At 65.5% G+C, this 57671-nt stretch carries 53 protein-coding genes and 2 pseudogenes (1 of these 55 running past the window's edge); 37 read left to right on the top strand and 18 right to left on the bottom strand.

Features of this window, described 5'->3' with window-relative positions; all coding sequences use genetic code 11:
* Positions 1–1578 carry the 5' portion of an HNH endonuclease signature motif containing protein gene (locus ACIQLF_RS20665; protein WP_400302758.1) on the bottom strand. 228 nt of this gene lie to the left of the window's left edge, so only the first 1578 of its 1806 coding nucleotides appear in the window; the start codon lies at positions 1576–1578; its stop codon lies beyond the left edge, outside the window.
* 111 nt (positions 1579–1689) lie between these two features.
* Here ACIQLF_RS20665 and ACIQLF_RS20660 point away from each other — a divergent pair, with 111 nt between their 5' ends.
* From ACIQLF_RS20660 to ACIQLF_RS20615, 10 genes are all read left to right on the top strand, one after another.
* Positions 1690–2064, top strand: a complete 375-nt coding sequence (locus ACIQLF_RS20660) for an ArsR/SmtB family transcription factor (protein WP_400302755.1) — start codon at positions 1690–1692, stop codon at positions 2062–2064.
* A complete protein-coding gene (locus tag ACIQLF_RS20655) occupies positions 2061–2462 on the top strand; it encodes a VOC family protein (protein WP_400302752.1) in 402 nt (133 codons plus the stop codon). Before ACIQLF_RS20660 ends, ACIQLF_RS20655 begins: the two co-directional genes overlap by 4 nt.
* A complete protein-coding gene (locus ACIQLF_RS20650) occupies positions 2459–3391 on the top strand; it encodes an aminoglycoside phosphotransferase family protein (RefSeq protein ID WP_400302749.1) in 933 nt (310 codons plus the stop codon). The genes ACIQLF_RS20655 and ACIQLF_RS20650 overlap by 4 nt, the downstream gene beginning before the upstream one ends.
* A gap of 561 nt (positions 3392–3952) precedes the next feature.
* Positions 3953–5065, top strand: a complete 1113-nt coding sequence (locus ACIQLF_RS20645) for an ROK family protein (RefSeq protein ID WP_400302748.1) — start codon at positions 3953–3955, stop codon at positions 5063–5065.
* Between the two features lie 231 nt (positions 5066–5296).
* Positions 5297–6889: an ABC transporter substrate-binding protein gene (locus ACIQLF_RS20640; protein WP_400302745.1), complete on the top strand. Its 1593-nt coding sequence runs from the start codon at positions 5297–5299 to the stop codon at positions 6887–6889.
* 105 nt (positions 6890–6994) lie between these two features.
* Positions 6995–7918, top strand: coding sequence for an ABC transporter permease (locus ACIQLF_RS20635; RefSeq protein ID WP_400302742.1), 924 nt, complete (start codon positions 6995–6997; stop codon positions 7916–7918).
* Complete coding sequence (locus ACIQLF_RS20630; RefSeq protein WP_400302740.1) at positions 7915–8919, top strand: ABC transporter permease; 1005 nt, start codon at positions 7915–7917, stop codon at positions 8917–8919. The genes ACIQLF_RS20635 and ACIQLF_RS20630 overlap by 4 nt, the downstream gene beginning before the upstream one ends.
* Before the next feature lies 1 nt (position 8920).
* Positions 8921–9964, top strand: a complete 1044-nt coding sequence (locus ACIQLF_RS20625; RefSeq protein WP_400302737.1) for an ABC transporter ATP-binding protein — start codon at positions 8921–8923, stop codon at positions 9962–9964.
* Positions 9951–10988 carry an ABC transporter ATP-binding protein gene (locus ACIQLF_RS20620; protein WP_400302734.1) on the top strand — a complete coding sequence of 346 codons (1038 nt, stop codon included), beginning with the start codon at positions 9951–9953 and terminating at the stop codon, positions 10986–10988. Before ACIQLF_RS20625 ends, ACIQLF_RS20620 begins: the two co-directional genes overlap by 14 nt.
* 69 nt (positions 10989–11057) lie before the next feature.
* Positions 11058–12236 (top strand): Gfo/Idh/MocA family protein, encoded by a 1179-nt coding sequence (locus tag ACIQLF_RS20615; RefSeq protein WP_400302732.1) that lies wholly within the window; start codon positions 11058–11060, stop codon positions 12234–12236.
* Positions 12237–12354: 118 nt separating this feature from the next.
* Here the strand turns inward: ACIQLF_RS20615 and ACIQLF_RS20610 are convergent, their stop codons facing one another.
* Entirely contained in the window at positions 12355–13263 is a 909-nt protein-coding gene (locus ACIQLF_RS20610) for a LysR family transcriptional regulator (RefSeq protein ID WP_400302730.1), read from the bottom strand.
* A gap of 134 nt (positions 13264–13397) precedes the next feature.
* Between ACIQLF_RS20610 and tdh the strand changes: the two genes are divergently transcribed.
* Both tdh and ACIQLF_RS20600 read left to right on the top strand, forming a co-directional pair.
* Positions 13398–14444, top strand: a complete 1047-nt coding sequence (tdh, locus tag ACIQLF_RS20605) for an L-threonine 3-dehydrogenase (protein ID WP_400302727.1) — start codon at positions 13398–13400, stop codon at positions 14442–14444.
* A 51-nt stretch (positions 14445–14495) separates the two neighbouring features.
* A complete protein-coding gene (locus tag ACIQLF_RS20600; RefSeq protein WP_400302724.1) occupies positions 14496–15695 on the top strand; it encodes a glycine C-acetyltransferase in 1200 nt (399 codons plus the stop codon).
* Positions 15696–15841: 146 nt separating this feature from the next.
* On the opposite strand, the gene ACIQLF_RS20595 is transcribed toward ACIQLF_RS20600, so the two are convergent.
* Positions 15842–16369, bottom strand: coding sequence for a peroxiredoxin (locus tag ACIQLF_RS20595; RefSeq protein ID WP_400302721.1), 528 nt, complete (start codon positions 16367–16369; stop codon positions 15842–15844).
* 148 nt (positions 16370–16517) lie between these two features.
* Positions 16518–16718 (bottom strand): hypothetical protein, encoded by a 201-nt coding sequence (locus ACIQLF_RS20590; protein ID WP_400302774.1) that lies wholly within the window; start codon positions 16716–16718, stop codon positions 16518–16520.
* 8 nt (positions 16719–16726) lie between these two features.
* Between ACIQLF_RS20590 and ACIQLF_RS20585 the strand changes: the two are divergent.
* Positions 16727–17038 (top strand): annotated as a pseudogene (locus ACIQLF_RS20585) (aminotransferase class I/II-fold pyridoxal phosphate-dependent enzyme); the annotation flags it as partial.
* A 94-nt stretch (positions 17039–17132) separates the two neighbouring features.
* Here ACIQLF_RS20585 and ACIQLF_RS20580 read toward each other — a convergent pair.
* The 5 genes from ACIQLF_RS20580 to ACIQLF_RS20560 all read right to left on the bottom strand — a co-directional run bounded on the left by ACIQLF_RS20580 (position 17133) and on the right by ACIQLF_RS20560 (position 20919).
* Complete coding sequence (locus ACIQLF_RS20580; protein WP_400302718.1) at positions 17133–17678, bottom strand: YceI family protein; 546 nt, start codon at positions 17676–17678, stop codon at positions 17133–17135.
* A gap of 875 nt (positions 17679–18553) precedes the next feature.
* A complete protein-coding gene (locus tag ACIQLF_RS20575; protein WP_400302715.1) occupies positions 18554–19318 on the bottom strand; it encodes an ABC transporter permease in 765 nt (254 codons plus the stop codon).
* A complete protein-coding gene (locus tag ACIQLF_RS20570) occupies positions 19315–20154 on the bottom strand; it encodes an ABC transporter ATP-binding protein (protein ID WP_400302712.1) in 840 nt (279 codons plus the stop codon). Before ACIQLF_RS20570 ends, ACIQLF_RS20575 begins: the two co-directional genes overlap by 4 nt.
* Before the next feature lie 25 nt (positions 20155–20179).
* Positions 20180–20566, bottom strand: a complete 387-nt coding sequence (locus ACIQLF_RS20565) for a DUF1048 domain-containing protein (protein ID WP_400302709.1) — start codon at positions 20564–20566, stop codon at positions 20180–20182.
* Between the two features lie 2 nt (positions 20567–20568).
* Positions 20569–20919 (bottom strand): PadR family transcriptional regulator, encoded by a 351-nt coding sequence (locus ACIQLF_RS20560; protein WP_400302706.1) that lies wholly within the window; start codon positions 20917–20919, stop codon positions 20569–20571.
* A 197-nt stretch (positions 20920–21116) separates the two neighbouring features.
* Here ACIQLF_RS20560 and ACIQLF_RS20555 point away from each other — a divergent pair, with 197 nt between their 5' ends.
* The 5 genes from ACIQLF_RS20555 (at position 21117) to ACIQLF_RS20535 (ending at position 25784) form a co-directional block, all read left to right on the top strand.
* The gene (locus ACIQLF_RS20555; RefSeq protein ID WP_400302704.1) at positions 21117–21761 is read left to right on the top strand and encodes a maleylpyruvate isomerase family mycothiol-dependent enzyme; all 645 of its coding nucleotides are present in this window, start codon (positions 21117–21119) and stop codon (positions 21759–21761) included.
* Positions 21762–22105: 344 nt separating this feature from the next.
* Positions 22106–22603, top strand: a complete 498-nt coding sequence (locus ACIQLF_RS20550; RefSeq protein ID WP_400302701.1) for a universal stress protein — start codon at positions 22106–22108, stop codon at positions 22601–22603.
* A 382-nt stretch (positions 22604–22985) separates the two neighbouring features.
* The gene (locus tag ACIQLF_RS20545; RefSeq protein ID WP_400302699.1) at positions 22986–23567 is read left to right on the top strand and encodes a ferritin; all 582 of its coding nucleotides are present in this window, start codon (positions 22986–22988) and stop codon (positions 23565–23567) included.
* A 430-nt stretch (positions 23568–23997) separates the two neighbouring features.
* Entirely contained in the window at positions 23998–25185 is a 1188-nt protein-coding gene (locus ACIQLF_RS20540; protein WP_400302697.1) for a TerC family protein, read from the top strand.
* 110 nt (positions 25186–25295) lie between these two features.
* Positions 25296–25784 (top strand): universal stress protein, encoded by a 489-nt coding sequence (locus tag ACIQLF_RS20535; RefSeq protein WP_400302694.1) that lies wholly within the window; start codon positions 25296–25298, stop codon positions 25782–25784.
* A 54-nt stretch (positions 25785–25838) separates the two neighbouring features.
* Here the strand turns inward: ACIQLF_RS20535 and ACIQLF_RS20530 are convergent, their stop codons facing one another.
* From ACIQLF_RS20530 to ACIQLF_RS20520, 3 genes are all read right to left on the bottom strand, one after another.
* On the bottom strand, positions 25839–28574 hold the full coding sequence (locus tag ACIQLF_RS20530; RefSeq protein WP_400302692.1) for an aminotransferase class I/II-fold pyridoxal phosphate-dependent enzyme: 2736 nt from the start codon (positions 28572–28574) through the stop codon (positions 25839–25841).
* Positions 28575–28716: 142 nt separating this feature from the next.
* The gene (locus ACIQLF_RS20525) at positions 28717–29874 is read right to left on the bottom strand and encodes a serine hydrolase domain-containing protein (RefSeq protein ID WP_400302690.1); all 1158 of its coding nucleotides are present in this window, start codon (positions 29872–29874) and stop codon (positions 28717–28719) included.
* Positions 29875–30055: 181 nt separating this feature from the next.
* Complete coding sequence (locus tag ACIQLF_RS20520) at positions 30056–31960, bottom strand: biotin carboxylase (protein WP_400302688.1); 1905 nt, start codon at positions 31958–31960, stop codon at positions 30056–30058.
* Between the two features lies 1 nt (position 31961).
* Here ACIQLF_RS20520 and ACIQLF_RS20515 point away from each other — a divergent pair, with 1 nt between their 5' ends.
* Both ACIQLF_RS20515 and ACIQLF_RS20510 read left to right on the top strand, forming a co-directional pair.
* Complete coding sequence (locus tag ACIQLF_RS20515; protein ID WP_400302686.1) at positions 31962–32681, top strand: hypothetical protein; 720 nt, start codon at positions 31962–31964, stop codon at positions 32679–32681.
* A 487-nt stretch (positions 32682–33168) separates the two neighbouring features.
* The gene (locus ACIQLF_RS20510) at positions 33169–33417 is read left to right on the top strand and encodes a hypothetical protein (protein ID WP_400302684.1); all 249 of its coding nucleotides are present in this window, start codon (positions 33169–33171) and stop codon (positions 33415–33417) included.
* A gap of 291 nt (positions 33418–33708) precedes the next feature.
* Here ACIQLF_RS20510 and ACIQLF_RS20505 read toward each other — a convergent pair whose 3' ends face one another.
* From ACIQLF_RS20505 to hutH, 6 genes are all read right to left on the bottom strand, one after another.
* Positions 33709–34542 (bottom strand): hypothetical protein, encoded by an 834-nt coding sequence (locus tag ACIQLF_RS20505; protein ID WP_400302681.1) that lies wholly within the window; start codon positions 34540–34542, stop codon positions 33709–33711.
* 117 nt (positions 34543–34659) lie between these two features.
* Positions 34660–35271, bottom strand: coding sequence for a HutD family protein (locus ACIQLF_RS20500; protein ID WP_400302679.1), 612 nt, complete (start codon positions 35269–35271; stop codon positions 34660–34662).
* A 9-nt stretch (positions 35272–35280) separates the two neighbouring features.
* Positions 35281–35943, bottom strand: coding sequence for a LysE family translocator (locus ACIQLF_RS20495; protein ID WP_400302677.1), 663 nt, complete (start codon positions 35941–35943; stop codon positions 35281–35283).
* Positions 35944–36121: 178 nt separating this feature from the next.
* Positions 36122–36787: a LysE family translocator gene (locus ACIQLF_RS20490; protein ID WP_400302675.1), complete on the bottom strand. Its 666-nt coding sequence runs from the start codon at positions 36785–36787 to the stop codon at positions 36122–36124.
* A 96-nt stretch (positions 36788–36883) separates the two neighbouring features.
* Positions 36884–37507, bottom strand: a complete 624-nt coding sequence (locus ACIQLF_RS20485; RefSeq protein ID WP_400302673.1) for a HutD family protein — start codon at positions 37505–37507, stop codon at positions 36884–36886.
* A 32-nt stretch (positions 37508–37539) separates the two neighbouring features.
* Positions 37540–39123: a histidine ammonia-lyase gene (gene hutH / locus ACIQLF_RS20480; protein ID WP_400302670.1), complete on the bottom strand. Its 1584-nt coding sequence runs from the start codon at positions 39121–39123 to the stop codon at positions 37540–37542.
* Positions 39124–39331: 208 nt separating this feature from the next.
* Here hutH and ACIQLF_RS20475 point away from each other — a divergent pair, with 208 nt between their 5' ends.
* The 17 genes and pseudogenes from ACIQLF_RS20475 to ACIQLF_RS20395 form a co-directional block, all read left to right on the top strand.
* Complete coding sequence (locus ACIQLF_RS20475) at positions 39332–40078, top strand: IclR family transcriptional regulator (protein ID WP_400302667.1); 747 nt, start codon at positions 39332–39334, stop codon at positions 40076–40078.
* A 51-nt stretch (positions 40079–40129) separates the two neighbouring features.
* The gene (gene hutU, locus ACIQLF_RS20470) at positions 40130–41809 is read left to right on the top strand and encodes a urocanate hydratase (RefSeq protein WP_400302664.1); all 1680 of its coding nucleotides are present in this window, start codon (positions 40130–40132) and stop codon (positions 41807–41809) included.
* A gap of 161 nt (positions 41810–41970) precedes the next feature.
* Entirely contained in the window at positions 41971–43242 is a 1272-nt protein-coding gene (locus ACIQLF_RS20465) for an allantoate amidohydrolase (RefSeq protein ID WP_400302661.1), read from the top strand.
* Positions 43239–44522 (top strand): formimidoylglutamate deiminase, encoded by a 1284-nt coding sequence (locus ACIQLF_RS20460; protein WP_400302658.1) that lies wholly within the window; start codon positions 43239–43241, stop codon positions 44520–44522. The genes ACIQLF_RS20465 and ACIQLF_RS20460 overlap by 4 nt, the downstream gene beginning before the upstream one ends.
* A complete protein-coding gene (gene hutI, locus ACIQLF_RS20455) occupies positions 44519–45718 on the top strand; it encodes an imidazolonepropionase (protein ID WP_400302655.1) in 1200 nt (399 codons plus the stop codon). The genes ACIQLF_RS20460 and hutI overlap by 4 nt, the downstream gene beginning before the upstream one ends.
* A 44-nt stretch (positions 45719–45762) precedes the next feature.
* Positions 45763–46260, top strand: coding sequence for a thiol peroxidase (gene tpx / locus ACIQLF_RS20450; RefSeq protein ID WP_400302653.1), 498 nt, complete (start codon positions 45763–45765; stop codon positions 46258–46260).
* Between the two features lie 311 nt (positions 46261–46571).
* A complete protein-coding gene (locus ACIQLF_RS20445) occupies positions 46572–47450 on the top strand; it encodes an SIS domain-containing protein (RefSeq protein WP_400302771.1) in 879 nt (292 codons plus the stop codon).
* Between the two features lie 24 nt (positions 47451–47474).
* Complete coding sequence (locus tag ACIQLF_RS20440) at positions 47475–48404, top strand: ROK family protein (protein WP_400302650.1); 930 nt, start codon at positions 47475–47477, stop codon at positions 48402–48404.
* Positions 48401–49336, top strand: coding sequence for a 1-phosphofructokinase family hexose kinase (locus ACIQLF_RS20435; RefSeq protein ID WP_400302648.1), 936 nt, complete (start codon positions 48401–48403; stop codon positions 49334–49336). Before ACIQLF_RS20440 ends, ACIQLF_RS20435 begins: the two co-directional genes overlap by 4 nt.
* A gap of 45 nt (positions 49337–49381) precedes the next feature.
* A complete protein-coding gene (locus ACIQLF_RS20430) occupies positions 49382–50224 on the top strand; it encodes a ketose-bisphosphate aldolase (RefSeq protein WP_400302646.1) in 843 nt (280 codons plus the stop codon).
* 315 nt (positions 50225–50539) lie between these two features.
* Positions 50540–51814, top strand: coding sequence for an extracellular solute-binding protein (locus tag ACIQLF_RS20425; protein ID WP_400302643.1), 1275 nt, complete (start codon positions 50540–50542; stop codon positions 51812–51814).
* Positions 51815–51967: 153 nt separating this feature from the next.
* Positions 51968–52891, top strand: a complete 924-nt coding sequence (locus tag ACIQLF_RS20420) for a carbohydrate ABC transporter permease (RefSeq protein ID WP_400302640.1) — start codon at positions 51968–51970, stop codon at positions 52889–52891.
* A gap of 7 nt (positions 52892–52898) precedes the next feature.
* The gene (locus ACIQLF_RS20415; RefSeq protein ID WP_400302638.1) at positions 52899–53756 is read left to right on the top strand and encodes a carbohydrate ABC transporter permease; all 858 of its coding nucleotides are present in this window, start codon (positions 52899–52901) and stop codon (positions 53754–53756) included.
* Between the two features lie 138 nt (positions 53757–53894).
* Positions 53895–54698, top strand: a complete 804-nt coding sequence (locus tag ACIQLF_RS20410; protein WP_400302635.1) for a DeoR/GlpR family DNA-binding transcription regulator — start codon at positions 53895–53897, stop codon at positions 54696–54698.
* A gap of 244 nt (positions 54699–54942) precedes the next feature.
* Positions 54943–55671 carry a FadR/GntR family transcriptional regulator gene (locus ACIQLF_RS20405; protein WP_400302633.1) on the top strand — a complete coding sequence of 243 codons (729 nt, stop codon included), beginning with the start codon at positions 54943–54945 and terminating at the stop codon, positions 55669–55671.
* A gap of 176 nt (positions 55672–55847) precedes the next feature.
* Positions 55848–57263 carry an aspartate ammonia-lyase gene (locus ACIQLF_RS20400; protein WP_400302631.1) on the top strand — a complete coding sequence of 472 codons (1416 nt, stop codon included), beginning with the start codon at positions 55848–55850 and terminating at the stop codon, positions 57261–57263.
* A 286-nt stretch (positions 57264–57549) separates the two neighbouring features.
* A pseudogene (locus ACIQLF_RS20395) lies at positions 57550–57671 on the top strand (amino acid ABC transporter ATP-binding protein); the annotation flags it as partial.

The following is a 57671-nucleotide window of genomic DNA, read 5'->3' as shown; positions in this document are numbered from 1 at the left end:
GATTTCGCAATGCTCGGGCGGCACAGTGCACCCGGGAACCACGCACCCGCCGTCCCTGGCGAGGATCGCCTGGCGCATGTAGTCGGGGAAGTATCTTTCGGCCCGCCCGAGATCCAGGATCTGGCTCTTGCCATTCATGACGATGGGAATGGCCCGGCAGTTGCAGAGGTTTTGCCTCAGCTCCGCGGGGCCCAGTTGCTGGCCGTGCCGGGTGATGCCGCTTGTGCTTGCGCGTTCCTCGAGCTCGGCCAGGGTGGCGATGATGACCATGTCCGGTGACGGAAGGCCCGTGGATTTCTTCGGGTTGGTTGCCCGGCCGTTGGACTTCAGGAGGTTGAGCAGGCCCTGCAGGTGGCGCTGCGGGGGAGTGAGCCCGTCGGCACCCGGAGCACTCTGGTTGAGAAGCTCGAAGCGATCCGGCGTCGGCGTTGCCGACTGCGGTAGGGATTGCCATGGCTCGTTGCCGAGCGTGATTGCGGCAAGTTCTTCGGCAGTGGCCAGCGGCTTGTCGTGGGTAGCCGACGTGGCCAGCAGGAAATCCGGAAAAGTGGTGTTGGTTGCGGCAACCGGTGTGGAAGCGGGACCGCGGTCGATGCTTTCGGCGGAGGACGGGTCTGCATCCACGTCGGCAGCCAAATCGCTCCGAGGTGAAGCCGCAAACGGGGATTGTTGAAGCAGGCCCTCGCGGTCTCCGGCCTTTGTGCGGGGATTATCGGTTTGGGCGCAGAGCGAGAGAATGAATTCGGCATCTCCGGGCAGGGTCCGCAATAGGAATTCAACGGTGCCCGAGTTCATTCCGCGATAGAACAGCCCGAGCCTTGAACGCTGGACTTCCTCGGAGGGTTGGGCGATTCCCTGTTCCAGCGAGCTCTGGATGTTGCTCAGGAGCCGCCGCGTCGTTCGGGGGTCCTGGGCCCGGACAGATTCGAGGACCTGTTCTTCCAGCTCGGTGGACAGCGCGTGTGGATCGGGCTGTTGGTTGATGTGCGGGCGCAAGGCATCAAGTTTCTTGGCGGCGGTACTGATGGCCCCGGGGGATGCGTTGCCCGAGATCAGTTCGACGGCGAGCTTCGGGAACCGTGGCGGCAGGGCAGCGCCGTTGGCATCCGTGTGCGGCAAGAGATTTGTTCCCGATTGCAGTCGATCGCGCGCCTCGAAGAACGAAACATGCAGCACGTTCTGCAGGAAGTCGATGGTGTTCTTGAACGTCGGGCGTCCTGCAGGAACGGTGCGGGGATCGTCGGGCAATGGCCTTGCGCCACTGATGTAGTCTTCGGGGTTCTTGGCCAGGGGGCGCAATTCGTTCAGCTGCGCCACTGGCAGCTCATGGACGAGCGTACGTTGGGCAAGGTCGGCAGCGAGGATCTGCGCGTAGGCCGCGGTCCGGTGTGCGTGTTCCGCCATCAGTGCGAAGTAGCTTGCGTGGGTGGGCGACGCGGTGTGTTTGGCGATCCTCGGCGCCAGCGAGGCGGCGATCCGCAGCGCCGCGGCATAGGCGCGCAATTCATCACCCGGGGTCACCGTGTGCCCCGGGGTGTTGTTGCCGGTAACGGCTGTGATGAATGCGTCAGTTTGCATGGAACAAGGATGATACGGGTGGAAGTGCGTTGGGTTCGGCTGGTTCGGGAATGTGGATAACTAGCAATCCACTCGAGACAGGCCTTGACAGGCAAGTGTGGACTTGCCTTAATGGTGGGTGTGGAACTGCTGCTGAAGGCGCTCGCCGACCCGACCCGGGCGCACATCCTTGACGAGCTGGTGGACAGGGACGGGCAAACGCTGTTTGAGATTTGCGCGAGGCTGGCCGCGAAACACGGAATCACTCCGACCCGCCAGGCGGTCTCCCAGCACCTTGCGGTGCTTGAGGACGCGGGGTTGCTGCACAGTGAACGCTCGGGCCGCTACAAGTTCCACTACCTTGACACTTCTCCGCTGCAGGAAATTTTCCGCAGGTGGCCGCAGCAGGCCCAGACGGACAAACAGGCCTCGACAGAGGCCGGTTCGGGCCATGGCGGAGGGCCTGACAACCAGATTGCATCGTCGTCGGAAAGGACGAAACCATGAAGATCCACCTCGCAAGCATTTTTGTTGATGACCAGGCCAAGGGGCTTGAGTTCTACACCAACACGTTGGGCTTCGAAAAGAAGACCGACGTCCCGATGGGTGAGTTCTCCTGGCTGACGGTGGTTTCGCCGGAGGCCCCGGACGGGGTGGAGCTGGTGCTGGAACCGGCCAACCATCCGGCGGTGGGGCCGTTCCGTGACGCACTGGTGGCGGACGGCATTCCATTCACCTCGTTCTCCGTGCCGGACGTGCAGGCCGAGTACGAGCGGCTCGTGGGGCTTGGCGTGGTCTTCACACAGCCGCCGACGGCCATGGGGCCGGTGACGACCGCGGTGTTCGATGACACCTGCGGCAACCTGATCCAGATCGCCGCGATGGCGCAGATCCAGGGCGAATGAACGCGGCGCCCTCACCCGGGCCCAGGCCGGACGCGGACGTGGACACGGGCCCGGAGCTGGTCCGGGCGCTGCTGTCCGCCCAGCACCCGGAGCTTGCCGGGCTGGAGCTGACGTTTGCCGACGACGGCTGGGACAATACGGTCTACCGGCTGGGCCCGGATTTGGCCGTTCGGCTGCCGAGGCGCGCCAGCGCGCACTCGCTGTTGCTCAACGAGTTGCGCTGGCTGCCGTTCCTGGCGCCGCGGCTGCCCGAACCGGTGCCGGTGCCGGTGCACGGCGGCAAGCCGGGGGAGGGCTACCCGTACCACTGGGCGATCATGCCGTGGTTCGAGGGCGCGAGCGCGGCAACGGTTCCGCCGAGGGTACGCGATCTCTATGCGCTCCGGCTGGCCGCGTTTTTCCGGGCGCTGCATGTCCCGGCCCCTGCGGATGCGCCGAAGAACCCGGTGCGCGGCGTGCCGCTCAAGGACAGGGACGCGACCGTGCGCTGTCGGCTGGAGGAATCGGGCCTTGCCGATCGCGATGCGTTGCTTGCGCTGTGGGATGACGGGATCGGCGCGGCCGAGCATCGGGGTCCGCGGCTGTGGGTCCACGGGGACCCGCATCCGCACAACGTGATCGTCGGCGCCAGGGATCTCAAAGAAAACGGGCACGTCAAACCCGGGTTGCGGGCAGTGATCGACTTTGGCGATCTGTGTGCCGGGGACCCTGCCAGCGACCTGGCCGTTGCCTGGCTGCACTTCACCGAGGCGGGCCGGGAGTCGTTCAGGGCTGCGCTGGACCACCACGCCCTGTACTCGCCGGGTACCTGGGTGCGTGCCAGGGCCTGGGCCGTGAACTATGCGTCGCTGATGTCGGCGCTGCCCGAATCCGATCCGCTGCATGCCGTCGGGGTGCACGGGATCGGCCAAGTGATTCTGGGCGACTGATGTGGTGCCCGGCGCACGGTTTCGGCGCAGCGACACCCTGCCCACCTGGATGGCGGACAGGGTGTCACAAAAGCAATGATTTCAACTAAAGCGTGTTTGCTGGGTATTCTCGTGGTTCCGATCGGCAAAAGATGACGTGGCTTCCGCGGACCCCATGATCGATCGACGATTGGGGGCGTCCGGCCCGTTGCCTGCCGGCGGCATAGCCGGCATCGCGTGGCGATTTGCATCGTGCTCCAGACATGTTGGTCCCTCGGCTCATTGCCTCCAATGCGGGGGTATCGCCAAGGACGCGGGTGTCGTCAAGGCCGACAAGGAATGCGTGATGGGGCAACCGCAGATGTCGGCCCGTACGTGTTTGGGCAAGCCGAAAACGGATACGGCAACGAGTTTTGAAAACTGGGCCGAGCATTGGCACAAGGGAATGGGAGTTGACTAGGGGTGGAGATGCTTGACCGCGATCAGGGGATCGGTCTGCGCAACGGGCGTGGTCATCGTGGCGATGATTTGCGGCGACTGAACACCGCGGCCGTGATGGCGCATGTCTTCCACCATCCGGGGATGTCTCGATCCGAGATTGCGGCCCAACTCGGTTTGAGTGCTGCCTCGGTCACAAACATCACATCCGTATTGATCAACGACAAGCTCCTGGAGGCCATGCCCTCGCCCGTCGGAGCCCAGGGGCGCCCGCGGGTGCCCCTGCAGGTCGACTACCACTCGACCTTGGTCTTGGGGATCCACTTGGGCCCGCGTACCACCGGCGTGGTGCTCATGGGCCTGGACGGCAAGGAACGCGCAGCCGTTCTGGTGCCGCATGCCGGGATGGGGCCGGGAGAATCCATCGAGTTGGTGGTGTCGGCCGCCGAGAAATTGATCGACGCGCATGCCGACAGGCACATCATCTTGGGCACGGGCATCGCCACCGGCGGAATCGTTGACAGGGCCTCGGGTGTCGTCGTCGATAATCCTGCTGCGGGTTGGCAAAACGTGAGGGTTATGGACATGCTGCGGGGCAGGTTGCCCGCCCCCGTGATCGTCGACAACAACGCCCGCGCCGCCGCGCAATCCGAATTGCTTTACGGGCACGGGCAGCGTTCGGACGACTTCGTCCTGATGGTCATCACTGCCGACATCGGATCGGTGATGGTCAACAGCGGGCGAATTCGTTCCGGGTTCAGCCAGACTGCCGGACAGATTGCGCATCTGCGCGTCAGCGACGAGTTGCGGGACTGCCCGTGCGGCCGCACGGGTTGCCTGTCGGTGATGGCATCGGACGACGCGGTGACGCGAACGGCCATCGAGCACGGCCTGGTCGTCGGGAACATCGATGACGTTCTGGAGCTCGCCTCGCAAGGGGACTCCGAAGCCATCGAGATCCTTGAGCAGCGAAACAGGTACGTTGGTCGGGCGGCAAGTTCGCTGTTGGACATACATGACCCCGAACTGTTGGTGGTCGCGGGCACGCCCGCGGAGACCCCTGCCTTTTTCGGTTCGCTGGTCGCCGAGGTGGCCAGATATGCGCATGCCGGCCACGACGCCGCGAGCCGCGTGGTGCTGTCCTCGGACCACATATTTTCCTTGTCGCTTTTTGCCGGAGCGACGTTGGTTGATGCCCTGCTGGCAGATCCGCTGGGTGTGCTGGGTTTGGGCGACGCGGAAGCAGCTGTCTCCTAACAAGTCCCCCTGACTGACGGCTGTCAGAAACGGCCTAGTCGACTACGTGATGTCGCTGTGAGGCGAGTGAGCGTCACATGAATCTTGTGGAAAATTTTGACACTGCCAGCTGTATCTGGTTTATTTTAGAGCGTAAAAAAAGTGGTGAGGGTAATCACAGGCTGTGGTTATCTCGCTTACACCGCCGACCGTTCGGCGGGATATACGGATCATTTGTACGGGAGGAGCATCATGTCAAAGAAGAAGAAGTTGGCAGTAGCGGCGGCTTCGGCGGCGTTCATGCTGGTAGCCAGTGGTTGCGCTGCAGGAACTGGAAACAATGCCGGTGCCGAGGGTGAAAAGAAGCTTTCATTCCAGCTCACCGAGCCGAAATCGCTGGTCCCGCACGAGGATCCGGGAAGCCAGGTCGCCATGGCCACCTGTGCGAACCTGATGGAAGTCAACACGGAGACCCAGAAGCTGGAACCGCTGGCCGCCAAGTCGGTCACGAGCAAGGACGCCAAGACCTGGAAGATCGCCTTGCAGGACGGCTGGACCTTCCAAGACGGCACCCCCGTCACCGCGAACTCCTTCGTCGATGCCTGGAACAAGACCGCCACCGGCTCCAACGCCTGGCAGGGCAACGGCTACTTTACGACCTTTGAAGGCTACAAGGACCTGAACCCGGCCGACGGTTCCAAGCCGACGACCGACAAGCTCTCGGGCGTGAAGGTCATCGACGAGAACAACTTCGAGGTCACCCTCACCGCTGCGAATGCCGACTTCCCGAAGCTCTTGAGCACCTCCGCGATGTGCCCGCTGCCCGAACAGGCCTTCAGTGATCCCAAGGGCTACGAAGCCAACCCGATCTCCAACGGTCCGTACCAGTTCGCTTCCTGGGACCACAACGTTGAAGTTGTTTTGGAAAAGTGGGACGGCTTCAAGGGTGCCGCAGGATTCTCCGGGGGAGCGGACAAGCTCGTCGGCCAGATCTACACGGCCGTCGACGCCGCATACACCGACATGACCGCCGGCAACCTGGACATGATCCGCAACGTCCCGGCAACCATGGTCTCCAAGGCGAAGAGCCAGCTGGGCGAGGAATCCCTCTACGAGGTCAAGACCGGTTCCAAGCAGTACACGCTGCAGATCCCGGGCTACGTCAAGGGGCTCGAAAGCCCGGACCTGCGCAAGGCGATCTCGATGTCGATCGACCGCGAGACCATCGCCAAGTCGCTGCTGCAAGGCTACGCAACGTCCTCGGACTCGCTGGTGCCGCCGTCCCTTGCTTCCTACAAGGCGGGTTCCTGCGAATCGTGCACCTTTGATGCTGCGGGCGCAAAGGCGCTGCTGGCCAAGGCCGGCGGCTTCGACGGCACGCTGATCATCGAACACAACTCGGCCTCCGACCAGCAGCTGGTCCAGGCGATCTCCAAGCAGATCCAGGACAACCTGGGCATCAAGGTCCAGCTCAAGCCGATGATGGGCACCGAGCTGGAAGCACGCCGCAACGGCAAGAAGCTCGAAGGCGCCGTCTTCGGCCTGTGGGGCTGGTCCTACAAGAGCTCCGACCAGTACCTGAGCCAGTACGAAACCGGCGGCGACGGCAACGTGACCACCGGCTACTCGAACCCGGCCGTTGACAAGCTGATGGTCGCTGCCCGCGGCGAGCAGGACGAAGCCAAGTCTGCAGGCCTGTACGCCGATGCCGAAGCACTGATCATGAAGGACATGCCAGCGATCCCGCTGTTCATTCCGACCGACTTCGGACTTCGCTCCAAGTGCGCTTCAATGAACGATTCGCAGGGCGACCTGCAGTTCTACCGCGCCGGATACGGCTGCTAAACAAGCACAACACTTGCGCTGACGGGGGTGTGCCGACGATGACTCGACGGTACGCCCCCGATTCAGAACAGATGCGGCCGAATGGCCGCGAAAGGAAGCAGTCGCATGCTTGGCTACACAGTACGCCGAATCCTGCAGATGGTCCCGGTCGTCATCGGCGCCACCTTCATCATCTTCGCCCTCACCTTCTTGATGCCCGGTGACCCGGTCGCGGCGCTCACCGGCGCCCGCCCGCTGCCCGAATCCACGGTCGCCCAGATCCGCCTGGCCTACCACCTGGACGACCCGCTGCTGGTCCAGTATGGCAACTACATGCTCGGCCTGCTCCAGGGCAACTTCGGCATCGACTTCTTCGGCCGCCCCATCCTCGGGCTGATCCTCGAACGCCTCCCCACCACCTTCGCCCTGGCGATGACCGCCTGGGTGCTGAAGCTGGCCATCGGCCTGGCCATCGGCGTCTACGGCGGCCTGCGCCACGGACGGGCCGGGGACCACTTCGCCCTGGTCTTCACCGTCATCTTCCTGGGCATCCCCGGCTTCGTGATCGCCCTGGGCGCCCAGACCGTCTTCGGCGTCCAGCTGGGCTGGGTGGACCCCGCCGGCATCCGCGCCGGCTGGCCCATGGCCTTCATCCTGCCGGCCCTGGTCATGGCGATCGAGGCCTCCGCCGGCCTGGCCCGGCTGACCCGCACCTCCCTGGTGGACGTGCTGCGCGCCGAGTACCTGCGCACCGCCCGCGCCAAGGGACTCTCCCCGAACCGCGTCATCTGGGGCCACGCCCTGCGCAACGCGATGATCCCGGTGGTCACCTACCTGGGCCTGTCCCTGGCCGGCATGCTCGGCGGGGCCGTGCTCATCGAGGCGATCTTCAACATCCCCGGCATCGGGGGACTGATGGTCACGGCCATCAACAACAAGGAGGGCACCGTCGTGGTGGGCATCGCCACGATGCTCGTGCTGGTGTACCTGATCTTCAACCTGCTCGTGGACCTGCTCTACGGCATTATCGACCCGAGGGTGCGGATATGAGCCAAGAAACCGAAACCAACCAGGGCCCGGACTCGGGTCTGGACCCGTTGGCCCCGACCAACCCGATCACGCCCCCGGCGGGCCTGAAGACCCGGGCGGGCCTGAAGGCGGCCCCCGCCCCGAAGGCCGCCGCGGTGGGCTTCGCCCCGCGCAAGGCCGCCCGGAAGATCAACCGCGGGCCCGTGTGGCTCAAGCCCCGCTTCCTGATCTCCGGCTCCATCGTGGCCATCATGCTGCTCATGGCCGCGTTCCCCCAGCTGTTCGCCGGCCTCGGTGCGGACCTGAACGCGAACTGCGACATCATGAACACCAACCAGCCCCCCAGCCCCGAGCACCCCTTCGGCGTCGACATCCAGGGCTGCGACTACTACACCAACGTGATCTTCGGGGCCCGGGCCTCCATCCTGGTCGGCATCGTGGTCACCGCGATCTCCTTCGTGATCTCCGCGCTGCTGGGCTCCCTGGCCGGGTACTTCGGCGGCTGGGTCGACACCATCATCTCCCGCGCCTGCGACATGGCCTTCGGCCTGCCGTTCATCCTGGCCGCGATCGTGGTCCTGCAGCTCTTCTCCGAGCGCACCGTCTGGACCGTCATCTTCGCCCTGGCCCTGTTCTCCTGGGCCGGCGGGGTCCGCTTCATGCGCTCCTCGGTCCTGGAGGTCCGCAACCGCGAATACGTCCAGGCCTCCCGCCTGCTCGGCGCCTCCCACGGCCGGATCATCAAGACCCACATCATCCCCAACTCGCTCACCCCGCTGCTGGTGCTCCAGACCCTGGGCATCGGCGGGGTGATCTCCGCCGAGGCCGGCCTGACGTTCATCGGCATCGGCCTCACCCCGCCCTCGGTGTCCTGGGGCCTGCAGCTGGCCGCGGCCCGCGAATACATCTCCGCGGCCCCGCACCTGCTCATCTTCCCGGCGATCTTCCTGACCATCACCGTGCTCGGCTTTGTCCTCTTTGGCGAGGCGTTGCGCGACGAGTTCGACCCGAAAGGCAAATAACGTGGGCACCCACCAACACGCAACCCCCGCCGCCGATGCCGCACCGGACCCGGCCGGCGAGGTGCTGCTGCGCGTCAAGGACCTCGAGGTCGAATTCAACACCTCCCGCGGCATCGCCACCGCCGTGAACGGCATGAACTTCGAGGTCAAGCGCGGGCAGGCGCTGGGCATCCTGGGCGAATCCGGCTCCGGGAAGTCCGTCACCGCCCGGGCCATCATGGGCATCCTGGACATGCCCCCCGCCCACATCCCGCGCGGGCAGATCCTGCTCGAGGGCGAGGACCTGCTCACCATTACCCCCAAGCGCCACCGCCAGCTGGTCGGCTCGAAGGTCTCGATGGTCTTCCAGGACGCGCTGACCGCCCTGAACCCCGTCCACCCGGTGGGCCGGCAGATCGGCGAGCTCTACCGCGTGCACCGCGGCTACTCCCGCAGGGACGCCAAGGCCGCGGCCATCACCATGATGGAGCGGGTGAAGATCCCGGCCGCCGCCAAGCGGGTCAACGACTACCCGCACCAGTTCTCCGGCGGCATGCGCCAGCGCATCGTCATCGCCATGGCCCTGGCCCTGGACCCGGTGCTGCTGATCGCCGACGAACCCACCACCGCCCTGGACGTCACCGTGCAGGCGCAGATCCTCGAGCTGCTCAAGGAGCAGCAGGAGGAACGCAACATGGGCCTGATCCTGATCACCCACGACATCTCCGTGGTTAAGGAGGTCACCGACCAAGTCGCGGTCATGTATGCGGGCCGCGTCGTGGAACACGGGCCCACCGCCGAGGTGCTGGGCCGCCCCGGCCACCCCTACTCCAAGGGCCTGGGCGAATCGATCGCCGGCGAGGAACTCAAGGGACACCGCCTGCCGGCGATCCCCGGCACCCCGCCGGACCTGCTGAACCTGCCGGCCGGGTGCTCGTTCGCGAACCGCTGCTCCTACGCCACCGATGCCTGCAACGAGTCGATTCCCGCCTTGGAAACCCTCGAGGAGGGCCGCTTCGCGGCCTGCTTCCACACCCAGGAGGTCCTGAACCGTGTCAACGCCTGAAACCACGATGCTGGCCAACAAGCACGCCACCACGCCCGTCCCGTTGATGGAGCTGCGCGGGGTCAAGCAGCACTACCCGGTCGCCCGCCACCTGCCGATCGGCCCGCGCAAGGTCGTCAAGGCCATGGACGGGGTGGACCTGTCCATCGCCCCCGGGGAAACCCTCGGGGTCATCGGGGAATCCGGGTGCGGCAAGTCCACCCTGGCCCGCGTCATGGCCGGCCTGGAAAAACCCACCCAGGGCCAGGTCCTCTTCCGCGGCACCGACATCAACGACCTGCGCGGGGACGCACGCCGGGAGATGCGCCGGAACATCCAGCTGATCTTCCAGGACCCCTACTCCTCGCTGAACCCCCGGATGACCGTGGAACAGCTCGTCGGGGAACCCTTCGAGATCCACCCCGAAATCGCCCCCAAGGCCGGGCGCCGGGCGAAGATCAGGGAACTGCTCGAACTGGTCGGGCTGAACCCGGACCACGCCGAACGCTACCCGCACAACTTCTCCGGCGGCCAGCAGCAGCGCATCGGCATCGCCCGCGGCATCGCGCTGAACCCGAAGCTGCTGATCTGCGACGAACCGGTCTCCGCCCTGGATGTCTCGGTCCGCGCCCAGGTGGTGAACCTGCTCGATGACCTGCAGCAGGAACTCGGGCTCTCCTACCTGTTCATCGCCCACGACCTGCAGATCGTCCGGCACATCTCCGACCGCGTCGCCACCATGTATTTGGGCCGCATCGTGGAACTCGGGTCCTACGCGGATGTCTATGACCGCACCGCCCAGCCCTACACCCGGGCGCTGATGTCCGCGGCCCCCGAGCTGCGCCGGCACGACGGGACCGACCGGGAACGGATCATCCTGCAGGGGGACCCGCCCTCGCCGATCGACCCGCCGGCCGGCTGCCGCTTCCACACCCGCTGCCCGATGGCCCAGGCCGTCTGCGCCACCACGGAACCGGAACTGATCCGGGTCGGCGAGACGCACGTGGCCCGCTGCCACTTCGCCACCGACACCCCAACCAACTAGCGCCGGGTGCGCCCGGGATACGGGTGCACCAACACCGAATTCTAAGTTTTGTAAATAAGGAGTAAATTCGTGGATCTCAAAGTAGGTGTTGTAGGTTTCGGCCTGCGTGCCGGACTGTACAAGCACGCCCACCGTCCCGGCGCGGGTTCGGTCGTGACCATGGTGTGTGACACCAGCGAACGCGGTCGTGCCGACGCAGCCGAAAAGCTGCCCGAGGCAACCATCACCGCCGACCTGGACGTACTGCTCAACGCGGGCCTGGACGCCGTGCTGGTGCTGACGCCTGACAACCAGCACGCGGTCGTTGCCAAGCGCACCCTGGAAGCCGGAATCCCGACGTTCTGCGAGAAGCCGCTGGATGTCACCCTGGACGCGGTGGACGAGGTGCTGGAAACGGCCTTCCGCACCGGCACCAAGCTGTACGTGGGGCACAACATGCGCCACATGCCGGTGGTCCGCCAGATGCGCGACATCATTGAATCCGGCGCCATCGGCGAGGTCAAGGCCGTTTGGTGCCGCCACTTCGTGGGCAACGGCGGCGACTACTACTTCAAGGACTGGCACGCCGAGCGCAAGAACACCACCAGCCTGCTGCTGCAAAAGGGCGCCCACGACATCGACGTGATCCACTGGCTTGCCGGCGGATACACCGAGCGCGTCTCCGCCGTCGGCGACCTGGCCGTGTACGGGGACGTCGAATCCCGCCGCGACAACACCGACCGCCGCATGTGGGACTGGTTCTCGCTGGAGAACTGGCCGCCGACCGAGCAGACCGACCTGAACCCGGTCATCGACGTGGAAGACATTTCCATGATGCAGATGAAGCTGGACAACGGCGTGCTGGCTTCCTACCAGCAGTGCCACTTCACCCCCGACTACTGGAGGAACTACACGGTCATCGGCACCGCGGGCCGCCTGGAGAACTTCGGTGACGACGCGGGCAACATGATCAAGGTGTGGAACACCCGCAGCCAGAACGGCTACGTGAAGGCTGACATCGAGGTGGAAATCGAGGCAGCCGACGGCGGCCACGGCGGCGCCGACCCGCGCCTGATCGCCGAGTTCCTGCGCTTCGCGGCCGAGGGTGGACCGACCGAGACCTCTCCGATCGCCGCGCGTGCCGCGGTCGCCGCGGGCGTCCTGGCCACCGAGTCCCTGCGCACCGACGGATCGGCCAAGCAGGTTCCCGCACTCAGCGAGGAACTGCTGGCCTACTTCGCGGCCAACCAGGAGCGCATCAACGCCTAGCTAGACGTCGCAAGACAAGTTCATGACGTACCGAATCGGGGGCTATCCCACCAGTTGCTTGGTGGGGGAGCCCCCGATTCCTCGTGCGCGGGCAACCGGGGCCGGCGACCGCGGCGCGTCAGTGGTTCGTGAGTTCGGCCATGGCCTCGCGCATGGCCTGGACCACCAATTGCACGCTGCGCCGGTGCATGGATTCCGGGCGTGCCAGTAGGTCGATGCGGCGCCGGTTGGCGATGCCTTCCAGCCCGCGCAACACGACGTTGTCGCCCACCGCGGCGCCGGCTGTGTAGCGCGGAATGATGCCGATGACATCGCCGGATGCGACAAGCGCCGCAACCGTCGCGTAGTCGTTGATGCGGTGGATGATGTTCGGCGCGGCGCCCGAGACGGCACTGATCGCGCCGAGCACGTCGGCGGGGGAGAAGCCCTCGCGGCTGACCACCCATCGTTCGTTGACGAGGTCCGACGGGCGCAGGGTTTCCCGATCCGCCAGCGGATGGCCCGCCGGCAGCGCAATGTCCAGCGGTTCGTGCGCCAGCGGTGTGACGACAACCCTGTCCGCGGGCCAGTGCGGGGTGTGGTCCATGCGGTGCGCCAGCACCAGGTCGTAGCGCGCGCTCAGGGCGGGAAAGTCTTGTTGGGCGACGTCCTCGTCGAAGAACTGGGGCAGCGGCGCGCCCTCGAAGGACAGCTTGCTCAGTAGCGGGGCAAAGAGCGACTGCCCCACCGAATGGAACCCCGCAATGCTGACCGGAGCCGTGGCGCTCTCCTGGAAGGCGCCGATCGCGGACCGCGCGGCGGCCAGCGAGGAGATCACCGCGGCCCCGGCGGCGGCCAGGACCTGGCCCGCCTCGGTGAGGACAAGGTTGCGCCCCTCCTTGCGGGTCAGCGGCACGTCGATGTTGCGCTGCAGCAGCGCCAGCTGCTGCGAAACCGCTGAGGGTGTGACATAGAGCGCGCTGGCCACGGCCTTTACGGATCCGAGATCGCCGAGCTCGCGCAGGATCTGCAGTTGGTGAACTTCCATGTAGCAAATTCTAAATCGTTGATTGAGAAACATGTGCATCTTCTAAGGTGTCAACCGGGTGATGCAGGTGACACACTTGAAGCCGATCCCCGTTCGTCAGGGCGCCCGCTCGGGCGCAAGATAAGGAAAAAACGATGAAGGCACTGTACAAGTCCGGACCATACGCCGGCTTCGAACTCGTTGACCGCCCCGAGCCCGTCACCGGCGACCGTGACGTCAAGATCCGCGTGATGACCGCAGGCATCTGCGGCACCGACCTGCACATCCAGGCCTACGACGACGCGGCGAAGGCCATGATCAAGGCCCCGATGATCCCCGGCCACGAGTTCTACGGCGAGGTCGTGGAGGTCGGCGACGACGTCAACGACGTCAAGATCGGCGACCGCGTCTCCGGCGAGGGCCACGTGGTCTGCGGCATGTGCCGCAACTGCCGCGCCGGCCGCCGCCAGATGTGCATCAACACCGTTTCCGTCGGCGTGCAGCGCGACGGCGCCTTCGCCGAGTTCGTGGTCATCCCCGAAACCAACGTCTGGGTCCACCGCGACGCCTCGATCACCCCGGAACTCGGCGCGATCTTCGACCCGTTCGGCAATGCAGTGCACACCGCGCTCTCCTTCCCGCTGGTCGGCGAGGACGTGCTGATCACCGGCGCCGGACCGATCGGCCTGATGGCCGTGGCCGTCGCCCGCCACGCCGGCGCCCGCAAGATCGCCATCACCGACGTTTCGCCGAACCGCCTGGAACTGGCCCGCGGCATGGGCGCCGACCTGGCCATCGACGTGTCCAAGATGCGCATCAAGGAGGCTCAGCACGAGCTCGGCATGCTCGAGGGCTTCGACTTCGGCATGGAAATGTCCGGCCACCCCACCGCGCTGCCGGAAATGATCGAGAACATGAACCACGGTGGCCACATCTCCATGCTGGGCCTGCCCTCCAGCTCGATCGACATCGACTGGGGCAAGGTCGTCACCCACATGCTCACCCTCAAGGGCATCTACGGCCGCGAAATGTTCGAGACCTGGTACGCCATGAGCGCGATGCTGACCTCCAACCCGCAGCTGCGCGAACGCGTTGCCTCGGTGGTCACCGACTTCCTGCCGGCCACCGAGTGGGAAGCCGGCTTCGAGGCCGCACGCTCGGGCCACGGCGGCAAGGTCGTCCTGGACTGGACCGTCTTCTAAGCCGTCCCCCCAAGCCTCTTCCACCTTCCCAGCTACTTCCAGGAGAAGCACATGTACACCACCATGAAAGACGAACTCGCCGCCGAGCTGGCGCAGCTTCGCACCGACGGCCTGTTCAAGTCCGAGCGCCACATCGACTCCCCGCAGTCGAACCGCATCGCCGCCGGCGAGCTCGGCTCCGAGGCCAAGAAGGTCCTGAACTTCTGCGCCAACAACTACCTGGGCCTGGCCGACGACGCCCGCATCATCGAGGCAGCCAAGAACGCCATGGACGAGCGCGGCTTCGGCATGGCCTCGGTCCGCTTCATCTGCGGCACCCAGGACCTGCACCTGGAACTGGAAACCGCGGTCTCCAAGTTCCTGGGCACCGAGGACACCATTCTGTTCTCCAGCTGCTTCGACGCCAACGGTGGCGTCTTCGAGTCGCTCTTCGGCCCGCAGGATGCCATCATCTCCGACGCGCTGAACCACGCCTCGATCATCGACGGCATCCGCCTGTCCAAGGCCGCGCGCTTCCGCTACGCCAACCAGGACATGGCTGACCTGGAAACCCAGCTGCAGGCGGCAGCCGCGCTGAACGACGGCAAGGGTGCCCGCCGCACCATCGTCGTCACCGATGGCATCTTCTCCATGGACGGCTTCATTGCCCCGCTGGAAGCCATCTGCGACCTGGCCGACAAGTACGGCGCACTGGTCATGGTCGACGACTCCCACGCCGTGGGCTTCATGGGCGCCACCGGCGCCGGCACCCCGGAGCACGCGGGCGTCTCCGACCGCGTTGACATCTACACCGGCACCTTCGGCAAGGCCCTGGGCGGCGCCTCGGGCGGCTACGTCTCCGGCCGCAGCGAGATCGTCGCGATGCTTCGCCAGAAGGCGCGCCCGTACCTGTTCTCCAACTCGCTGGCCCCGGCCATCGTCGCGGCGACGCTCAAGGCGCTGGAACTGGTGGAAGGCTCGGGCGAGCTGCGCGAGAAGCTCTTCGCCAATGCGGCACACTTCCGCACCCGCATGACCGAAGAGGGCTTCGACCTGCTCGACGGCGAACACGCGATCGTTCCTGTCATGTTCGGCGATGCCGTCAAGGCCGCCGAGGTCGCCGGCAAGATGCTCGAGCAGGGCGTCTTCGTGACGGCCTTCAGTTTCCCGGTGGTCCCCAAGGGCGCCGCGCGCATCCGCGTGCAGCTCTCCGCCGCACACTCGGCCGAGGACATCGAGGCCTGCGTGCAGGCCTTCGTCGCCAGCCGCTAGGCAACTTAGCGACCAAGTCGCGACAGGCATCGCCCGCACGCCCCCGTCCTTGGGTTCAAGGAATGGGGGCGTGCGGGCGATGCCCGTTTAAGCAGGTGTCGATGGCCGTCCTGACGTGGACGGCAAGGCAACCGTTCCGGCTCCGGTTACCGGTCTTGTTGGAGCTGCGCGAGCAGACGACGCGGATGGGCGGCGGCGTCGGCGATGCCGAAATACGCGTGCGTGATCGTGCGGTCGCTGACCACCAGGGTGCTGCGGACATGAAGCAGCTCGCCCTCGAAACCGAAGGTCGGCAGGCCGCAGGCGGTGGCCAGGGCGAACCCGGGGTCCGAAAGCAGCGGATAGGGCAGGTGCAGGCGCTCGACGGCCTCGAGCTGGTGGTCGGTGTCCTGGCTCGAAAGTCCCAGCACGCGGTAGCCGATGGCCGCGTAGTCGGCGGCGAGGTCGCGGAACCCGCAGGCCTCCGGGGTGCAACCCTTGGCGCCGGGTACCTGCGCCCACCCTGGATGCTCAACCTCATCCGGGCGGCCGGTCCGCGGATAGATGAACAGCACGAAGGAACCCGTAGCGAAGTCCATCGGACCCAGCGTTTCCCCGGTGGTGGACGGCAAGGAGAGCAGCGGGAACTGTTGCCCGACCAAGTAGTCGGCGGAGATGTCGGTTGGCGTGTCCATCGAAACAGTTTGCCACACGGTCGAGGAACCATGAGCTGGGCCACCCTGCCTGCAGTGGCCCACCGCGGCCCGGACTTCCCCGATGGGAGCATTTGGGTGCCCGCTTGGATCGAGGAACGAACGCTGGGTGCCGGAGTCGGACGGAACGTTATTGCTGCCCGGTGTTTGGGATGTGCCCGTCCGAAGGGCGGATGGTATTCCGGTGCACGAACCCGGGGATCGCAACGGTCGGAAGGGTGGCGAGGATTCCACCGATCCACGAGCCGAAGATCAAAGCGATGCCGCACAGGTCCTGACCTTGGCCTTCGGAGAGCCCCGGGACGTAGGGCTGCGGAACCAAGGTGCCCACGCGCGGGCGTCTCCGGCCGCAGCGAGATCGTCGCGATGCTTCGCCAGAAGGCGCGCCCGTACCTGTTCTCCAACTCGCTGGCCCCGGCCATCGTCGCCGCGACGCTCAAGGCGCTGGAACTGGTGGAGGGCTCGGGCGAGCTGCGCGAGAAGCTCATCGCCAACGCCACCCACTTCCGCACCCGCATGACCGAAGAAGGCTTCGACCTGCTCGACGGCGAACACGCGATCGTTCCTGTCATGTTCGGCGATGCCGTCAAGGCCGCCGAGGCCGCCGGCAAGATGCTCGAGCAGGGCGTCTTCGTGACGGCCTTCAGCTTCCGTCGGCGTCGTCATTGTCCTACATCGTGTGCCGAGGAAAGCAAAGGAGGCCGTCGTCCACCGGGGTGAACGACGGCCTCCTTTGCGAAAGCATTTAGTTGCTGGCGGCGAGCACGAAGGCGGAATCGATGTTGATGGTGACCTTGTCGCCAACAAGCACGCCGCCGGCCTCGAGCGCCGCGTTCCAGGTGATACCGAATTCCTTGCGGGAGATCTGCGTGGTGGCGGAGAACCCGGCGCGGGTGGCGCCGAACGGGTCGACTGCAACGCCGCCGAACTCGACCTTGAAGGTCACCGGCTTGGTGGTTTCCTTGATGGTCAGTTCGCCCTGGAGTTCGAACTCCTCGGCGGTTCCTGCGACGCCGGTGGACACGAAGGTCATTTCCGGGAACTGCTCGACGTTGAAGAAGTCCGGGCCCTTGACGTGGGCATCGCGGTTGTTGTCGTTGGAATCGAAGGACCCGGTCTTGACGATGGCCTCAATCTTGGAGGTCGCGATCGAATCGCCGACGGTCAGTGTGCCGGTCACGTCGGTGAACGCGCCGCGGACCTTGGAGATACCTGCGTGGCGGACGGTGAAGCCAACTTCGCTGTGCGAAGTGTCGAGGTTCCAGGTGCCGGGGATGATTTCGATGCTCATGGGTGAACTCCTTGGTGTGGGAAGCCGATGTGGTTAACCGGATTACATGCTTATGCATATAAGTGTGCATCGATTTGGTTGATGTGTCAATCATTAATTTTTATGATCGCAACACTTCTTCATCTGTTGCCTGCGCGCAAGGGCGGGGGGAGGTCGCGTGAATGCACGGCGAATTCATCTTGAATATGGTGGAGTGACGGCCGGGTTGGCGAAATATGAGCAGAATGGCGGCAACGGCCGGCTCGGTCAGGGTGATGGCGTTGGTGGTGTTGGCGCGTGCCAGGCCGTATCCGAAAGTAACGAAGCCAAGGAGCATCGGCTCGGGGCGTGTAGGTCCCGACGTTTCCCTTCACCTCATGGTGTCTAGGTGTTTGCGATCATCGGTGCGCCGGCCAGCTTCAGCACCGGTGCGAACAGGGTCCCGCCGCACCGAACACCGCACCCGGGGAAGTGGCACGGCCAATGCCCTGGTTCATGAGGCGTTGGGCGCACCACGAGTGCGTGGCGAACGTGGAGTCGGCGACCGGGCGGAGGGCCGTTCCGGCAAGGATTGACCCCGCCTGGCCAGGTCACCTTCCATCGTGGAATGCATGGGCAGTGTGCTGCCGGTGGCGCCGCGTGCGTCGGCTGGCATCCACCACCTGCTGAGCGGGGTGTGTTGCGCAACCCATTCCAAAACGCCACATCCCAGCACGTTCGAGGCCAGTCGGGCCGACGCCGGACAGGGGGTGGCCGATCGTCCGGCGAATGCCAAGACGCGGATCGATCGCCCGTCGTCGACTGGATCAAGGCGGGACGACGAATGCCGCCCGCGTCCCGGAGGGGGAGCGGGCGGCATTCGTTGCAGATCGGAGGTCGGCGATCGGTGCGTGGCCTCAGCTGATCTTGCGGCGGTAGAACGCAACTGCGAAGGCGTAGGCGACCACGAGGATGCCGACCAGCCAGGCCAGCGCGATCCAGATGTCCCCGCCGACCGGTTCCTGGGCGAACAACGACCGGACGGTGTCCACGACGGCCGTCACGGGCTGGTTCTCGGCGAACCAGGCAACCGGGCCGGGCATCGTGCTGGTGGGCACGAACGCCGAGCTGATGAACGGCAGGAAGATCAAGGGGTAGCTGAACGCGCTCGCCCCGTCGACGGTCTTCGCCGACAGCCCGGCGATCACGGCGATCCAGGTCAGCGCCAGGGTGAAGAGGACCAGGATGCCGGCGACAGCCAGCCACGCGGCCGCGGATGCCCCGGTGCGGAACCCCATGAGCAGCGCGACGCCGATGACGACGGCCACGGAGACCAGGTTCGCCGCGAGCGAGGTGAACACGTGCGCCCAGAGCACGCTGGAGCGCGCGATCGGCATGGACGCGAAGCGTTCGAAGATGCCGCCCTGCAGGTCAAGGAACAACCGGTACGCGGTGTACGCGACGCCGGAGGCGATCGTGATCAGCAGGATGCCCGGGAGCATGTAGTTGACGTACGACCCGTCGGAGCCGGTGTTGATGGCGCCGCCGAACACGTAGACGAACAGCAGCATCAGTGCGATCGGGGTGACAGCGGTGGTGATGATGGTGTCCGGGCTGCGCAGGATGTGGCGCAGCGAGCGGCCGGTCAGGACGCCGGTGTCGGCCAGGACGTGGGCGCTCATGGTGTTTCCTTTCCCGCGTGGACCTTGCCGGCGCGGTCTCCGTCGGACCTGCCGGCATCTTCGGTTCCGCCGGTGTCACCGACGAGGCTGAGGAAGACCTCCTCGAGGGAGGGCTGCTTCTCGACGCACTCGACCATGGCCGCCGGGAGCAGCGACTTGAGCTCGGCGAGCGTGCCGTTCCGGATGATGGTGCCCTGGTGCAGGATCGCGATCCGGTCGGCGAGGTGCTCTGCCTCGTCGAGGTACTGGGTCGTGAGCAGCACCGTGGTGCCGCCGTCGGCGAGCTGCTTGACGGTCCGCCACACCTCCAGGCGCGCCTGGGGGTCCAGCCCCGTCGTCGGTTCGTCCAGGAAGATGACCGGCGGGTTGCCGATCAGGCTCATCGCGATGTCCAGCCGGCGGCGCATGCCGCCCGAGTAGGTCGCCGCCTTGCGGTTCCCCGCCTCGGTGAGCGAGAAGCGATCGAGCAGGTCGTCGGCGATCCGGCCGGCGTCCTTCAGGTGGCGCAGCCTGGCGATCAACACCAGGTTCTCGCGGCCGCTGAGCACCTCGTCGACCGCGGCGAACTGGCCGGTCAGGCTGATCGACTCGCGCACCTCGCCCGGATCCGCCGCGACGTCGAAGCCGTTGACGGTGGCGGTGCCCGCGTCGGCCTTCAGCAGTGTCGACAGGATCCGCACCAGCGTGGTCTTGCCGGCGCCGTTCGAGCCGAGCAGCGCGAAGATGCTCCCCGAGTCCACCTCGAAGTCGACGCCGCGCAGCACCTGCAGGTCCTTGAACGACTTTTCGATGCCCCGCACCCGGATCGCCGGGTTGGGGGCCTGGTCGGTTCTCATGTCGGTTTCTCCGTTTCCGGTGCGTCTACGACTGGTCGGCTGACCGGTCGGCGGACTGCTCGGCCGACTGGTCGATGGTGTCGGTCAGGCGCTTGCGCTCCTTGTTGATCCACTGGCCGTCCGAGTAGTTCTGGATGAAGGTGTCGGCGAACTCCACCGGGTCGTCCCCGACGATGTCGCGGATCGGGGTGCCGTCGACCGCGGCGCCCTCGATCAGGTCGGCGAGGTCCTCGAGCATCTGCATCATGACATCGCCCTTGACGATCGACCCGGCGTACATGAAGTAGCGCTCGATCCCGTCGATCGCGGTCCGGTAGCTCACGGGGAGCCCTTCCTTGCGGGCCTTGTACCGGCGCCAGCGCTTCTTGTCCTCGAACGATCCGGTGACCAACTCGATCCATTTTGCTGCCATGGCTACTTGCCTTCTTCCTGCGGGTTGTCGATGTGGTGGCGGAGCTGTTCGATCCGTGCCGCGAGGAAGCTCCAATTCCTCCAGAACTCTTCGAGGTACTCGCCGCCCAGTATGTTCAGCGAGTAGACCTTGCGTGGCGGCCCCTTTTCCGAGGGGACCTTCTCGACGTCGACGAGGCCGCGCTGTTCGATCCTGACCAGCAGGGCGTAGACGGTGCCCTCGACGATGTCGGAGAATCCCTGGTCGCGGAGCCGGGCCGTGATCTCGTAGCCGTATGCCGGCCTGACGGCCAGGGTGGCGAGGACAATGCCCTCGAGCGTGCCCTTGAGCATCTCTGTCGATTGCTTGCCCATGGAACTCTCTCCGTAACTACTCTGTGTTGCTGACTACCACTAAATAGTAACACTGAATAGCGGTCGCGCAAGGGGCGGGTCTTCCGCTTTTCATGAGCCGCCCGGCGGGCTTGGCGCCCTTCCTGCTCGAGGGTCCGGCTGCCGGGCGCCGGCCTTGGTGCTTGTGAATCGTCGCCCCCGGCTGGTTGAGTTGCAGCATGACCCGACTGTCTCCAGCTTCCGTATGGCCAGTGGTGCACGGCGAACGTCGTGCACTGTTCGAGGATCTGCAGGCGCTGGAACCGCAGCAGTGGCAGACGCCGTCGTTGTGCCCCGGGTGGAACGTCCACGATGTGCTGGCACACCTCATCGATTCGGCGCGGACCACTCGCCTTGGTTTTGTGCGCCGCATGATTGCCGCCGGGTTCGATTTCGATCGAGACAATGCCGTCGGGGTGGCAAGGGAGAGGCAAGCGGAACCCGGGCTGACTTTGGCCGAGTTCGGTGCGATCCTGCCGCTGACGTCCACGCCGCCGGCGGCGCTGGCCACACGCCTCGTCGAATCGTTCATCCACGGCGAAGACATCAGGCGCCCCTTGGGCATTGACCGGGAGTATCCGGCGGGGGAAGTGGCCAAGGCCCTGGCATACCAAGTGAACACCACAGTGAAGATGGGTGGCGGCAAGGAAACGGCCGCCGGTTGGCGGTTGATTGCCACCGATGCCGACTTCGTGCATGGCTCGGGTCCCGAGGTCACTGGCCGGGCCATCGCGCTGCTGCTGGCCGTGTCCGGAAGGGCTGTGGGTCCGGGGGAGTTGGGTGGTTCCGGGGCCGCCGACTTCATGGGTCGGCTTCAACACTGACGACAGGCGGTCGCTCGCTTCGAAAGTTCAACGCTGTTGGAAGGACCGCACACGATTCTGTGCCGACCTCCACGTGGCCCGGAATGATGGCCACGATGTGGTTTCGTTGCGCACCGAGTGCGAGCGTGGCCGGGAGCCGACTTTCCGTGGAGCCTGCGAACAGGGTTTCTGGACCGGGGCGGAGATTGCCCTGTGGGCACCGCGACATCCGGCGAGATCCATCGCGGACACCGGATCGTTTCCGCCGGGCTGCCAGTGCTTCGCGGGTACTTCCGTCGGCGGCCTTTCTCGGTCATCCTGATATCGGAACGGCATGGTGCCTTCCGGAGGAGTTAGGGGTAGTCATGTCCTCGAATGATGCGGCCTCGTGGGGTCCACTGATTGTGGGGGTCATTCCCAAGCAGCATCCCGAGGTCGTCGCCCAGGCGTCGGTGCTTGCCCAGCGGCTTGATCGTGCGATCATCTACGCCTATGTGGAACCCAACAGCTATTTGACGGAGTGGAACCTCAAGGAAAACATCAGGGACCAATCGTTGCATCCACGCGATGTCGACGAGGACATGACCGCAGATGCCATGGAGATACGGTCCCACATCGAAACCCAGATGTCGGACAGCACCGCCACGTGGAGCTTGCGAATCCTCGCGGGCGAGGTCTGGAAGGCGCTGGCGCGCCTGGCCTCGGAGACCGACGCGTCGATGATTGTCGTGGGGACCAGGGAACCGACATTCGGTGCGCACGTTTCCCAACTACTCAATGGGGCAACCGCATCTCATCTCACCTTTCACCAGCACCGACCGGTCTTGGTGGTTCCGGTCGTCCCCAAGAAGGGAAAGCCCTGAGGCTGGATTCCCTGGATGCTGCCGCCGTATTCGCGACCTTTCGTTTGCCGTAGTGAAGAAGCAATGGCGGGACGGTCGATGCGAAGAGATTGAGCGCAAAAAGTCCCGGTACCACCGGGGCATTTCTGCGCCGCAGGTTTTGGGCCGGTACAGAGCCGATCACGGGCGCTGTTGCCTCGGCCCACCGTCGAGCACTGCTCGTTGAAGGCTACGCGAGCCCGAAAGAAGCGGTGCTCGCCGCGTTGCCGGAGCCGGCCGCTGCCGGATCTTGACGCGGGGAGCCGAAGCGGAGGAGTCTCGGTGTAGGCCCTCCGGCCCCGGACCCGGCAGAACCGTGGCGCCGCAGGTCCACTCCCATGAACACCCACCAGAGGAGAGCACCATGAGCACGCAGTTCAACGAGCTGCTGACCCGCCAGGTCGGCAACGAGTTCGCGGCCTCCCAGCAGTACATCGCCATCGCGGCCTGGTTTGACGGGCAGGACCTTCCCCGGTTGGCCAAACACTTCTACCGCCAGTCGCTCGAGGAGCGCAACCACGCGATGATGATGGTCCGATACATCCTGGACCGCGGCATCAAGATCACCATCCCCGGGATCGAACCCGTTCGGAACGACTTCGAATCCGCGGAGGAGCCCCTGGTTCTTGCACTTGCGCAGGAGCTTGAGGTTACCGACCGCATCAAGGAACTGTTCGCTGCGGCGCGGGCGGAGAACGACCCCCTGGGCGAACAATTCATGCTGTGGTTCCTCAAGGAGCAGATCGAGGAAGTGGCATCGATGTCCACGTTGCTCAACGTCGCCCGCCGGGCGGACAACCTCTTCGACGTCGAGACGTTCCTGGCCCGCGAGCGGGTGGGCGACGCCGGCCAGCACGGCCACGGGGGACACCACCAACACGGCGGCGACCACGGCGCTCCTTCAGGGGAATCGGGAACGCCGGAGGCCGCGGGCGGGGCACTCTAGACGAACGCATGTGGACCGGGATTCCCGAAATCGATCCTAGTTGTTTGCCGTTCGGCGGGGCCTCGGCCCCGGCTCCCCGCAAGGGCGGGGAAGCGGCACCGACTCGAGGAACAGGGGGTCCCGGTTCCGTGCCATACGGTCTGCCCGGCTTCGAGGGTCCGACCCCGAAGCCATGCAGACCGCACCAGATGCCGCAATCCGAAGACGCACCGTAGGGCAAGGGTCTACCATGTACCTACATAGTGGCGATAGCTTGAGCACATCGGCTACATTTCACTGATTGCCATTGGTGAGGCCGAGAGCAGCAAGGCCCCGGATGCGTCCCGACATTGGAACTGGCGCTTCAGCAGCCGAAGCTGCCGCTCCGGGCCGTGGTCACGCGACAAAACGCCTTGGGCTCGTTGCCGCGGCCCGATGAAAGCAGAGTCACATGACCGTATCGCCCCTCATCTGGGGCATCACCATCGTCGTCATCATTGCCTTGCTCGCATTCGACTACTTCTTCCACATCCGCAAGGCTCATGTTCCCACGCTGAAGGAAGCGGCGGTGTGGTCCTCCATCTATGTGGGCATCGCCGTTCTCTTCGGAGTCCTGGTCCTGTTCCTCGGCGGCACCACCATGGGGTCGGAGTACTTTGCCGGGTACATCACGGAGAAGGCGCTCTCCGTGGACAACCTCTTTGTTTTCCTGATCATCATTGCTAGCTTCAGGGTTCCCCGCGAGGACCAGCAGAAGGTGCTGCTGTTCGGCATCGTGTTTTCGCTGGTTGCCCGGACCGGCTTCATCTTCCTGGGCGCGGCACTGATCAACTCCTTTGCCTGGGTGTTCTACATCTTTGGGCTGATCCTGCTCATCACCGCGGGCAACCTGCTGAAGCCCGGTGCCCACAGCGAGAAGCCAACGGACAACTTCATGGTCAGCCTGGCCATGCGGTACTTTCACACCACGAGCCACTTCGACGGCGACAAGTTGTTCACCATGCACAATGGCAAGAGGGCGCTCACGCCCATGCTGCTGGTGATGCTGGCGATCGGCGGCACCGACATCTTGTTCGCGCTGGACTCCATTCCCGCGATCTTCGGGCTAACCCAGAACGTGTACATCGTCTTCACAGCCACTGCCTTCTCCTTGATGGGGCTGCGCCAGCTGTATTTCCTCATCGACGGGCTGCTGGACCGGCTCATCTACCTTTCCTACGGTCTGGCCGCGATCCTGGCCTTCATCGGCGTCAAGCTCGTGCTGCATGCCCTTCATGAGAACAACCTGCCGTTCGTCAACGGCGGCGACCCCGTCACGGTCGTGGAAATCAGCACGAACCTGTCCTTGGCCGTGATCATCGGCGTGCTCGCCGTGACCGTGATGGCCTCCTTGCGAAGCAAGGCGGGAAAAGCCCAAACGGCCCTAAACAGTGCCCGTCGGCATGCAGCCAGCTACCTCGACCTTGACTACACGGCCGATCCCGCCGAACGGGAGCGGATCTACAGGCTCCTGACTGAAGAGGAGGCTCAAATTCTGGCAATGGACCTGAAATACCGCAACAAGGCCAAAGACATCGAGCGGATTCGTGAACAGATAGCGGAAGCGCACCGGCAACACGAGGAGTATCTGGGGCGATAGCGTCGGCCACTTGCCACTTCCTCATGAAACTACCGCCCAACCTGACCGCCCAACCCGGCCGCTCCGCCCTTCCCGAAGGCCGGCCAGGACAACCACCAAGGAGAAACGCAATGAACAACGAAGCCACCTTCAACACCACGAATCCGGTACCGGAACCTGCCTCCAGCGACAGCATCGTCGTCGGCCACGACGGGTCCAAGGGGGCAAACCACGCATTCGACATGGCCATGGGGCTCGCTGCGGAGCTGTCCGCACCCGTCGTCGTGGTTAGATCCTGGTCGATACTGACCGCGCCGCGGCCGGCCGACTGGGAATACGGTTACGTGTCCTCGTTCGCCGAGTACACCGCCGCGGTCCGCGAGGAGATGGTTCTCGGTCTCAAGGAGACCGTCGGAAAGTACGACAAGGTCCAGGTGACCTACGAGCCTGTCCACGCACCTCCCGCCAAGAGCCTCATCGATTGCTCTCGGAATGCCCGCATGCTGGTGGTTGGAACCCGCGGGCACGGCGGACTTGCCGGGATGCTGCTGGGGTCGGTCAGCGAGCAGTGCGTGCGGCATGCCGCCTGCCCGGTCCTGGTGGTCCGACCAAAGGCCTGATACAACGGCCGCATGGGGCATTCACCCCCCAGCAGATGCCCCATGCGGCCAGTCTCAGGCCCGGCCCGTGCGGGCAGGGAGCTCGTTGATGACCCGGTACCCCAGGTCCGGGTCGAAGCCGTGGATCTCGCGGGTGTCGAGGGCCTCCATGTAGGAGAGGATCTCCTTGGTGACGACCTGCCCCGGCACGAGGATCGGGAATCCCGGCGGGTAGGGGGTCACGAACCCGGCGGAAACCACCTCGTCCCCGGCGATGACCCGCTCGGAGAGCTGCTTCGGCATCAGGTAGCCGCAGCTGCCTGTCTTGTACGTGGTGAAGTACGCTGCGCGAATGTCCCCGTCGGTCGTCTGGGCGTCGCTGCGGAATCGGTCCGCAAAGCGGCTGAAGTCAGGCAGCGGCGGCGGCGTGCCGACCAGTCCCGCAACCATCGCCTTGCGGGCCTCCAGCGCCAGCGGGCCCATGTCCGCCTGTTCGCGCTCGAAGTGCTCGGCCAGCTTGACCAGCACGTCGATCAGGTAGGCCACCGCGCTGCGCGAGGTGCCGATGTTTGTCATGAACAGCACGGTGTTCCGCGAGGTCTTGTTGACCTGGATCCCGTGCAGGTCCATCAGGTACTTGTGCTTGAAGGTGTCGCCGTCCACCCCGGTCTTGCCGATGTGCAGCGTGAGCCGGCTGGGGTCCACGACGAACTCGTCGGTGCGCCAGGCCTCGTCCATGGCGGCGATCCCGTCCTGCAGCGGCATGGGCCTGCTTGTTTCGCGGTACTCCTCCGGGATGAGGTCCAGCGTGCTGAGCACCCGGAAGTACTTCTTCAGCAACGGGTGGCGCGCCACCCTGCGGGCCACCGACTGGGCCAGGTAGGCCTGGCGCTGGACCAGCTCGTAGCCCTCCAGCTCGGCCTGGCGCCGGCCGATGTCCAGCGAGGCGAGGATCTGGTAGTTCGGCGAGGTGGAGGTGTGCGTCATGTAGGCCTCGCGGAAGGTCACCTCGTTGAGGTGGCTGAAGTCCTGGTCGAAGACGTGGATCATCGACCCCTGGCGCAGCGAGGTCAGCGTCTTGTGCGTGGACTGCGTGGCGTAGACGCGCAGCCGGGCGGCGGCCGGGTCCGGCAGCAGCCTGGTGGAGAGCCAGACCTGGTCGTCGACCGGCTGGCCGGTCTCCGGGTCGAAGAGCGCGGCCCGCTGGGCCTCGGCGCGCGCTATGTACTCGGGGTCCTTGAAGTTGGCCTCGAGCGTGGCGGCCGCGGCCATGGCGGTGCGCCGCCGGTAGATGGGGTGGAAGCCGGCGAACGCGAACCAGGCCTCGTCCCAGAGGAAGACCAAGTCCGGCTTGATGGCCAGGCATTCCTCCATCACGCGCTCGACGTCGTAGACGATGCCGTCGAAGGTGCAGTTGGTCAGCGTGACCATCTTGACCTCGTCGAGGCGGCCGGCGCGGCGGTAGTCAAGCAGCATGCCCTTGAGGGTCTTCAGCGGCACGGCGCCGTAGAAGGAGTACTCGTCCAGCGGGTAGGCGTCCACGTAGGCGACCTGCGCGCCGGCAAGCATGAGCGCGTAGTGGTGTGACTTGTGGCAGTTGCGGTCCGCGATGACCACGTCGCCCGGGGCAACGATGGACTGGTGCACGATCTTGTTGGCCGTGGAGGTGCCGTTGGTGACGAAGTAGGTCCGCCGGGCGCCGAAGGCCCGGGCCGCCAGCTGCTGGGCGCCCTTGATGGAGCTTTTCGGGTCCAGCAGCGAGTCGAGACCGCCGGAGGTGGCGGAGGTTTCCGCGTGAAGCAGGTTGCGGCCGTAGAACTCGCCCATGTCCTTGATCCACCGGGAATTGACCACGGAGCCGCCGCGGGAGACGGGCAGGGCGTGGAAGACGGCGGCGGGCTTGCGGCTGTGCTGCTGCACCGCGTCGAAGAACGGGGTCTTGTAGCGGTCGGCGATCCCGCGCAGCAGGGACAGATGCAGCTCCATTGACTCCTCGCGGCGGAAGAGCCGGTTGAACCTGCGGCCCGCGGAACCGGCGAGTTCCTCGATGGACACGTCGGCCACCAGGTACAGGTCCAGCTCGGGGCGCAGCTTCTTGAGCAGGTCGGCCAGCCGCAGGATCCGTTCCTTGGGCGGGAAGGCGGCAACGCCCGGGTCGATCAGGGCGTCCAGGTAGTGGCGCAGGTCGTCGCCCGGCAGGTGCCGGGTCGGCACGGAGAAGCCGGGACGCAGGATGCAGGCCTGGATGGTGGGGTTCAACAGCACGGCGATGAGCGCGTCCTCGAGGCTGGGAACCACGTTCACCTCGTAGGCGAAGGCGTCGGTGGACCGGCGCTGGCGCCGCATCTCGGTGACGAATTCCTCGCGCACGGTCTCCGACATGTCGTCGACGACCAGCACCTCGAAGCGAGGCCGCGGGTCCGGCAGCGCCGGCCCGGCAGGTTCCAGGCCCTGGCCGGGGGACTCCGGGTCCACCCGGTGGTCCTCGGGCTCGGTGTCGAAGCGCGCGAACGCGCGGGTCATCGCCTCGACCAGGACCAGGGCCGCTGAAAAGTCGTTCTCCTCGAACCGGGAGCGAAGCGCCGCCACGTGCGCCATTCCCGGAACCGCCCAATAGGATTCGACCGACTCGAGGACGCGCAACTGGCGCTTGGCCTCGGTGAGCAGCCCCTTTTCGGCTTGGGCGGGGTCGGAGGCGCAGTGCAATTGCTTGGCTGCATAGCCGAGGTACTCCCAGGCGTCGGTGCGCAGCCTCCACACGTTGCTGGGGATGGGGTATTCGTCGTCGTATGTCAGTGCGGGGGCCTTCACGGCTGCTCCGATCCTAGGGTGCGTCCGAGCCGGACGTCTGTTGGCCAGTTCAAGATTCGGGATCGCCGGGAAGGGACGGCGACCACCCACGGGCGGGGCGGGAGGAGTTGGCCAACCGCCCGTGGGGTACAGAAGGAACCGCTCATTCGAGCGTTGCGGCGATCGAGTCGAAGGCGCGCAGGGTGGCAAAGAGCTTGGCTGCATCCTGCGGCAATGGCCAGCTGGACAGCTTCACCCCCACCATCTGTGCGGGCCTGTTGATGTAGATCATCTGCCCGTGGATGCCCAGGCAGAGCAGCACGTCGTTGCCCTCGTACGGGAACCATATTTGGTTGCGGTACATCCCGCCGGGCATCCTGTTGTCGCCCGGGCTGTTCGCGAAGGCCTCGCGGGAATCCGGTGCCCCCGCAAGTGTTTCCGCGACCCAGTCCCCGGAAAGCACCCGTTCGCCGTTGAGCGAGCGCCCGCCGTCCAGGAACAGGGCCCCGAAGCGGGCCAGGTCGCGCAGCGTGGCGTTGATCCCGCCGTCGAACATCCCGGTGCCGAACTGGTCGATGCCGATCGTGGCATCGGATTCGGCACCGATCTTGCCCCAGACCAGGCGGGACATCAGCTCGGGCATGGACTCCCCGGCGGCGGCCTCGCAGACCCACCCGAGCATGTCCGCCTCGCAGGAACGGTACTCGAAGGCCTCGCCGTGGGCGGTCTTTTGCCGCAGCGTCATCAGGTACTCGTAGAGACCGACGGGGCCGGCTGCGGCCGGCGGGGCCCAACCGATGGCCTCCTCCAGCATCCGCACCTCGGCGAACGGATCGAGGTAGTTCTCGGAAAATGCGATGCCCGAGCGCATGTCCAGCAGGTCGCGCACCGTGGCACCGGCATAGCCGGTGTCGGCCAGTTCCGGCAGGTAGGCGGTCAGCTGTTTTTCGGGACACAGCACCCCGGCATCGGAGAGTGCCCCGGCGACCGCGCCGATGAGCGACTTGCTCACCGACATCAGCAGGTGCGAGGTATCGGGCCCCATCTCGCCGAAGTACGACTCGGCGAGCACCCTTCCGCGGTGCAGCACCATCCACCCGTCGGTGTCGGTGGACCCCATGACGGATCCCACGCTTGAGTCCGGACCCACGCCCAGTTCAGTCACGTCCGGAACATCCGGATCGGTGCCCGGCACCATGATCGAATCCAGGTCGCGGTGCGCGGCCGGCAGCGCCACCGCCAGCCCTTGCCCCCGCGAGATCACCGCGGTGGGCAGGAAATCGGCGATGTGCTGAAAGGACCAACGAAGGTTCTCGGGCATCTGCCAGTTTTTCATGTCCACCCCAGGCGGGAGATGATCCAGGTTCGTACCTTCCACTAATGCTCCGTTCCGTGGCCACAGCGGTGCAGCATTGCGCTGCTGCACCGCCACGGCGCTTTCGTTGCTGCTACGTTGCAGCCTTTTCACTGCCGCAGTTTTGCGGCGTAGTTTGCTTCGGGCCCTACCCCGGGGTTTTAACCCCGGCACCCACGGCATAGTCGGCCGTCACCGCCCCATCCAAAGGCAAACCGACGAATCCGGCCCTGATGCAGTCGATGAAGTGCTTGGCCCTAATGCTCAGCTGCGAGGTCCCGTTCCTGTCGATCTGCAGCCGGCCCTTGGTGACCAAAATGCCCAGGTCGGCGCCCTTCCAGCGGTAGTCGCCGGGCCCGTAGACGCGCAGGAAGAACGCCTCGGACTCGTTCTGCAGCAGGTGCCAGTCAAGCGCGGCACCGCTGAAGACCAGGGCGCCGTTGGCGTCCAGGTAGTACAGGCCGGTGGCCGGGGTGGCGGTGAGCAGCTCGACCCGGTCCGAGGTCTCCTTGATGATCATGTGGCTCCACACGTCGGCGCCCGAAAGTGCCTCCCAGCGCTCGTTGATCTCGTTGACGTCCAGCTCGAAGTCCACATCCATGTATTCGAGCAGGTGGAAGAGGAACAGCGGAACGTCGGCGTAGGCACCGGCGGTCACGTTGGTGATGGCGCTGGCCCCGGAAATGCGCGGGTTCAGCTCGCCCAGGTAGACCTCGTCGGTGTCGAGGTCCACGAGCACGTCGACCTCGAAGAAGCCGCGGTAGCCCTCCACGACCAGCCGGTCGCCCATACGCTGGACCAGGTCCATGGCGCGGGCGCGCTGCGACGCGGTGAGGACATCGGGGTGCATTTCATTGCCGCACCAGCCACCCGGGTACGGGGTGAGATCCTTGTGGCCCGCCAGCTCGGCGAGGAACGGGCCCACCACGGTGCCCGAACGCGTGAGCACTGCCTCGACTGCCACCGCCAGGTTGTTGATCCGGCGCATGACCTTGATTTCCTCGCCGACGATCTCCGCGGCGTGGTTGTCCCAGTCGGCCTCGTTGGCAATGAAGAACGTGGTCTTGCCTGAGTCCCCGTAGGGGGTCTGGACGACCAGCTCGTCCCCGAGCCCGGCCTTGTCGGCATCCAGGCGCAGGGTCTTCCAGTCGCTTCCGTTGGTCAGGACGTTCGGCACGGAAGGCGCCCCGGCCTCGTTGCCGAGCTGGGTGGTGACGATCTTGGAATCAAGGCGGCGGCGCAGCTCGGCCGACGGCAGGATCAGGTCGTAGCCCAGCTCGTTGCAGATCTGCTCGGTTTCCTCGTTGAAGAAGACCATGGCGACCTTCGGGCGCACGCCCGGGCGAAGGTCCCTGGCCATGCGGGCCCGGACCTCGGCGTTGAGCAGCAGCCAGTTATTGATCTCCTCGCCGGATTCGAATTCTCGGTACGGCTTGTGCGCGGGGGTGAAGACCCGCGGGTGGGCCCCGTCCCAGGCGTTGTAGTAGCTGATGTAGGTGAAGTTCCGCACCCAGCGATCCAGCCCAAGCAGGTTGAACGGGGTTGCGCCGATGAAGAAGACCGGCACGTCGTTGGTGCGGAAGAAGTGGCGGACCTCGGAGATGTTGCGCAGCTTCTGCGGGTGGGTGACCGCCGGTGCCGTGGAGGCGAAGGCCGCATCGGTGCCGATGGTTGCCTCGGGCGCTTCGGGACCGGTCGGGGTCGCGCGCGGCATTGGTTCCGCGGCCACACGCTTTTCAGCAGGTGCGGCGTCGGCCTTGGCCGCCGTTGCAGGCTTGGAAGCGGACTTGGCGGCCGGCTTTGCGACCGAGGTCTGGGCGGAAGCGGGCACTTGCTTTTCCGTCTTCGCTGCCGACTTTTGCACGGTAGCCGTCTTGGGTGCGGCGGTGGCGGTTTTCCCCGTCGTAGCCGGGGCGGTTGTGGCCGGCTTTTCCGCGACGTTGATCGTCTTCGCCGTGGCCGGCTTTTCCGTTACTGCCGCGCCCGTCTTGGTCGCGGTGTCGGTTGTCTTCGCCGAGGTCTTCGCGGCGGTGGCTTGAGTCGAAGGAGACACTGTGGCCGTGGTTGCGGTGGCCGGCTTTTCCGTCGTGGTGGTGGTCGCTGCCGTGCCCGTCTTGGTCGCGGTGTCGGTTGTCTTCGCGACGGGCTTCGCGACGGTAGCTTGGGCCGAGGCCGTGGTTGCAGCGGCTGGCTTTCCTGTTGCGGTCGTCGCGGTCATAGTAGTTGCCGTGCCCGTCTTGGTCGCGGTGTCAGTTGTCTTCGCGACGGGCTTCGCGACGGTAGCTTGGGCCGAGGCCGTGGTTGCAGCGGCTGGCTTTCCCGTTGCGGTCGTCGCGGTCGTAGTAGTTGCCGTGCCCGTCTTGGTCGCGGTGTCGGTTGTCTTCGTGACGGGCTTCGCGACGGTAGCTTGGGCCGAGGCAGGAGCAGGAGTTGCGGCCGTGGTTGCAGCGGCTGGCTTTCCCGTTGCGGTCGTCGCGGTCGTAGTAGTTGCCGTGCCCGTCTTGGTCGCGGTATCGCCTGCCTTCGCCACGGGCTTCGCGACGGTAGCTGGGGTCGAAGGAGAAACCGTGGCTGTGGTTGCCTCAGTTGCTGACTTTGTTGCTGTAGGCGTTGCCACTACGGGTTTCGCCGCTACCTCTTTGGCCGCTGCTTCGGAAATATCACGGGAGGTTGCGGGCACCGGCTTGGAAGCCGTTGCGGTATTTGCGGAGGCAGAACCTCCCGCAACCGTGTTCTTGGAAGCCGTGGATTTAGCCGCAATCTTTGTAATCTGACTTGGCTGGCCGATCTTCTTAGTGGCCTTGTTCGCACGTGCGGTCAATGTCATACTCCTTCCATTGGGAGAACATCGAATCTTGCGGAGGCGAGCAATCCCGAACTGCCGGGAGCCGTGCGTTCCGTGTCTCGACGGAGTGCACCGGAATTCCGGCAACCAGGTGAAAGCCAACCTCCCCCGAATGCCTTCTGCAGCGGGTGCAGCAGATCGACCGGTTCGGGTTCGACATTTCCATCTTCAAGTTCCGCCAACATAGTGTGATTCAGTGAACAACGCGTGTACCCCAGATGGCCGTGTCGTGCGTCTCACTTTCGCGTAAAGCGGTTGACTGTTATACAAGGCTGACTTCGGCTCTTCTTGCGGGGGCCTCGTACAAAGATTAGGTCGATTAAAGCCCGAAAGTATGCGGTTTTCGTGGATCCTATTCCGACAAGCGCTGACGCGGTTTTTCGAGGATTTGCGCCTATTTTGAGTCAGGTGTAGGCATGGTGAACCGGCATTTCATCTACCATGCAAGACAGCCTCCCGGCCGTGTTGCGGGCTATCCCGGAAAGTTTTTGATTATTTCTTCTACCCTGTCGATTTTTGACGTCGGATTGCGGGATGCGACTGAAATTTTGGTATTACCTGAAACAGCCGAACAGGACCAAAATCAGGCAATCGAACCGGCACCGAGCAAAGGTGCCAAGAGAGCGACGCCATGCGTGGACCCCAGGGCCCGAGCTGTTGAATGAAGGGCAGGTTCCGTGCCGCTGGAATCCCTGCATGGGGAGTTCCACCTGCAGAGACGTCGTCCTGGCAGCGCGGGGATCACACGATGCTTCGTTCGATTCCGCGGAAGTGACTATTGGCGGGAGGTGGGGCGATGCCCCCGGTGCGGTCCATGGCAGGTGACGTTCCCTTTGCGCCGTGGGCTCGATCCAGTCGGCTGCGCATTTGCAGTCCCGCGAACACGTTTGCACGGAAGAATCGGGTCTATCGGCGCAACTTAGCCACTCATGAGCATTCCCTGAGGAAACGATGAATCAGCTTTCCAGTGGCGGGGGCGGGGCCAGCTCGAGGAAAGGTTCTAGGCGGGATTTGAAGGCTTCTCGGTCTTCCTCTGCCAGCAGCCCATTCGCTCCGTAGCTAAGTGAGATGGTGTTCATTTGCCAGTTCTTCCCTTCTGGAGAGCGGAACTTCTCCTCGAACCTTCCTTCTTTGTCCTTCGTAAGAACCTGGAAATTAAAGTCCAGCCACTGGCCGGCGGGACCCCTGGCGTTTCTGGAGACGGTTACTTGTTCCTCCTGAGTGAGTCCACCCAGGTCTCGGACGAGGTCTTCATCGGTCCATCCGTCGAGGCTTTCGAGCGTCGGCGCCTCGTACCCATACCGACTGGTCACTTCCCCGATGATGCTGATGGCTCGCTGCTTATCGGCCCATGCCTGTGGCACCGCCGTGCTCTGGTGCGAAGGGCCATTCACGATTGTCAGGAGGGAGTCGCCTCCAAAGTAGTTCTGGACTGGCCTGTAAAAGGGGCCGTCGCCCGCATCCTCTTCCGGCGCCCACTCGAGCTGGAACTCTTCGGTGAGAGCGGTCTTGATCTGCGCAATCATTTTCTGGCCGGTGGCGAAACCCCGTTCCGGAGTGGGGCCACGAAGAATTTCTTGCGGGTCGAGCTCGGCAGTCCCCGGATGGTCGCGCCAGTAGATGGTCTTCTCGGTGCCGTCGGGATCCTCGACCACGGTGGTTCGACCGATGGCGTTGCCAACCACGTACGGGGCCATCGAAACCAGGCGAACCGCAACGATGGCCCCGAAAAGCAGGAACGCTCCGATGCGCCAGCACCAAAGTCTTTGCCGCGGTTTCACCTGCGCCATTGGCGTTGCCCCTAATCTTTCTTCGGTCCCCGAGCTACGCGGTTCCGGTGCAACGTGGACGTGGACTGGCAGGAACTCCGCATAAAGTGGTGCGAAATCGCCTGCCCGCCGGAATCGTCAGGGCAGGTCGAGGGAAACCACTGCCATGAAGCCGCGTCCGCTGATGCGTGGCGAATCTTCCTCGCCGCCGACGACCGTGTCGCGCAGTTCAAGCGCGCGTTCGGTTTCGGTCTGGAGGACAACGGCCTTCCCCTGAAGCAGGACGCCGAACTGCGATCCGAAGAGGTGCTGCTCGCGCTTCTTGGAGAGTTCGACGATCCGGACGTTGCCGCGCACGGCACCGGTGCGGGTGATGAGGTTCAAGGCCAGGACCTCACCGGTGGGCAGCGCGGCGCTGGTGGCGCTGCCGCCAGGGAACTTCAGCGGTCGGTAGAGCTCCACGGCCTGCTTGGTTCCGTCGATCCCGAGCTCGAGCAATTCGCCGGCGATCACCGTCAGCGTGCGGTCGAACCCGTCATAGGGCGTGAAATCGCCTGCCTTTTCGATGGAGGCGACGCTCAAGCGCCAGTCCCAGTCCTCGGAAGTTGCGGGAACCAGGGTGCCGTCGGCATCGAGCTTGCCCGCGGCGATATCGCGGACCTGGCCTTGTGCTTGGCCCCACAGTTTCTTGGGCGCGGTTGCAAGGGGAATGATCGCGCCGGTTGCCAGCGTGGGATTAATCGGGCTCATGTGTCGAGCTTAGTTGGAAATGAACGCGCCGATGAGCACCACGACGCCCATGATTGCCAGCGCGCCGGAGGAGATTCGTTCCATCCAGATGCCGACGATCGGGCTTTTGAACCAGGCCACGGCATGGGCAGCGGCAAGGGTGAGCGCCATGAGGTAGGCGAAACCAATCACGGTGTAGACCAGGCCGAGCAGCAACGCAGAGGTCAATAGATTGGAGCCGGCCGGGATGAAGGGCGGCATCAGCGCCAGGAACAGCAGGCCGAGCTTGGGGTTCAGCGCCGAGGACAGCATACCGGCCCGGAAAGATTGCGTGATCGTGAATTCCCCGGTGCTTGAGGTCAGGGAGCGCGTGGCGGTCCGGGCCGTGGCGGCGGAAGCGCCGGCCAGGAAACGGGCCTTGATAAAGGTTCCAAGGCCGAGGTAGAGCAGGTACAGGCCGCCGACAACCGCGATGCCCTGGTGGACCGCCGGGTAGGTCTTCAGTAACGCCGCAACGCCGATGCCGGCCAAGGCCGCCCAACCCATGATCGAGACCATCATGCCCAGTGCCGCAGCCACGCCGTTGCGCGGCCGGTTAAGGGCGTAGCGAAGCAGCAGGAAGGTGTCGGGACCCGGCGTGAGAACAACCACGAGCGCGATACCGGCGAAACCAAGAAGGGCGGAGAACGGCATGCCAACCATCGTTAGGGCATGCACCGTCCCAGGGACATTCGCGGAGTCTTTCGAGAAGCACTTGTGAAACCTCGATCATGGGCGATCCCCGTCCCGGAAGGCAACGTGAACTATCCGCCGCCGTTGTCGTGAAATGCCGATGGACGGCCGGGGACCTCCGAGGTGAACCCGGCGGGTTCTAGTGGGATACGAATGCCCCGACGAGCACCACGGCACCCATGATGGCCAGTGCCGCCGAGGAAACACGTTCCAGCCAGACGCTGACGGCGGGACTCTTGAACCAGGCCATGGCCCTGGCCGCGATGAAGGTCAGCACCATGAGATATGCGAAACCGATCACCGCGAACACGGCACCGAGTATCAACGCGGAGACCAGCATGTTGGAACCGGCCGGGATGAAGGGTGGCATCAGGGCCAGGAACAGCAGGCCGAGCTTGGGGTTCAGGGCAGAGGAGAGCGCGCCAGCACGGACCGACTGCATGATCGTGAATTCCGTGGTGCCAGCGGCCGTGATGGACCTGGTGGTGGTTCGTGCCGTCGCGGCGGTGGTTCCGGCGAGGAAGCGTGCCTTGACGAAGGAACCGAGCCCCAGATAGAGCAGGTACAAGCCGCCGACAACTGCGATTCCCTGGTGGATGGCCGGGTAGGTCTGTAGCAAGGCGGCAACGCCAAGTCCGGCCAACGCCGCCCAGGCCATGATTGAGACCATCATGCCCAGCGCGGCGGCAACGCCGTTGCGGGGGCGGTTCAGGGCGTAGCGAAGCAGCAGAAAAGTGTCGGGACCGGGTGCAAGAACAATGACCAGTGACAGACCGGCGAAACCAAGAAGAGCGGATAACGGCATGCCGCCCATTATCCGTGCCGGTGGCACGTCCACGGAAATAGGGCCCCGGTCCAACGAGAGCCGCCATGAGCCGAACCGTTGGAAGGGCGGATGCCGCTATGCGCCACCTGACTCCAGGGAAACCACGGCCAGGAGTCCGCTGCCGCTGATGGCGAGCGGTGATTCCCCGCCTCCCACGACGGTGTCGTAACGTCCCATGGCGCGCTCGCCGGAATCGCCATCCTGCAACCGCGCCTGGCCCTTAAGTAGGACGCCAAGCTGGCCCGCGACAAGCTTCCGCGGGTGCTCCGGCGACAGCTCGACGAGGCCTACCTGTCCGTTGACCGTTCCGGTGCGGGTGATCAGGTTGAAGTCCCTGATCGGCCCGGCGGGCAGCGTGGCACTGGTGACGGCACCGCCGTCGAAGAGCAGCGGCGTGTACCTGTCCAGCCGCTGCTCGACCCCGTCGATGGTGATCGCCAGTCCTTCGCCCTCGATGACGGTCAAGATCCGGGCCATCCCGGCGAATGCCGAGAATGGCCCTTCGCTTTCCACGTCGGCAATGCTCAGCCGCCAGTCCCAGTCGTCGCCGGGAACGGTTACCAGGTTTCCGGAGAGTCCCAACTTCCCCGAGGCGATCTGCCGGGTCACCCCGCCGCCGTTGCGCCAGGGTGCGGGACTGATCCCGGAGTAGGCGATGACGGTGCCGGGGGACAAAGGCAGATGCTGTGGGGCTTCCATGGGGGCGGTCCTTCGTTGGTTTGCGGAGCCGATTAGGCCAGGGGGGCCGCGAGGACCGAATTTGCGGCCGCCAGCAACGTACCGTCGGTCACCAGCTGGAACACGGATTCGATCTCGGGGGAGATGAATCGGTCGGTTCCCGGGCCCTCGACCTTGGTGCGGATTGCTTCGCGAACCGAGGTGATGACCGGCGAGGACTTGGTGGATGCCAGACCGCCGTCACGCATGTCCAGCGCCCGGGCGCTGGTGAGCAGCTCGATGGCCAGCACGCGGGCCAGGCCGTCGATGGCCTTGCGCAGCTTGAGGCCCGCGTGCCAGCCCATGGAGACGTGGTCTTCCTGCATGGCGGAGGACGGGATGGAATCCACGGAGGCCGGAACGGCCAGGCGCTTGAGTTCGGAGACGATGCCCGCGGCCGTGTACTGGGCGATCATGTGGCCGGAGTCGACTCCCGGGTCGTCGGCCAGGAAGGCGTTCAGGCCATGGCTGCGGGCGGTGTCCAGGAATCGGTCGGTGCGGCGCTCGGAGATGGAAGCCAGGTCGGCGACCGCGATGGCCAGGAAGTCCAGCACGTAACCCATCGGGGCGCCATGGAAGTTGCCGTTGGATTCGACGCGACCGTCGGGAGTGACCACCGGGTTGTCGATGGCCGAGGCCAGTTCGATGGACGCGACGTTCTCGGCGTGGGCCAGCGTGGCGCGCACCGCGCCGTGCACCTGCGGGGCGCAACGCAGCGAGTAGGCATCCTGCACGCGGGTGAACTTGTGCGCCCCGGCCTTCTGTTCGGCCAGCAGTGCGGAGCCGGCGAGCACGGTGCGCATGTTGGCTGCGGAGTCGATCTGGCCCGGGTGCGGGCGAAGCGCGTGCAGATCGGGGGCGAAGACATCGTCGGTGCCCAGCAGGCCCTCGACGCTCATCGCGGCGGAGAGGTCGGCGATGCTGATCAGGTCGCGCAGGTCGGACGCGGCCATCAGCAGCATGCCGAGCATGCCGTCGGTGCCGTTGATCAGAGCCAGGCCCTCCTTTTCGGCCAGCACCACGGGCTCGATTCCGGCCGCGGCCAGGGCCTCGGCCGCATCTACGAGTTCGCCGGCGGCGTTGCGGACCTTGCCCTCGCCCATGACGGCCAGGGCGCAGTGGGAAAGCGGGGCCAGATCGCCGGAGCAACCCAGCGAGCCGTACTCGCCCACGACGGGGGTGATCTGTGCGTTCAACAATGCGGCGTAGGTCCGGGCGACGACAGGGCGCACGCCGGTGCGGCCGGTGGCCATGGTGGAAAGGCGGTTGAGCATGAGGCCGCGGATGACTTCGCGGGACACCTCGGTGCCGGAGGAGGCTGCGTGAGAGCGGATCAGCGAACGCTGCAACTGGGCGCGCAGCTCGATCGGGATCTGCTTGGTGGCCAGGGCGCCGAACCCGGTGGAGACGCCGTAGTGCGGGACGGTGTCGGTGACCAACGCGTCGATGACTGCGCGGGACTCCTCCATGGCGGCCATCGACTCGGCGGAGAGCTCAACCGGGGCGAGGTGGCGGGCGACGTTGACGACTTCGCGCGGAAGCAATGCGCCGGTCGAGACGGTGACTGCACCGGTTGAGAGGGTGATGCTGGCGTTCATGTGCTTTCCTTCTGGATGTCAGGTTTTCGTGGTCTTGTGCGAGTCAAAATTTGTCCCGCTCTTGCCAATAGGTGAAATTAGCGTTTCAATAAGTGAAACGCATAAGCCGGTTCGGGGCAAGCCCCCGGCCGGTGCGGATTGGATCAAAAGTGAAAAAAGCACTTGCGAACCAGTACACCCAGAAACATCTTTATTGGAGGATATCCCCGTGGCTGAACCAGCGACCAGGACCGTGGAACGTGCCTTGCAACTCTTGGGGGCAGTATGTGACGCCGGTGCAGTCTCCCTGGCCGGGGTCGCCCGCGAGACGGAACTTTCCGCTTCGACGGCGTTGCGCCTGCTGCGCACGCTGGAAAACAGCGGATTTGTCCGCAAGGACGAGGACGGCGAGTATCGCCCCGGCCTCCGGCTGGTACAGCTGGGCGCGCAGGCGCTGAGCCACGAGTCCTTGATCCACTTGGCGGCACCGGCCTTGCAGCGCCTGGTGGATGCCACGGGGGAGTCGGCCTATCTTTCGGTGCGCGGGCACCACGGCACCGGCAACGACCACGCGGTCTACCTGGCGATTGCGGAGGGCACCCACTCCGTCCGCCACGCCTCGTGGGTGGGTCGCAGCGTGCCGCTGGAGGGCTCCAGCCTCGGCGTGGTTTTTGCCGGGCAGACCCCCGATCGCGGCTATGCGGTCTCCGACCGAGGCGTCGAGGAAGACGTCACGGCCATCGCGGCCCCGCTCCGGCAGCCGGGAACGCCAGGCGCCATCGACCACACCGGCCCGGTGGCAGCCATCTCGGTGGTGGCTCCGAGCTACCGCATGACCCCCGAGGGGATCGCGCGCATCGGGGAGCTGGTTGCCGCCGAGGCACGCGCACTCTTCGGGGCCGGCGCGGCAAACCCTTCCACGGACCAGCCAGCAACACCCAATGAGCAGCAACCGGCACTCGCCACCCATCAGTAAACAGCAAGAAAAGCACCCATCCAGCAACACCATGACCAGGAGAACAGATCCATGAGCTTCACCCAGCACGATCCCACCCGCGTCATCCGAGCCCCGCGCGGCACCAAACTTACGGCAAAGTCCTGGGCCACCGAGGCCCCGCTGCGCATGCTGATGAACAACCTCGACCCGGAGGTCGCCGAGCGCCCCGAGGACCTGGTCGTCTATGGAGGCACCGGACGTGCGGCCCGCTCCTGGGAAGCCTACGACGCGATCATCAAGACGCTGACGGACCTGGAAGAGGACGAGACCCTGCTGATCCAGTCCGGCAAGCCGGTCGGTGTCTTCCGCACCAACAAGTGGGCCCCGCGCGTGCTGATCGCCAACTCGAACCTGGTGGGCGACTGGGCCACCTGGCCCGAGTTCCGCAAGCTCGAGGCCGAGGGCCTGATGATGTACGGCCAGATGACCGCGGGTTCCTGGATCTACATCGGCACCCAGGGCATCCTGCAGGGCACCTACGAGACCTTCGCCGCCATTGGCGTGAAGCGCTTCAACGGCACGCTCGCCGGCACCCTGACCCTCACCGGCGGCTGCGGCGGCATGGGCGGCGCCCAGCCGCTTGCAGTCACCCTCAACGGCGGCGCCTGCCTCATCGTGGACGTTTCCGAGGACCGCCTGCGCCGCCGCCTGGGCAAGCGCTACCTTGACGACGTGGAGCTGGACCTGGATGCGGCAATCGCCAAGGTCACCGCCGCGAAGAACGAGGGCCGTGCGCTCTCGGTCGGCTACGTGGGCAACGCCGCCGAGGTCTTCCCGGAACTGCTGCGCCGCCAGAAGGCCGGCGAAGTCGACATCGACATCGTCACCGACCAGACTTCCGCGCACGACCCGCTGAGCTACCTGCCGGTCGAGTACACGCTGGAACAGTGGGACGCCGAGGCACAGGCGGACCCGGAGGGCTTCACCAAGAAGGCCCAGGTTTCCATGGCCCGCCACGTGGAGGCGATGGTCGGCTTCCAGGACATCGGCGCCGAGGTCTTCGACTACGGAAACTCCATCCGCGACGAGGCACGCCAGGGCGGCTACGACCGCGCGTTCGAGTTTCCTGGCTTCGTCCCGGCCTACATCCGCCCGCTCTTCTGCGAGGGCCTCGGCCCGTTCCGCTGGGTGGCGCTCTCCGGCGACCCGGAGGACATCCGCGTCACCGACGAGGCGCTGAAGGAACTCTTCCCGGAGAACGAGCACCTGCACCGCTGGCTCAACGCGGCCCAGGAACACGTCGAGTTCGAGGGCCTGCCGGCCCGCATCTGCTGGCTTGGCTACGGCGACCGTGCCAAGGCCGGCGTGCTGTTCAACAAGCTCGTTGCCGAGGGCAAGGTCTCCGCGCCGATCGTGATCGGCCGCGACCACCTCGACTCGGGCTCCGTGGCCTCGCCGTACCGCGAGACCGAATCCATGAAGGACGGCTCGGACGCCATCGCCGACTGGCCGCTGCTCAACGCCCTGACCGCCACCAGCTCGGGTGCCACCTGGGTCTCGATCCACCACGGCGGCGGCGTCGGCATCGGCCGCTCCATCCATGCCGGACAGGTATCGCTGGCCGACGGCACCGAGCTGGCCGCGGCCAAGCTCGAGGCGCTGCTGACCAACGACCCGGGCATGGGCGTGATCCGCCACGTGGACGCCGGCTACGAGCGCGCCATCGAGGTCGCGCACGAGCGCGGCGTGCGCATCCCGATGTCCGAGTAGCACCGGACCGAGCACAACCACCGGGCACCACAACCCGGCAGCAACGACTTGCGGGCGCGACCACGGCCGCGCCCGCAAGTCGTTGCACCTGCCAGCCCGCCGAACGACACCCCGAGCCCGTTGAAGTCCAACGCGTAAGAGACGAAAGAGACGACCAGCCAGTGAGCACAGTAAATTCCCTGATGGCAGCCATCGCCGACGAGGGGCGGGACGCCAAGCGCGGCGGCTACTCGCGCCCCGTGTACTCGTCGGCGGAAATCACGCTGCGCGAATGGTTCGTCGCCGAGGCCGCGGCCCGCGGCCTCGAGGTCTCCACCGACGCCAACGGCATCATCTGGGCCTGGTGGGACCTGCCGGGTTCCGCCAAGGACGCGGCCTCCCGCCGCGGCGCCCTGGTCACCGGATCCCACCTGGACTCGGTCCCCGGCGGCGGCGCCTTCGACGGGCCGCTCGGCGTGGCCAGCGCGCTGGCGGCCTTCGACGTGCTCGCCGCACGCGAGGCCAACGGCGAGCTGCAGCGCAACAGGGCACTGGCCCTGACCGTCTTCCCGGAGGAAGAGGGCTCGCGCTTCGGCGTGGCCTGCCTGGGCTCGCGACTGCTCACCGGAGCGATCGACCCGGCCAAGGCACTGAACCTGCGCGACGCGCAGGGCAACACCTTCGCCGACGCCGCCGCGGCCAACGGACTGGACCCGGCGCTCATGGGCCGGGACGATGCGACGCTCGCCCTGATCGGCGACTTCATCGAACTGCACGTGGAGCAGGGGCGCGGGCTGAACACCGAGGAATTCACCGACGCCGCGGGCCGCGGTCCGGCCGTGGCGATCGGCAGCTCCATCCTGGGGCACGGGCGCTGGCGCCTGAGCTTCAGCGGCCAGGGCAACCACGCGGGCACCACGCTGATGATCGACCGCGCGGACCCCATGATCGCCGCGGCCCAGCTGGTGGTCAAGGTCCGCGAGGTCGCCCGCGCGCAGACGGACGCCCGGGCCACCGTCGGGCGGCTGGAACCGGTCCCCGGCGGCACCAACGTGATCGCCTCCCGGGTGGACCTCTGGCTGGACGTGCGCCACCCGGACGACGCGGTCACCGCCATGCTGGTGGAAAAGATCCATGGGCAGGCGCAGAAGATCGCGGCGTTCGAGGGCTGCGCGGTGACGCTCACCGAGGAATCCCTCTCAGGCACCGTGAACTTCGACCCGGCGCTGACCCGCGCGCTGGAGCAGTCCGTGCACCGGCTCGTCCCCGGCGCGCCGCTGCTGCCCACCGGCGCCGGGCACGACGCCGGGGTGCTTGCCGCGGAGGTTCCCTCCGGCATGATCTACGTGCGCAACCCCTCGGGCATCAGCCACTCGCCGGAGGAATACGTGGAGAACGACGACGCCGATGCAGGCGTCGCGGCCCTTGCCGACGTCTTGGAGGACCTGCTGTGAGCACCGAAACGAACACCCGGCCAAACGCCGGCGCGAACACGGGAGCCAAAACCGTGCGGGTTCCGGCGCCGATCAACGCGCACTCCCACGCCTTCCACCGGATCCTGCGCGGACGCACCCACGAGGGCGCCGACGGGGGAGCCGGCACCTTCTGGACCTGGCGCGAGCACATGTACGCAGCAGCGCACTCGCTGACCCCCGCCGGGTACCAGCAGCTTGCCACCGCGGTCTTCGCGGAGATGGTGGCCACCGGGTACAGCGCCGTGGGGGAGTTCCACTACCTGCACCACCAAAACGACGGGACGCCCTACGGCGCCGAGGGCTCGGACACCGAGCCGCACGCCATGGAGCTGGCCCTGGGCCGCGCCGCGCTTGCCGCCGGCATCCGCCTGGTGCTGCTTGACACCTGCTACCTGCAGGGCGGCCTGGCCGCCGACGGATCGGTGCTGCCGCTCGATGCGACCCAGCAACGCTTCAGCGACGGCACCGCCGCCGGCTGGCTCGAACGCCACGGCCGCCTGGCCATCGAGCTGAAGGAACTCGACGCCGGGGCGGGCCTGCTCACCCTGGGGGCCGCGATCCACTCGGTGCGCGCACTGGCCCCCGCCGACCTCGAGCTCATTGCCTCCCGGCTGGATCCCGCGCTGCCGCTGCACGTGCACCTCTCCGAGCAGCCCGCGGAAAACCTCGCCTGCCACAACGCCTACGGGCTGACCCCCACCGGTTTGCTGGAGCGCTCCGGACTGGTGGACGCGCGGCTCTCGGCGGTGCACGCCACGCACCTGAGCGAGGCCGACATCGCGGCACTTGGCGGCGGCAACGCCGGCATCGTCATGTGCCCCACCACGGAGGCCGACCTGGGCGACGGCATCGGCCCGGCCCGCGAGCTGGCCGACGCGGGTACCAGCATCTGCCTGGGCAGCGACCAGCACGCGGTGCTCGATCCGTACCTCGAGCAGCGCGCCCTGGAGCACGGGGAACGCCTGCGCAGCGGACAGCGCGGACGCTTCTCGCCCACGGAGATTTCCGCCGCCGCCCGCGAGGCCGGGCTGCGCTCGCTGGGCCTGCCGGAAAACGACGACCACATCGTGGTGGCCACCGACTCGGTCCGCACCGCCGGATCCCGGACCGCCCAGCTCTCGCTCACCGCCACCGCGGCGGACATCGCCGAGGTCCACATCAACGGGGAACTGCTCGCCGTCAACGGCATCCACACCCGGCTGGGCGATCCCGCAGCACTGTACGCAGCCTTCTTCGACACCCACCCGGAGTTTTCATGAGCACCACGCTGATCACCAACCTGTCCGAAGTCTTCACCGCCGACGCCGCACGGTCGGTCATCCGCGACGCGGCAATCCTGATCGACGCCGAAAACATCGCCTGGGTCGGCCCGCTCGCCGATGCGCCGGATGCCGACACCGTGATCGACGCCGGATACCGTGCCGCGCTGCCGGGCTGGGTCGACTCGCACACGCACCTGGTCTTTGCCGGGGACCGAAGCCAGGAGTTCGTGGCCCGCATGGCGGGACAGGAATACGCGGCCGGCGGCATCGCCGTCACCACGGCCGCAACCACCGCCGCCAGCGACTACGACCTCACGCGCCTGGTCATGGGTCGGGCGGCCGAGGCGCTCGCCGGCGGCACCACCTACCTGGAAACCAAGACCGGCTACGGGCTCAGCGTGGAGGAGGAAGCGCGGCACGCCCGCATCGCTTCGACCGTCGTGGACCAGGTGACGTTCCTGGGCGCCCACCTGGTTCCCGCCGGGATGGACGCACAGGAATACACGGACCTGGTCTGCGGGGAAATGCTGGAGCGCGTGGCTCCCTACGTGCAGTTCGCCGACGTCTTCTGCGAACGCGGCGCCTTCAACGAGGCCCAGTCCCGCCAGGTGCTCGCGGCCTGCGCCGAGGCCGGGCTGGGGCTGCGGGTCCACGGCAACCAGCTGGGTCCGGGCCCCGGAACGCAGTTGGCCGTCGAATTCGGCGCCAAGAGCGTCGACCACGTGAACTACCTGGATGACGCGGATGTGACGGCGCTCGCCGGTTCCTGGAAGAACTGGGACGCCGCAACCCGCACGGGTGTCGCGGGGACCGTGGCCACCTGCCTTCCGGCCTGCGACCTGTCCACCCGCCAGCCCTTGGCTCCGGGCCGCGAGCTGATCGATGCCGGAGTGCAGATCGCGCTTGCCTCCAATTGCAACCCGGGCACCTCGTACACCTCGTCGATGGCGTTTTGTGTGGCCACAGCCGTATTGCAGATGCGCCTGAGCATCGAGGAAGCCGTCACCGCTGCAACCTACGGGGGAGCGTTGGCCCTGGGCGTGCAGGACAAGGTGGGGTCGCTGGAGGTGGGCAAGCGTGCGGACATCCAGTTGCTGAATGCACCGAGCGTCGCGCACCTGGCCTACCGGCCGGGCATGAATCTCACCGGGCCCGTCTTCCGGGCCGGGGTTCTGGTGGCAGGGAAACTTTAGGGCCTGCTTCGTGTCGGCGGGGGCCTTCGTGATAAACAGGGAGCATGGCTATTACTGCATTCAAAGGTACCCCCGTCCAGACCATCGGCGAGCTGCCGGCCGTTGGCGCACTGGCTCCCGAATTCGCCCTCACCGGCACCGACCTCAACGATGTCACCAACGAAAGCCTGCGTGGCAAGCGGGTTGTGCTGAACATCTTCCCGTCCGTGGACACCGGCACCTGCGCCGCCTCGGTTCGTCGCTTCAACGAAATTGCAGCCGGCCTGGATAACACCGCAGTTGTGTGTGTTTCCGCCGACCTGCCGTTCGCCCTTGGCCGTTTCTGCGGTGCAGAAGGCATTGAGAACGTCGTTCCGACCTCCGTCTTCCGCTCCGACTTCGGTGCCGACTTCGGCCTGACCCAGGTCGAGGGCCCGCTGCGCGGCCTGCTCGCCCGCGCCGTCATCGTCCTGAACGAAGACGGCGAGGTGATCCACAACGAGATCGTTGAGGAAATCACCATCGAGCCGAACTACGATGCAGCACTTGCCGCACTCGTCTAATTCCCGGTAGTAACCGCGAAAAGCGCCAGCCGGCGCGGCCGCCACCGTCACAGGTGCGGCTGCTGCCGGCTGGCGCTTTCCCGTTTAAGGAATCGGGGAAACTCGCCTCGGTGCAGGCCGCCCGTGGCGCCGAGGGCGACGAATGTCTGCAGATCCTCTATTGAACCATTGCGAGTTTTTATGATCGCTAGACAAGTGAAACGATCATAAGCAATCATAGTAGGGAAGATCTTGCCACTCCCGATGCGATTCCGCGTCCGGGATCACAGAAGGAGACTGTCGTGAGCGACAACAACCAGCTCGGTTACCACATGGATATCGAACTCACCTCGCAGCCGGAAATGTGGGAACGCGCGATCGCCCAGGCCAAGGCCGAGAACCTGCTGCCGGCAGATGGCGCCCGCGTTGCGGTCGTCGGCTGCGGCACCTCCTGGTTCATGGCGCAGTCCTACGCCACGGCCCGCGAGGCCGCAGGCAAGGGCGTGACGGACGCCTTCGCAGCATCCGAGGCCTTCATCGCCACCCGCGACTACGACGTGCTTGTTGCCATCACCCGCTCCGGCACCACCTCCGAGGTCCTGGCACTGCTGGACGAGCTTGACGGCTCCATCCCGACCGTCGCCGTCATCGGCGACATCACCTCCCCGATCGTCGGGAAGGTCGACGCCGTCGTCGAGTTGCCATACGCCGACGAGGAATCCGTGGTGCAGACCCGCTTCGCCACCACCGCGCTTGCCTACCTGCTCACGAGCGTCGGCGTGGACCTGACCGACGCCGTGGCCGACGCCCGCGCCGCCGTCACCGCCGAGACCCCGGCCGAACTGATCGACGCCGAACAGTTCACGTTCCTGGGGCGCGGCTGGACCGTCGGCCTGGCCCACGAGGCAGCGCTGAAGATGCGCGAGGCCGTCCAAGGCTGGACCGAGTCCTACCCGGCCATGGACTACCGCCACGGCCCCATCTCCATCGCCGCCCCGAACCGCGTGACCTGGATGCTCGGCACCGAGCCCGAGGGCCTGGCCGGCGACATGGTCCGCACCGGCGCCCTGTACATCAACAACGAGGTGCACCCGTTGGCCGAGCTGGCACGCATCCACCGCGTCACCCTGGACCGTGCCCGCGCCCGCGGCATGAACCCGGATGCGCCGCGCAACCTGACGCGCTCGGTCATCCTCACCGAAGACGCCTAAGAAACGATTGGGGTGCCAAACACCATGACTCCTCCCTACCTGCTCTTTGACGTAGGCGGCACCGACATCAAGTCGGCATTGTCCGACGAAGCGGGCAACCTGCGGGGCATCCGCCGGGTCCCGACTCGTCGAGGCACCCCCAATCCGGCAGAATCACTGATCGAGCAGCTCCACGGCCTGGGCACCGAAATCCTGGCGGAAACGCCGACGGTACGGCCCGAGGCCGTGGGGTTGCTCGTGTGCGGCATCGTCGACGAAGCCGCCGGCAGCGGCGTCTTCTCCTCTAACCTCGGCTGGCGCGATGCCCCCCTTCGCGACATGGCAGCCAAGGCGTTTTCCCTTCCCGTCGGTTTCGGGCACGACGTGTCCACCGCCGGCGCCGCCGAACTGCGCTTCGGGGTCGGTGCCGACCTCGGGTCCAAGACTCGCAATGCCGTCATGTTCGTCATCGGGACCGGCATCGCTGCGGCGCTGTTTGTCGACGGACGTCCCGTCTCGGCCGGCGGATACGCAGGAGAGCTCGGCCATGCGGCCGTGCCCGGCGGATTCGCATGCCCATGCGGCGCCCACGGGTGCCTGGAAACCATTGGCTCCGCAGGGGCCATTGCCAGGCGTTACTCGGAGGCCAGCGGAACCCCGGTCCGCGGAGCCCGCGAAGTCCTCGAAGCCATGCACGCCGGAGACACGGTTGCGGCGAAGATCTGGGACGAGGCCATCGAGGCCCTTTCCTTCTCCATCGCGCAGCTGTGCGCCTCGATCGCCCCCGAGGCCATTATCATCGGCGGCGGGCTGGCCCAGGCCGGCGAAGCGTTGCTGGAGCCGTTGCGCCGCTCGGTGCGCCGCAGGCTGTCCTACCACCGCGAACCGGTCATCGTCCCGGCCCAGCTCGGCGAGGACGCGGGACTGCGCGGTGCCTTCCTGAAGGCTGCCGAGGCGGCTGGCAAAAGCTCATGATCCTGACAATCACGCCAAACCCGGCGGTCGACGAGACCTACGGCCTGGAGGTCCTGGAGGTCGGTGGGACCAACAGGGTCGACGCCCCGTTGCGCAGGGCCGGCGGCAAGGGCCTGAACGTTGCCCGTGTCGCCCACGCCCAGGGCGTCCCCGTCATCGCGCTGGCACCCGTGGGCGGACCCAACGGGCAGGTGTTCGCCCGGGAACTGGAAACGGCGGGAGTCGAACACTCGCTGATCCAGGTTGCCGCCGAGACCAGGCGCAGCTTCGCCCTGGTCGAGCACGCCACCGGACGCACCACCGTGGTCAACGAACGCGGCGGTGCGCTGGATCAGGCGGAGTGGGACACCATCCGCGCGCGGATCAGCGCGCTGCTGGACCAGGGTGTCACGGTCCTTGCTGCTTCCGGGTCGCTGCCCGAGGGCACCGACGAGGACTTCTACCCGTGGTGCGTGCGCGAAGCCGAACGCCGCGGCATCCCCAGCATTATCGACACCTCCGGTCCCGCACTGCTGGCGGCGGCCCGCGCAGGGGCCACGGTGCTCAAGCCCAACCACCACGAGCTGCAGGAAATCACCGGCGCCGACTCGCTGGAAGCCGGCGCCGCGATCCTGCTGGAAGCGGGAGCCAAGCACGTCTATGCAAGTGCCGGCGAGGACGGGCTGTTCCATTTCGCCGCGAAAACCCCCGGGCAGTGGGCTTCCGCCCGCCTGCCCGAGCCCCTGGTGGGCAACCCCACAGGAGCCGGGGACTCGGTGGTCGCCGCCATCGCCGTGGGCCTGGACCGGCGCGAGGACCACGACTCGGTGATCCTCTCCCGCGCAGCGGCCTGGTCCGCCTCCGCGGTTCTCATGCCGACGGCCGGCGAGCTTCATCCCTCGCACCCGGAACTGGCCCAAGCGCTCATCCTCACATCCTCCACCGCGCGCTAGCCGCACCGGCAGCACGCCTCCTCCACTTGAAAGGACGCACTTACAGTGCCCTTGGTCAACACCGCAGAAATCATGAATGCAGCCCGCGCCGCCAACACCGGCCAGGGCGCCTTCAACGTCATCCACCTGGAAAGCGCCGAGGCGTTGATCCGCGGTGCCGAACTGGCGCAAACCCCGGTGATCCTGCAGATCTCCGAAAATTGCGTGAGCTACCACGGAGGCCTTGAGCCGGTCGCGCTGGCCACGCTCGCCGCGGCACGCAACGCCGGCGTTCCGGTTGCCGTCCACCTGGACCACGCCGAATCCGAAGACCTGGCCCGCGCGGCGGTCGACCTGGGCTTCGGGTCGATCATGTTCGACGGCGCGCACCTGGACTACGACCAAAACGTTGCGGCCACCAGGCGCGTGACCGAATACGCCCACGCCGCGGGCGTCTACGTGGAAGCGGAACTGGGCAAGATCGGCGGCAAGGACGGTGCCCATGCACCGGGCGTGCGCACGGATCCGGAGGAGGCACTCTCCTTCGTGGCCGCCACGGGCGTCGACGCCCTGGCTGTTGCGGTGGGTTCTTCCCACGCCATGCTCGATCGTTCGGCGGCATTGGACACCGATTTGATCGCCCGCATCCGGGCGGCCCTCGAGGTGCCGTTGGTGCTCCACGGTTCCTCGGGCGTCAGCGACGAGAACATCGTCTCCGCGATCAACGCGGGCATGACCAAGATCAACGTCTCCACGCACCTCAATGGCTTTTTCACCCGAGCCATCCGCCGGTACCTCGAGGAAAACCCCGAGGTGGTGGATTCACGCAAGTACCTGGCGCTCGGCCGTGACGCCATGGCCGAAGAAACGGCTCGGCTTTTGACGCTTTTTGCAGGTAAGGCGCTCTAGGCCACGCTCGTTCGAAGTGCGTGCCCCTGTCCATCCACGGATGGGGCACGCCTGCCGGTTTTCCGTGCAGGTGCCGCTCGGTGACGAATCGTCACTAATGAGTACGGGAAACCGCAATGGAACGCGAGGTTTTGCACTCGCGGGGAAAAGTAGCCGGTTTGTGACCCGTTCCGCTTGACCCTGTGGCGACAGTCACAGCATAATCAAGTTACATGTACTTTATTGCTCGTTCTCGGTGTAAATAAAGCACATAACATCAGCCCGAGTTGACGGTAAGTGCAATGCACCGATGTCGACCTCACGGAACGAGGATCAATGAAGAAGCACAATCTCCGAGGAGCGGTAGTCGCAGGTGCAGCCGCCGCAGCACTCTTGCTGACCTCTTGCGGTTTTGGCGGGGGATCGAACTCCGGCGCGGCCAGCGGCTCCGCCGGCGCAGCCGCCGGTGCCGTCACCACCCTGGACATGATGGTTCCGAGCTACTCGGACGGCACCAAGGCACTGTGGGAAAAAGTCATCAAGGACTTCGAAGCAGCCAACACCGATGTCAAGGTCAACCTTGAGATGCAGTCCTGGGAAAATATCGAGGGCGTGCTGAAGACAAAGATCCAGGGCAACAAGGCGCCGGACATCTACAACGGCGGCGCATTCGCCGAGTTCGCGGCCGAGGGCCTGCTGGCCCCGGTCACCGACGTTGCCTCCGAGGCAACCATCGCCGACTTCCAGCCTTCCTTCGCCGACAACGAGAAGGTCGACGGCACCCAGTACGGCCTGCCGCTGATCGCCTCCGCCCGCGCGCTCTTCTACAACAAGGCGCTCATGAAGGAAGCCGGCGTCGCCGAGGTTCCCAAGACCTGGGACGAGCTCTACAACGCCGCGAAGGCCGTGAGCGAGAAGACCAAGTCCGCAGGCTACGGCATGCCCCTGGGCAACGAGGAGGCACAGGGCGAATCGCTGATCTGGTTCGCCGGCAACGGCGGCAACTTCGGCAACGCCACTGCAATCGAGGTCAACACCCCGGTGAACCTCGAGGCCGCCGACTTCATGCAGAAGATGATCAAGGACGGAGTCACGCAGAAGGATCCGGGCGCAACCCAGCGCACCCCGATGCTGAACACCTTCATCCAGGGCAAGATCGGCTTCGCGTACGCGCTGCCGCAGACCGTTGGCCAGATCAAGAAGGAAAACCCTTCCCTTGAGTACGGCATCGCACCGGTTGCCACCAAGTCCGGAACCCCGGCGACCCTCGGCGTTGCCGACCGCCTGATGTCCTTCAAGAACGACGGCTCCAAGGCCGCAGCGGTCAAGAAGTTCATGGACTACTTCTTCTCCGCCGACGTCTACTCCAACTGGGTCTCCACCGAAGGCTTCCTGCCGACCACCAAGTCGGGCTCCGAGAAGATGGCCGGCGACGAAACCCTCAAGCCGTTCCTGGAGATGCTGCCCAACGCGGTGTTCTACCCGACCACCAACCCTGCCTGGAACGCCACCGACGGTGCGTTCAAGTCACTGATGGGCCAGATTGCCACGGGCAAGTCGGCAACGGATGTCCTGAAGGAAATCCAGGCCAAGGCCGACGCCGCCAAGTAGCACCACCGATCCACGCCGATCGGCTTCCAATACCGGGAGCCCGCGGCGGCGATCAACCAAACAAGCGCAACGGGGCTCACCGCCACCTTGAGGGTGAGCCCCGTTTTGCTTGGACCACAGACCCGCAAATCCCCGTCACGCAGGAGCACCCCCATGAGCGTCGCAACAGCACAGAAGCGCTTGGCAAAGCGCACATCTGCCCAGGAAGGCGGTTCATTCCTTGCTGCGCTGCCATGGATCGGGCCGGCGATACTGCTGATCCTTGCCATCGTGGTGTTCCCCGCCGGGTACATGATCTACAACTCCACCCGAAAGATCTCGCAGGTCGGAACCGACCTCAAGGGCGTCGGGTTCGACAACTTCGCCAAGGTCTTCGCCGACCCCAACCTGCCGCGCATCCTGCTCAACACCGTGGTCTGGGTGGTCGTCGTCGTGAGCCTCACGGTGCTCATCTCGCTGGCCCTGGCCCAGTTCCTCAACAAGCCTTTCCCCGGGCGCACCCTGGTGCGCATGGCCGTCATCGTTCCCTGGGCCGCCTCGGTCGTCATGACCACCACGGTGTTCTACTACGCGATGGACCCCAACTACGGCATCTTCAACAAGTTCCTCGTGGACATCGGGGTGCTGGACGAGGGCTTCGGCTTCACCAAGAACGCGGTCCCCGCGATGGCCGTCGCCATCGTGATTGCCGTCTTCGTATCGATCCCGTTCACCACCTACACGATCCTCGCCGGGCTCCAGGCCGTGCCGAGCGAAACGCTGGAGGCCGCGCGCATGGACGGTGCCGGACGCTGGCGCACCTACATCTCGGTGATCCTGCCGCAGCTGCGCGGCGCCTTGGCCGTGGCGGTGCTGATCAACATCATCAACGTGTTCAACAACCTGCCGATCCTGAAGATCATCACCGGATCGATCCCCGGCTACAGCGCCGACACCCTGATGACCTACATCTTCAAGGTCCTGCAATTCGACAGGCGCCTGGACATCTCCTCCGCGTTGTCGGTGCTGAACTTCGCGATCGTGATCGTGATCGTTGCCATCTACGTCAAGACCGTCAAGCCCATGAAGGAGGTCTAGGAAAGCCATGTCGATCCTGACTACCGAAGACCGAGCCTCCCGCAAGACCGTCATTTGGCGCATGATTGCCGGGTTGGCGGTCGCAGCAGTCTTCATGATTCCCTATGCGGTCATGTTCGTCGGCTCGCTGAAGACCCGCGCCGAGATCCTTGCCGTCCCGCCCAACTACTTCCCGCGCGAGGGCGCCCAGTGGTCCAACTACCTGACCATGTGGGACACCCCCGAAACGCCCGTGGCCTACAACCTCATCTCCACGATCGTGATTTCGCTGTGCGCCACGTTGCTGGTGCTGCTGGTGGCCACCCCCGCCGCCTACTACACCGCGCGCTTCAAGTTCCCCGGCAAGATGGCGTTCATGTTCCTGGTGATCGTCACCCAGATGCTGCAGCCCGCCGTGCTGACCGCCGGCCTGTTCAAGCAGATGCTGGCCATGGACCTGTATGACACGTGGCTGGCGATGATCCTGATCAACGCCGCGTTCAACCTGGCCTTCGCGGTCTGGATCATGCACTCCTTCTTCGCCTCGGTGCCCAAGGAAATCGACGAGGCCGCCCAGATCGACGGCGCCGGCAAGCTGCGGGTGCTGTTCAAGATCAACCTGCCGCTGGTGTGGCCCGGCATCGTCACCGCGGTGATCTTCACGTTCGTGTCCTGCTGGAACGAATTCGCGGCCTCACTGGTCATCCTCTCCACCGCGGAGAACCAGCCGCTGTCCGTGGCACTGACCAAGTTCGTCGGACAGTACTCGACGGCCTGGCAGTACGTCTTCGGCGTCTCGATCGTCGCGATCATCCCGGTGATTGCGCTGTTCATGCTCATTGAGAAGCGACTAATCGGCAGTTTGACCGCCGGAGCGGTAAAGTAAACCCCCGTGTCCACCTCTGCCTTGCCGGGATTTACAGCCTGCTCCCCGGAAGACGCCGCGAGGCTTTTGCGCTCCGCTCTTGGTGCCTGCAATGACTCCAACCACGGCCAATAGCCGGAAGACGGGAAGGTATCCACGATGAAACGCGAAGAACGACAGGGCACCATTCTGGAGCTCCTCTCCGAGTTCGGGCAGATCGAGGTCGACGAAATCGTGCGGCGCCTGGAGGTCTCGCCCGCCACCGCGCGTCGGGACCTCGATTCGCTGGCCGCGGCCTCACTGCTCTCGCGCACCCATGGCGGGGCGGTCAGCAACTCCGTGGCCTACGACCTTCCGGTGCGCTACCAGAAGGAAGAAGCCGCGGTGCAGAAGCACGCGATCGCTGTGCTGGCCGCAGGCCTGGTGAAGCAGGACATGGTCGTCGGCCTGTCCGGCGGAACCACCTCCAGCGCCATCGCAACCCAGCTGGGCATGCGACGCGACCTGGTCAATGACTCCGGCCGGACCACGTTCACGGTTGTCACCAACGCCGTGAACATCGCCTCGGCGCTTGCTGTGCGAACCCACGTCAAGGTGATGGTGACCGGGGGAGTGCTGAACCCGCGGTCCTACGAACTGGTCGGCCCCTTTGCCGAACAGTCGCTGGAAAAGGTCACCCTGGACATTGCCTTCGTGGGCATCAACGGCCTCGAGGCCCACATCGGTCCGACCGTGTCCGACGAGTTCGAGGCATCGATCAACGACCTCATGATCCGCCGGGCCCGGCGCAGCTACCTGGTGTGCGATTCCTCCAAGATCGGCCACAGCGCCTTCGCGGCGCTGACCCGTGCCACGTTCAACGCGCTGATCACCGACGAGGGGATCACCGCCGAACAAAAGCACGAGCTGGAATCGGCAGGCATCCCGGTGATCATCGCCCCCGCGGTGTTGCCAAGCCGTTAGGACGCGTTTCTTGCCTAGTCACGTGCACGGCAACCGTTGTACTTCCAGCCTATGCATCCCAGGGCCAAATCCGAACCTCGGGTAGCGCCTTCCGAACGATTGATACTGGACGCTGCGAAGTCTTAGCGCCGGACTTTCGGCGATTTTACAAGCCCCATATTCGACGAGAACACCCGATCCCGACCCCTGCGTGACTTTTTAGGGTCCCCTTGACGTGAAGTGTGACAGCTGTCATAGTCTTCATATGAACATGTTGGACAGCTGGACAGCTACACAGGATCGAGTCGTACGCGTAGGCGCGGCCGAACAGGTCTTTGCATCCCTCCGCGGCGCTATCGAAGGTGGCAAGATCCCTGTCGGCACCCGCCTCGACTCGGAGGCGTCGCTTGCCAAACAGTACGGTGTGAGCCGCACGATGGTCAGGGAGGCGCTGCGTTCATGCACCGCATTGGGACTTACTGCCACGTACACGGGAAAGGGAACATTTGTCATCGCTGACAAGGTGGCCCAGGACCTTAAGCTTGGTAAATATTCGGCCAGCGCCCTCCTTGAAGCGCGCCCCCACGTGGAAGTGCCGGCCGCTGGCCTCGCCGCCCAACGCCGCAGCAACGAGGATCTGGAGGCTCTTCGGGAAATCCTTAGGGAAATGTCCGAGGAAGACGATCTTCACCAGTGGGTGCTTTTGAACACTGAGTTCCACGTGACCATCGCCCGTTGCAGTGGCAATGGCGTGTTCGAATCATTCCTGTCAGACATCTGCGACGCCATGGCGAACCAATCAAACACTCTCAACCTCGTGGCTGACCGGCGCCCGGAATCGGGTCAGGAGCACGCCCGCATTCTCGCTGCCATCGAGAGCGGATCAGCCGAGGAAGCATCCCTGGCTATGAGAGAACATTTGCGCGGCGTTGAATACGCCCTCGGCACCATCATCCCCGGAAGCGGTGACTCCGGGGTCGGCCAAACGCCCTAGACCCCAAACACCGCATTTCACGGGCCCTCCCCTCCTGCGGCAATTGCCGCCAGCCCTTCGCGGCCTCCTCGCCTAGAACTGCCATGCCCACCGGGCGTGGCTGCGGCGTCACTCAGGCCTGCCCCGGCCCCAGCTTTTACCCTCCAAACCCGCCAACGAAGCCTTGCGAGGACCCCATGAGCATCACCCATACCGCCCCGGACACCCGTTCCGAACACGACCTCCTCGGCGACCGGGATGTCCCCGCCGACGCCTACTGGGGTGTCCACACCCTCCGTGCCGTGGAGAACTTCCCCATTACCGGCCAGCCGCTGTCCTCCAACATGCACCTGGTCCGCGGGCTGGCCGCCGTGAAACTGGCCGCCGCACGCACCAACCAGGAGCTGGGGCTGCTCGACGCCGAGCGCGCCGCGGCCATTGAGGAAGCCTGCGCCGACATCCTGAACGGCAAACTCAGCGAGCAGTTCGTCGTGGACGTCATCCAGGGCGGCGCCGGTACGTCCTCGAACATGAACGCCAATGAGGTCATCGCCAACCGGGCCCTGGAGATCCTCGGACACCCGAAGGGCGACTACGCGCGGTTGCACCCCAACGACCACGTCAACCTCTCCCAGTCCACCAACGACGTCTACCCCACCGCGGTCAAGCTCGGCACGATCTTCGCGGTCCGGGAACTGCTGGAAGCGCTCACCGAGCTCGAGGAATCCTTCGCCGCCAAAGCCCTTGAGTTCCGCACGGTGGTGAAAATGGGCCGCACCCAGCTTCAGGACGCCGTCCCCATGACCCTCGGCCAGGAATTCGGCAGCTACGCCATCACGATCGGCGAGGACCGGCTCCGTCTGGCCGAAGCTGACCTGCTGATCCACGAAATCAACCTCGGCGCCACGGCGATCGGCACCGGGCTGAACGCACCGGCCGGATACGCCGAGGCCGCCTGCCGGCACCTTGCCGAGATTTCGGGACTGCCGTTGGTGACGGCGGTGGACCTGATCGAGGCCACCCAGGACGTCGGTGCCTTTGTGCACCTCTCCGGGGTACTCAAGCGGGTGGCCGTGAAACTCTCCAAGATCTGCAACGACCTCCGGCTTCTTTCCTCCGGCCCGCGCGCCGGATTCGGCGAGATCAATCTGCCGGCGGTGCAGTCCGGCTCTTCGATCATGCCCGGCAAGATCAACCCGGTCATTCCTGAAGTGGTCAGCCAAGTGGCCTACGAGGTGATCGGCAACGACGTCACCATCACCATGGCCGCAGAAGCCGGCCAGCTCCAGCTCAACGCGTTCGAACCGATCATCGTCCACAGCCTCCACAAGAGCATCTCCCATCTGGAAGCCGCCTGCCGCACCCTCACGGCCCGCTGCGTCCGGGGCATCACCGCCAACACCGAACACCTCCGGCTCACGGTGCAACAGTCAATCGGCCTCGTCACCGCCCTCAACCCGCAACTGGGATACGCCACGGCCACGGCCATTGCGCAGGAAGCCCTCGCCACCGGCAAGGGAGTTGCGGAGCTCGTGTTGGAACACGGACTGCTCACCGCTGAGCAGCTCCAGGAGCTGCTCAGCCCCGAACGCCTCGCCAATTTGAGCAAGTAGCCCGCACCAGACCAAGGACCCTGCTCATTTGGCGGCCTGCGCCCAATGCAATGCAATCGAGAAGTCTGCACGAAGCGGGGGATCCATGAGCGCTTCAAGATTTTTGGCTTGAAAATTCTGGCGTCGTTCCATCTCGAGCGCACTGGAACCACAAGGGTTGTTGGATGAAAGACGACCGTTTCGACAACAACTGGATCTCATCAATACTCAAACCAATATGGCTCACCCCATGCTCACTAGGGTGATCCAGAATTACCGACTCAAACGAAAGTAGCGTTAACCGGATATGACTCCGATCGTCAAGATTTCCGACGTCAACAAGCACTACGGCCCGCTGCACGTCCTGCAGAACATCAACCTCGAAGTCGCCAAGGGCGAGGTCGTCGTTGTCCTGGGACCCTCCGGCTC

The sequence above is a fragment of the Paeniglutamicibacter sp. NPDC091659 genome, from assembly GCF_044756805.1.
GTDB lineage: Bacteria > Actinomycetota > Actinomycetes > Actinomycetales > Micrococcaceae > Paeniglutamicibacter.
The sequence above is the reverse complement of the archived record's forward strand: the minus strand, read 5'-3'. Positions and strand labels throughout refer to the sequence as shown.

Coding starts and splice junctions, on each gene's coding strand:
- ACIQLF_RS20660 (WP_400302755.1), top strand. CDS start 1,690: ATGGTGGGTGTGGAACTGCTGCTGAAGGCGCTCGCCGACCCGACCCGG.
- ACIQLF_RS20655 (WP_400302752.1), top strand. CDS start 2,061: ATGAAGATCCACCTCGCAAGCATTTTTGTTGATGACCAGGCCAAGGGG.
- ACIQLF_RS20650 (WP_400302749.1), top strand. CDS start 2,459: ATGAACGCGGCGCCCTCACCCGGGCCCAGGCCGGACGCGGACGTGGAC.
- ACIQLF_RS20645 (WP_400302748.1), top strand. CDS start 3,953: ATGTCTCGATCCGAGATTGCGGCCCAACTCGGTTTGAGTGCTGCCTCG.
- ACIQLF_RS20640 (WP_400302745.1), top strand. CDS start 5,297: ATGTCAAAGAAGAAGAAGTTGGCAGTAGCGGCGGCTTCGGCGGCGTTC.
- ACIQLF_RS20635 (WP_400302742.1), top strand. CDS start 6,995: ATGCTTGGCTACACAGTACGCCGAATCCTGCAGATGGTCCCGGTCGTC.
- ACIQLF_RS20630 (WP_400302740.1), top strand. CDS start 7,915: ATGAGCCAAGAAACCGAAACCAACCAGGGCCCGGACTCGGGTCTGGAC.
- ACIQLF_RS20610 (WP_400302730.1), bottom strand. CDS start 13,263: ATGGAAGTTCACCAACTGCAGATCCTGCGCGAGCTCGGCGATCTCGGA.
- tdh (WP_400302727.1), top strand. CDS start 13,398: ATGAAGGCACTGTACAAGTCCGGACCATACGCCGGCTTCGAACTCGTT.
- ACIQLF_RS20600 (WP_400302724.1), top strand. CDS start 14,496: ATGTACACCACCATGAAAGACGAACTCGCCGCCGAGCTGGCGCAGCTT.
- ACIQLF_RS20595 (WP_400302721.1), bottom strand. CDS start 16,369: ATGGACACGCCAACCGACATCTCCGCCGACTACTTGGTCGGGCAACAG.
- ACIQLF_RS20580 (WP_400302718.1), bottom strand. CDS start 17,678: ATGAGCATCGAAATCATCCCCGGCACCTGGAACCTCGACACTTCGCAC.
- ACIQLF_RS20575 (WP_400302715.1), bottom strand. CDS start 19,318: ATGAGCGCCCACGTCCTGGCCGACACCGGCGTCCTGACCGGCCGCTCG.
- ACIQLF_RS20570 (WP_400302712.1), bottom strand. CDS start 20,154: ATGAGAACCGACCAGGCCCCCAACCCGGCGATCCGGGTGCGGGGCATC.
- ACIQLF_RS20565 (WP_400302709.1), bottom strand. CDS start 20,566: ATGGCAGCAAAATGGATCGAGTTGGTCACCGGATCGTTCGAGGACAAG.
- ACIQLF_RS20560 (WP_400302706.1), bottom strand. CDS start 20,919: ATGGGCAAGCAATCGACAGAGATGCTCAAGGGCACGCTCGAGGGCATT.
- ACIQLF_RS20555 (WP_400302704.1), top strand. CDS start 21,117: ATGACCCGACTGTCTCCAGCTTCCGTATGGCCAGTGGTGCACGGCGAA.
- ACIQLF_RS20550 (WP_400302701.1), top strand. CDS start 22,106: ATGTCCTCGAATGATGCGGCCTCGTGGGGTCCACTGATTGTGGGGGTC.
- ACIQLF_RS20545 (WP_400302699.1), top strand. CDS start 22,986: ATGAGCACGCAGTTCAACGAGCTGCTGACCCGCCAGGTCGGCAACGAG.
- ACIQLF_RS20540 (WP_400302697.1), top strand. CDS start 23,998: ATGACCGTATCGCCCCTCATCTGGGGCATCACCATCGTCGTCATCATT.
- ACIQLF_RS20535 (WP_400302694.1), top strand. CDS start 25,296: ATGAACAACGAAGCCACCTTCAACACCACGAATCCGGTACCGGAACCT.
- ACIQLF_RS20525 (WP_400302690.1), bottom strand. CDS start 29,874: ATGCCCGAGAACCTTCGTTGGTCCTTTCAGCACATCGCCGATTTCCTG.
- ACIQLF_RS20510 (WP_400302684.1), top strand. CDS start 33,169: ATGGTGAACCGGCATTTCATCTACCATGCAAGACAGCCTCCCGGCCGT.
- ACIQLF_RS20505 (WP_400302681.1), bottom strand. CDS start 34,542: ATGGCGCAGGTGAAACCGCGGCAAAGACTTTGGTGCTGGCGCATCGGA.
- ACIQLF_RS20500 (WP_400302679.1), bottom strand. CDS start 35,271: ATGAGCCCGATTAATCCCACGCTGGCAACCGGCGCGATCATTCCCCTT.
- ACIQLF_RS20495 (WP_400302677.1), bottom strand. CDS start 35,943: ATGCCGTTCTCCGCCCTTCTTGGTTTCGCCGGTATCGCGCTCGTGGTT.
- ACIQLF_RS20490 (WP_400302675.1), bottom strand. CDS start 36,787: ATGCCGTTATCCGCTCTTCTTGGTTTCGCCGGTCTGTCACTGGTCATT.
- ACIQLF_RS20485 (WP_400302673.1), bottom strand. CDS start 37,507: ATGGAAGCCCCACAGCATCTGCCTTTGTCCCCCGGCACCGTCATCGCC.
- hutH (WP_400302670.1), bottom strand. CDS start 39,123: ATGAACGCCAGCATCACCCTCTCAACCGGTGCAGTCACCGTCTCGACC.
- hutU (WP_400302664.1), top strand. CDS start 40,130: ATGAGCTTCACCCAGCACGATCCCACCCGCGTCATCCGAGCCCCGCGC.
- hutI (WP_400302655.1), top strand. CDS start 44,519: ATGAGCACCACGCTGATCACCAACCTGTCCGAAGTCTTCACCGCCGAC.
- tpx (WP_400302653.1), top strand. CDS start 45,763: ATGGCTATTACTGCATTCAAAGGTACCCCCGTCCAGACCATCGGCGAG.
- ACIQLF_RS20445 (WP_400302771.1), top strand. CDS start 46,572: ATGGATATCGAACTCACCTCGCAGCCGGAAATGTGGGAACGCGCGATC.
- ACIQLF_RS20440 (WP_400302650.1), top strand. CDS start 47,475: ATGACTCCTCCCTACCTGCTCTTTGACGTAGGCGGCACCGACATCAAG.
- ACIQLF_RS20435 (WP_400302648.1), top strand. CDS start 48,401: ATGATCCTGACAATCACGCCAAACCCGGCGGTCGACGAGACCTACGGC.
- ACIQLF_RS20425 (WP_400302643.1), top strand. CDS start 50,540: ATGAAGAAGCACAATCTCCGAGGAGCGGTAGTCGCAGGTGCAGCCGCC.
- ACIQLF_RS20420 (WP_400302640.1), top strand. CDS start 51,968: ATGAGCGTCGCAACAGCACAGAAGCGCTTGGCAAAGCGCACATCTGCC.
- ACIQLF_RS20415 (WP_400302638.1), top strand. CDS start 52,899: ATGTCGATCCTGACTACCGAAGACCGAGCCTCCCGCAAGACCGTCATT.
- ACIQLF_RS20410 (WP_400302635.1), top strand. CDS start 53,895: ATGAAACGCGAAGAACGACAGGGCACCATTCTGGAGCTCCTCTCCGAG.
- ACIQLF_RS20405 (WP_400302633.1), top strand. CDS start 54,943: ATGAACATGTTGGACAGCTGGACAGCTACACAGGATCGAGTCGTACGC.
- ACIQLF_RS20400 (WP_400302631.1), top strand. CDS start 55,848: ATGAGCATCACCCATACCGCCCCGGACACCCGTTCCGAACACGACCTC.